Source organism: Sphingobacterium allocomposti (assembly GCF_008124885.1).
GTDB classification, from domain to species: domain Bacteria; phylum Bacteroidota; class Bacteroidia; order Sphingobacteriales; family Sphingobacteriaceae; genus Sphingobacterium; species Sphingobacterium allocomposti.
The window spans coordinates 1-43922 of record NZ_VNHX01000031.1; the positions used below are offsets into that span (position 1 = coordinate 1).

The following is a 43922-nucleotide window of genomic DNA, read 5'->3' on the forward strand; positions in this document are numbered from 1 at the left end:
ATGGTCGAAAAAACTCCTGAAACAACTTTCTCCGGACCAAACGACGAACCTAAATACAATAATCCGCTTATTTTATGACCAGTCATGGATAAATTGCCCATATCAACCGCTGGCGGCCTAGGCTAATCTCCTAAAACCATTACAGACCACAAGCCCATAATAAAACTAAAGAAGGCGCCCTTTTTAGACGCCTTCTTTTTTAGTTATTTCTCCGTGTTCCGGAGAATGTTATGACGAAATCGTTTATCCCTTGTGGAAGACGTGTCCCCCGTGGGAGCTAGCCGCTTCCGTGGATCACCGGCCAGAAAATACTTAGCCGTTTGACAGTGCTGCCGCGCCTGACACGATCTCGGTTAACTCCGTCGTGATAGCAGCCTGGCGGGCCTGGTTATACGATAACTTCAATGATCTTAACAAATCACCGGCGTTCTCGGTAGCCTTATCCATTGCTGTCATCCGCGCGCCGTGTTCCGAAGCGTTAGAATCTAAAACTGCCTTATACAGCTGGGTCTTAATAGCTTTGGGGATCAATTCCTCAATAATCTTCTCTTTGGAAGGTTCGATGATATAATCAACTTCCGAGGTTGCCGCTGTTGCATCCTGCTCTGCCGGAAGCAACGGTAAAAGTTGCTCCGATGTCAACACCTGCATCGCCGCGTTGCGGAACTGGTTGTAGACTACCTCGACCCTATCTATATTACCCGACTTGAATTCTTCCATCACGAATTCGGCAACCTTTGACACGTTAAGGAAATTCAGATCACTATACAGCTCGTTATGGTTGCCAACCACCTGGAAGCCTCTTCTCTGAAAGAAATCATGTCCGCGTTTACCTATTGCGAGAATACTTAAATTGCCGCGGGCATGTTGTTCGGCGTATTTGCTAAAAATCAGGTTGTTCGCCGTTTTTATAGCATTCGCATTAAATGCTCCAGCCAGCCCCCTGTTTGATGTTAATACGATGATCAAGACCTTTGTCGGTACACGATCTTGTGTATAAGGAGAATCGCTTCCTTCAACAGAAGCAGAAACTTGAGCTAAAATATCTCTTAGCTTATTGGCATAGGGACGTAGTTGTACAATAGCATTTGTCGCCCGCTTCAATTTAGCCGCAGCAACCATCTTCATCGCCTTGGTAATTTGCTGCGTCGACGTAACCGAGCTGATCCGGTTTCTTACTTCTTTTAAATTTGCCATATTTAAGATTGGAGATAGGAGATCTGAGACATGAGATTTAAGAAATCTATCAAAGACATCTCAAATCTCAAATCTATCATCTCACATCTGATTAATATTTTGCTGCGATCTCTTTAGCTACTTTTTCCAACACATCTGTCAACTCGTCGCTAAATTTGCCGGCTTTTAATGCTGCCAGCACCTCTGGATGACGAGCTTCCAATTGTGTCAGATATTCTTCCTCAAACTGACGCACTTTATTGACAGGAACAGCACGTAGTAAGCCTTTGGTACCTGCGTAAATGATAGCAACCTGCTTCTCTACCGGTACCGGCGAATATTGACCTTGTTTCAGGATCTCCACGTTACGTACACCTTTATCGAGTACCGCTTTGGTAGCAGCGTCCAAATCCGAACCGAATTTTGCGAAAGCTTCCAGCTCGCGGAACTGAGCCTGATCCAATTTTAACGTACCCGATACTTTCTTCATTGACTTAATCTGTGCGTTACCACCAACGCGGGATACCGAAATACCGACGTTGATTGCGGGACGGATACCTGCGTTGAATAGGTTTGACTCCAAGAAGATCTGTCCGTCGGTGATGGAAATCACGTTCGTAGGAATATAAGCGGAAACGTCTCCGGCTTGCGTCTCGATAATCGGAAGGGCTGTCAATGAACCGCCTCCCTTTACCAGGTGTTTAATAGACGCTGGCAAGTCGTTCATATTGCGGGCGATCTCGTCGGATGCGTTAATTTTAGCTGCGCGCTCTAACAAGCGTGAGTGCAGATAGAACACGTCTCCAGGGTAAGCCTCACGGCCAGGAGGACGACGCAATAACAATGACACCTCACGATAGGCGACAGCTTGCTTAGATAAGTCGTCATACACAATAAGTGCAGGGCGTCCTGTATCGCGGAAGAACTCACCGATAGCAGCTCCCGCCATTGGCGCATAGAACTGCATTGGTGCTGGCTCTGAAGCAGACGCGGCAACAACAACGGTATATGGCAGAGCACCTTTCTCCTCCAGAACGCGGACGATGTTCGCCACCGTCGAGTTTTTCTGTCCTACAGCTACATATATACAGAAGACAGGCTCGCCTGCATCGTAAAATTCTTTCTGATTTAATATCGTATCAATACAAACCGCTGTTTTACCGGTCTGGCGGTCACCAATAACCAACTCACGTTGACCACGTCCCACAGGAATCATCGCATCGATAGCCTTAATACCTGTTTGTAATGGTTCAGTTACCGGCTGACGATAAATTACCCCTGGAGCCTTACGTTCAATAGGCATTTCATAGGTTTCGCCTGCGATAGGTCCCTTACCGTCGATAGGTTGGCCAAGTGTATTCACTACACGCCCCAACATACCTTCACCCACTTTAATCGAAGCAATACGATTTGTGCGTTTGGCAGTATCTCCTTCTTTAATCTCGTCTGAAGGGCCCAAAAGAACGACACCGACGTTGTCTTCTTCCAGGTTTAATACAATACCTTCCAAACCGTTATCAAATTCAACCAACTCACCGGACTGAACTTTAGTTAAGCCGTAAATACGAGCAATACCGTCACCCACGGTGAGTACGGTACCCACTTCCTCGAGTTCGGCTTCTGATTTAAAGCCCGACAATTGCTCTCTTAGAATCGCCGAAACTTCATCTGGTCTTACCTCTATCATTGTTATTATTATAAGGGGTTTTTGATTTTATTTACCATCCAACATCAAGGTATTATACACCTTGATTTACAAAAAACTTCTCTAGTTTATTCAGCTTTCCTGCGATACTCGCATCGACCTGCCTGTCGCCTATACGTACCACAAATCCTCCGATTAACGAGGGGTCGACCGTATTGGTCAATACCACCTGCGCGTTGATCTCGTTCGCGATTTTCGAAGCAAGGTTGTTTAGGTTGTTCTCAGACAATGCCGTCGCAGATACCACAGTCGCTTTAACGATTCCTTTCGCCTCGTTGTATTCGCGGATGAACTCCTGTGCGATGTCTAACAGAAGATCTCCACGGCCCTTCTTTACCAAAATAGAAAAGAAAGATAAGATCAATGGATTAACCTTCCCGTCAAACAGTGCTGTCAAAATTGCATATTTTTTGTCCGCGCTGATGATTGGATTCTTCAGAACTGTCTGCAATTGCGAATTGGCTTGAATAACAGCAATAATCTGCTCTATATCGGCTTTTACAGCGTCCACATTGCCCTGCTCCTGCGAAAGCCCAAGAAGTGACTTTGCGTATCTGGATGCGACTGTATAGATTGACATTGTATTAAATTATCTTTGATGAGCTCGCTAAAGCTCGGTTAAAAAGTAAAAACTAAAAAAGTCAAAAAAGTGTGCAGTTCGCAGGAAAGATCGCTGACCACTGACTACTGATAACTGACCACTAATTCAATTTGACATCCTTCAAAAGGTCGGCCACAAAAGCATCCTGCTTTCCTTGATCCTCGAACTCTTTCGTCAACACCTTACGCGCAATGTCTAAAGAGAGAGAGGAAACCTGATTCTTCACCTCGGCAAGAGCCTTATTTTTCTGATCCTCTATCTCGCGCTTGGCCTGCTCCAAAATCTTCTGACTAGACTCCTGAGCCTCATGCTTAGCATCTGCGACGATTTTATCTTTCAACACTTTTGCTTCTTTTAAGATCTCGTCACGCTCAGCACGCGCTTCCTTCAACAACTGCTCGTTTTCGTTGGTTAACCGGGCCATCTCCAGCTTAGCTTTTTCCGCCGAAGCCAGTGCATCAGAAATACCTTTTTCCCTTTCCTCCAACGCATTTACAATAGGCTTCCATGCGAACTTACCCAATATAAAGATAACAATCAATAAAATGATAAGTTGCCAGAAGAACAAGCCGTACGAAAACTGATTAATTAATGCATCCATTGTCTATGTAGTCTATAATAATATGAAATGTTACTTTGTTCCATCAAAAAGCACCGCTTGCAACCAACCGTTGCAAAGGGTGCTTTGTACGGTACATTGGATTATTTACCTAGGATTAAAGCACCGAATGCTAAACCTTCTACTAGGGCACCAATGATGATCATCGCAGTTTGAATTTTAGATGCGGCTTCTGGCTGACGTGCGATAGCTTCCATTGCAGAACCACCGATTTTACCTAAACCTAAACCTGCACCGATTACGATTAAACCTGCTCCAATTAAATTGTACATAGTGATTAATTTATAAAATTTGACAAAAAATTCGAATTAATGATGCGCGTGCTCTTCGACAGCCATCCCGATGAACAAGGAAGAAAGCATGGTAAAGATAAACGCCTGTAAAAATGCGACCAACAGCTCCAAAAAGGTGAGTATTAACGTTAACACGAGTGAAACACCTATACTACCGGGAACTGTCAATTGCTGCTGAAATAAGTACACAATAGCAATCAGCCCCATTACTACGGAGTGGCCCGCCGTGATGTTCGCAAACAACCTCAACATCAACGAAAACGGCTTCGTAAACATACCTAACACCTCGATTGGCGCTAGCACAAATTTGAATGGAACGGGAACACCCGGCATCCAAAAAATATGTTTCCAATAGTCTTTATTTCCCTTAACATTGGTGATGATAAACGTGAACAGCGCAAGGCATAACGTTACTGTGATGTTACCTGTCACATTAAAACCGAGGGGTGTCAAACCCAATAGGTTTAATACAAAAATCAAAAAGAAAACAGACAGCAGGTACGGCATAAACTCTTTGTAACGGTGCCCGATGTTTGGAATGGCCATCTCGTCGCGCACATAAAGAACCAAAGGCTCTAATACACGTCCTAATCCAGTAGGAAGGGCGTTCGGCCCCTTTTTGTATGTCTTGGCTAAACTTAAGAATCCCCAGAAGAGTAATAATGTCGCCAGAAGCAGCCCTACAACATTCTTCGTTATCGAAAAATCCAAAGGCTTCTCGTTGGTAGGATGATGGTGTTCGTCATAAGTCAGCGTACCGTCGGCCCCCGTTTTATAGATCTTTCCATGATACAGCACATAGTGCTGACCATCTTTTTCAACAACAGCCTCCCCGTGGTGAAATTCAGCAGAAGAAAACACTTTCAAACCGTTATCAATTAAGATAACCGGCAGTGGAAAGCCGTAATGCTTCCCGGCATTCTTATCTGTAAACAACGAAAAATAATGATCGTCCTGTAAGTGATGCTGACTATACTCTTGAATTTCCTCGGCCTGAGATTTGGGCGCTTCCGCATGACCATCCTCAGCAGCAACAAGGGTAAAGGGGGCAACAGCAAATAAGACTACTGCAAATAACAAAAGTGTTCTTTTAAGACTCACCATTTTCGACTTACTATTGAATGATAAAAAATTTTGCGCAAAAATACAACTTTATTTGGCATTTATTAACATTTGTTAGAACTTTTTATGAAATTACTTTTCAACACCCCTTACCTCTTGATTTACAAGCAGATACGCTACGTAAACATCGTACAATAAAAAGATAAAAAAGGACACTAAAAAATTCAATTCCAGGAAGTCGTTTGCAAACACGTTTAGCCCTTCCCGGATAAAAACATACGAAGCTATTGCTTTGAGCAAGACGCACGCCAGAAATACAAAACTGATGTATTTTTTTAATGCAAAATCTGCCGCACATAGAAGCAGGCTAACGATCAGCGAAGCTATACCTCCAAACACATATAAGCCGGTCAGTGTATAGGTCGTCTGCTGCCACAGTGCATCCAACCCCGTCATTCGTAACACGCCAAAATGCAGACCGTAACCAATCCCTCCAGCCAACAACAACAGCAGCCATATTTTCAGGTACCTACTCATTTTTATTTAGATAATTGACTTGTTTTATAAACTGATACATGGACACCGCCACCCCCAACATCGTCAGCCCCTTCATCCACCACTGTCCGCTCACGGCATAATATCTGTCGAGCCACGCTCCCAACCGATAGAAAAGATAAATGGTTATGCCCATCTGTATGGGCATAGACGTAAAGACGAGCCACTTATTTTTTTGATTGCCTCCCCCATTCTTTTTCATTGGCACCAATATAAAAGGATTCAAAGATAGGATTTTATGTGTAAAAAATGCACGGACTCTCCACAAGCCATCCGTGCACGCCCTGCGGAGCGTCCGTGATGCGGACTAAGATTCCTCCAGTTCCATCACGCGCTGCCCTATTTTAATATCAGGATAGTCGAAATCGGACCCTAAAAGAACTTTCAATTCTGAAGATGACTTTCCGGGATTGTCACGGATAACCTGCAGCACCTTATCCAACTTATCCGGTGCTATCAGATCGGTGGCCTCCACTTCGGTACCGACATAGTGGATAAGATGTCCGTAAATCGTGCCGACAACCATATCTCTCTTCTTGGCGATCTCGTCGATCCCCAGCCCATCTAAAAACATATCCAGAGAAATAGCTTTCGTGTCCTTGGTTGCATTATCGTCGTCTGCTTCTTTAATACCGTTGTCCTTGGCTTTCTCCTGCTGACCTACTAAGTGAACCGCTTCAGAAAGATCTCCCTCCCTGGTAAGGATATCGGCTATGGTAAGACAATGTGAAAGCTGATCCTTTTTGCGGCGGAAGTCCAGCAGCAACGAACGTAGCTCATCGACATATTTCTTGGTCCGCTTTTTTACCTTCCACTCATCCAGATGATCCTGCGTTGGGAGTAGCACTCTATCGTTAAACTGAGGCAGGAACCAGTTGACGGCCGATTTTGTCCGCTCGCAGATCTTCTGGTAGTCCAGCTGCTCCTTGTCCTGCAAAAGTACATACAACTGGGTGATAAATTTATTTCCGACCTTTTCCTGCTCGCGAAGTACCTCAGACAGGCCGTGTATAAAATCGGAAGCTTTCTCCTTGCCTTCGATATTCCGTTTTACAAACGCCTCTTTTAACTCATCTACCTGCTCGACCAACGAATTCCAGCGGAAACTTTGCAGCAGAATCTGGCCAAGGTATTGCCGCTGGCAGCGTTCCAGAATTTTCGACGTCTCATCCGCAGAAGCCATGCGGTTCATAAAGTCTACCACCTGAAAATCTGTCCGGATGGCATGCAACGGAATTTTCGACCGTAGAACCAGTCCGCCGAGTCCGGTGAGCCTACTCAGGGCAACATAAACCTGCCCCGCGGCAAAAGATGTTCCCGCATCGATAATCGCTTTATCAAAGGTGAGCCCCTGACTCTTGTGGATAGTAATCGCCCACGCCAACCGCAACGGAAACTGCGAAAAGGTACCCAGAACCTCCTCTTCGATCTTATCTTCGCCCTTATTATACTTGTAGCGTATATTTTCCCACGTCTCTCTTCGCACAACAACATCTTCTGAGCCATCCGGAAACCCTACCACTACCTGATGCCGATCTAAATTTAGCTCTTTGACAACACCGATCTTCCCGTTGAAGTACTTCCTATCCTCCCCGCTATCATTTTTAATAAACATCACCTGGGCACCAGTCTTCAGGGGCAATACTTCTTCGGCCGGAAAAGACGATTGTTGAAATTCGTCCTTCACGACGGCACGCACGTTGTGCATGACGCCAGGCAACCGCGCCAGCTCATTCTGATTGATGGCGTCTGCCAGCTTGTTATGGGAGGTCAGCGTTATATATTGCTCGCCTTCAGGAGCTGAGAATCCCTCCCTATAGTGCGCATTCAGCGTGTCCAGGTCGGCCTGCGTACACTTGTTATTCCGGATATTATTGAGCAGCCCGATAAAATCGGCATCATTCTGACGGTATATCTTGTTGAGCTCCAGCAACACCGGAGGGTGCTCACGGAGAACTTTGGCATCGAAGAAGAAAGGGCTGCTGTAGTGGTCGCGGAGCACCTGCCACTCCTGCTCCCGAACAACGGGAGGAAGCTGGTATAGATCGCCGATAAACAACATCTGAACGCCCCCGAATGGACGCATATCGCGGCGGACAGATTTTAAAATAACGTCTATAGCATCTAACGTATCGGCCCGCACCATGGAAACCTCATCAATAACCAACAGCTCTAATTCCTGCAAAATTGCCCGACGCTGCTTGGTAAGCTTAATCGTCGAAAACAGCCGGCTTTTGTTATAAATGTGGCTGTCCTGTTCGTCCCACTTCAGCGGATAGTCTTCGATGAACGTACCAAAGGGCAACCAGAACAAAGCGTGTAAGGTGGTTCCTCCAGCATTCATCGCTGCAACTCCGGTAGGAGCGGTGATAGCCATCTTCTTATGGCAGTTTTCACGGATATACTTTAGAAAAGTCGTCTTTCCCGTGCCTGCCTTACCGGTTAAAAACAAATGTTGATTGGTTTGATTGACGAACGAAACAGCCTGCATAAAGGCCAGATTTTTATCGTCAACTATTGGTTTTACCATGAATCTTCCTCTTCGTTATATAGAATACAAAGATAACAATATCTCTCGGGCAAAACCCAATTATAGGCAGGTTTATAAATACGACGCGCTTTCGGCAAGGTTTTTTTGGCGTATTTTAAAGAAAACGCTAACTTCACGACAAAAATAACGTAGACTATGGCAGAACATATTGATAAAGGCGAACTATTCAGCCAGATTGAAGAAAAGTTGAAAGCACAGGGCTTCGAAATTGACAATGTAGACCAAACCAGACCATGGGGAGGCTTCTTCGTCATCAACGAAGATCAGGCGCAGAAATTTGCAGACCAGTATTTTGATGGATTGGATGTACAAGGATTACGCATCTCGGGAAAATTGAGTCCGAAGATCCTGATTGTTGCCCCACATAAGCGTCTTTCGTGGCAGTACCACCACCGCCGCGCAGAAATATGGCGCGTTACACAGGGTGAAGTGGGCGTAGTAACCAGCGCCACCGACGTAGAAAACGAACTTAAGAGGTTGAAAGAAGGCGAATTTATCCGCCTATCGCAGGGCGAGCGACACCGCCTGATCGGTCTGGACGGATATGGCGTCGTCGCTGAAATCTGGCAGCATACCGATGCCGAAAATCCTTCTGACGAGAGCGATATTGTCCGCGTACAGGACGACTTCGGCAGATAGAGCACGATGGATTATACAAATAAACAGGCTGTCTTGATAGGCAGCCTGTTTCGTATCCAAGGTAGAGTCAGCGAAGCGGCCTCTACAGATAGAACCATAAACAGGAGTCTCAGACTCCCTTTTATCCGAAGATCCTTAGTGACGCTCCGCTTCACACTAAGGATAGTGTCGTATTTATCCACGGATCAGCCGTCTCCTCCATCCTGTCGTAGAGTCAGTGGAGTGGTATCTACCATTGTCTATCGTTCGACAGGTCATGATGACACTGTCAGGCTGAGCTCGTCGAAGCCCATCCTGTCCGTAGAGTCAGCGAAGCGGTATCTATCCATTGTCTATCGTTCGACAGGTCATGATGACACTGTCAGGCTGAGCTCGTCGAAGCCCATCCTGTCCGTAGAGTCAGCGAAGCGGTCTCTACGGATAGAACCATAAACAGGAGTCTTAGACTCCCTTTTGCTTACATGAACAGTCTTATATAAAATCTATTTTAATCAACCCCGATTCTCCGGTATAGTAGTCGAGGGCTGATGAGTAAATATATTCCTCTGCCTTCCTTACAATCCCCGCTCTTACTGGATTTTCATGCAGATACTTTATCCTCGAATCTATAATTGCATTCGAATCGCATTGAATGGGATGGTTACCTTGTTGCCAAAACTGAAATTCTCTATTTCTATTATTGTCTTCACCAGCCTTTTTAAATATCCATAACATCCATCTTTTTCGGCTTTCTCTTGGATTTTCACTTATTGCTTTAATAATGGCCACAGAGGTGTATCTTTTAAAATCGCGTAAAGTATCTGACAGACGATAAGGCTCCTGGGTTGATAAAATCAAATGCACATGATTGCTCATAATACACCAGGCATGTATTCTTAGACCTTTGTTGAGCTGGCAAAATCTGAGGCTGTCTACGACAATATCTGTATATTCTTTCCTGGTAAACACGTCAATCCATTGCACCACTGCAAAAGTGATAAAATGGATGGCATATTGATCTCTTATCGAATAACCTCGGTCACTCATCATGCTAATTTACATAATTTGTTTTTTAGAGAGTCTCAGACTCCTTTTTTATCTAAGCCCCTTAGTGACGCTCGCTTCACGCGAAGGATAGTGTTTCTGCTTGACAGCGTATTTCAAATCTCCTATGCAATTCTTCAATCAACCGGTTTTTTTATATTTTTGTTAACAAACGAAATCTATTTAAAAAACCGTATGACGACATATAACGAAGACAGTATACGTTCATTAGACTGGAAAGAACACATCCGCTTACGCCCCGGTATGTACATTGGGAAGCTAGGCGATGGGGCCGCCTACGATGATGGAATATATGTGTTATTAAAAGAGATTGTCGACAACTCTATTGATGAATTCGTCATGGGGGCAGGGAAAACCATCGACATCACCGTACATGACAACCGCGTTTCGGTACGGGACTATGGAAGGGGTATCCCCATTGGCTCTGTGGTAGACGTCGTTTCGAAAATCAATACGGGGGGTAAATACGACAGCAAGGCATTTCAGAAGTCTGTAGGTCTAAACGGCGTTGGTACCAAAGCTGTCAACGCTTTATCCAGCCAGTTTACCGTTCAGTCGTACCGGCAGGGAGTTACCCGCATTGCGCAGTTCAGCCGTGGAGAGCTTGTGAGCGACGAACAAAAAGAAACGTCACAGCGGAACGGCACCGCAATAAGCTTTTATCCAGATGACAGCATTTTCCGTAACTATAAATTCCGTATGGAATTTGTGGAAAACATGATCTGGAACTACGTGTTCTTAAACTCGGGACTAACCATAAATTTCAACGGACAGAAATACATATCCGAAAACGGGCTAAAGGACCTTCTCGAGCGGAACATCGATACCGAATCCATGCGTTATCCGATTATCCACCTGAAAGGTGAGGATATTGAGATAGCATTGACGCACGGCCAGCAGTATGGTGAGGAGTATTATTCGTTTGTGAACGGGCAGCACACCACACAAGGAGGAACACATCAGGCCGCCTTCCGGGAAGCCGTCGTCAAAACCGTACGGGAGTTCTATAAAAAGGAATACGATGCGTCAGATATACGATCTTCCATCATCGGTGCAATAGCCATCAAAGTACAGGAACCTGTTTTTGAATCGCAGACGAAAACCAAACTCGGCTCGCAGAGCATCGGTCCTGACGGGCCGACGGTGCGTACGTTCATCAACGACTTCGTTAAGAAATCGTTGGACGACTATCTTCACAAAAATCCCGAGACAGCAGACGCCCTGCTGAAACGTATCTTGCAATCGGAACGCGAACGGAAAGATATAGCCGGCATCAAAAAGCTGGCGAATGAGCGGGCAAAAAAGGCTTCTTTACACAACCGTAAGCTGCGCGACTGTAAAATACATTATACCGACAAAAACGAACGCAATCAGGAGACAACATTGTTTATCACCGAGGGAGACTCTGCCAGCGGATCCATCACGAAGTCCAGAGACGTTCAGACACAGGCGGTATTCAGTTTAAAAGGAAAACCGCTTAACTCGTATGGCATGTCGAAGAAAATCGTTTATGAAAACGAAGAGTTTAACTTGCTTCAGCATGCTTTAAACATCGAAGACGGACTGGATGGACTGCGCTACAACAACATCGTTATAGCCACCGATGCCGACGTGGATGGCATGCACATCCGGTTGCTCCTGCTGACATTCTTCCTACAGTTCTTTCCCGACCTGGTCAAGGCAGGCCATGTCTCTATTCTACAGACGCCCCTGTTCCGCGTGCGCAATAAGAAAGAGACCATTTACTGTTACTCGGACGAGGAAAGACAACGCGCCATTGCCAAGCTGGGTGGAAAACCCGAGATAACACGATTTAAAGGACTGGGGGAAATATCACCTTCAGAATTCGGCCTTTTTATCGGTAAAGACATCCGCCTTGATCCGGTTATCCTATCCAAGGAAAACAAACTCCCGCAATTGATGGAATATTACATGGGAAAAAACACACCCGAGCGGCAACGCCACATCGTCGAGAACCTTCGTATAGAAGTCGACTTGGAAGAAGAACTTGCGAAAGCAGCAGCAGCTGTCTAAAAATTTTGACTATCAAAAAAAAAGCGTCATTGCGAGGAAGCGTGACAACCGCCAAAGGCAGCGACGAAGCCAATCAATCTGCGTTTCTCGTATCGCCGGACTACCTCGCTAACTCGCAATGACACTGATATCCATCTTGTTATAGACGCTTTTTTAAAACATAAACCGACCATGCACAACCAAACCTTAATTCTTATCCAATGTCAGGACGCTGTAGGGCTTGTGGCTGTCATAGCCCGCGTTATCGCTAAGCATCAGCTCAATATCGTCACAATGCGGGAATATGTTGATGAAGAAAACCGCAAATTTTTTCTGCGCGTGGTCTGTAGCGGCCTTCCGGCCGAAGCCTCCTTACTTCAGCAAGAGCTGTTAACACACTTACCGCCCCAAGCGTTCGTCAAAATAAATCCCGCCCGTCAAAAAAAGCTCGTCGTACTCGTAACCAAAGAACATCACTGTCTGGCGGATATTTTGGTTCGGCACTTCTTCAAGACGTTAAACGCCGACGTCATGGCAGTAATCGGTAACTATGATTGTCTCAAAGATTTCACGGAGAAATTCGACATTCCCTACCACCACATCTCTCACGAAAACAAAACACGGGAAGCCTTTGAAGAGGAGCTGGCTGAACAGATTTCGGTTTATCAGCCCGATTATATTGTGCTGGCCAAATTTATGCGTATCCTTTCTCCGAAGTTTGTTGCCCTATTCGCCAATAAGCTGATCAATATACACCATTCCTTTTTACCCGCATTCATTGGTGCAAATCCTTATCGTCAAGCTTACAAACGTGGGGTAAAAATAATCGGCGCCACAGCGCACTACGTTACCAATGATCTTGATGAGGGTCCTATCATCGTTCAACGGACGAAGTCGATAAACCATAGCTACGATGTGCCGAACCTGGTGACGGCAGGTAAAGAGATTGAAAAGGCTGTACTAAGTCACGCCATTCAGCTGCTAACCGAAGACCGCGTTATGCTCCAGGGGAATAAAACGATCGTATTCGAATAATGACCACGGCCTAAGAATCTATAGGTATTATGGGCTCAGAAATTTAATAGCAATGCCAAGTAAGGCCCTTTCGAGTAGGCTTATCGGTATTAGCGTAGCGTTAGCGAAGCCGTCTCTACGGATCGGTCTATAAACAGGGAGTCTGAGACTCCCTTTTATCCTAGGATCCTTCGTGACGATCCGCTTCACACTAAGGATAGTGTTGGTTATGATGCACGCTCTAGTAATAGTGTCCGCCAGTTCTTTGTGCGCTCAAATAAGAATCGAACGCGGGCTACTATTATTTCTTAAGCTTCCGGAACTTGCCAAAGACACCCAGCGGAAGCTTTGTCCCCGCCGTTGCCTGTAGATACAGCTCGCCGATTTCAAGGTTCTGAACGACCGGAAAAGCGGTCCTTATCAGGTTCTCGACAATAACAGAAGAGAATCCTAAGGAATAGGTGTTCAATATCAGAAAATGCTCTTCCGGATCCAGCAGCTGCACCACATCCCGCATCATCTCCATAATATGATCTTCCAATTTCCACTTTTCTCCTTTTGGCCCGTGTCCGTACGCCGGCGGATCCAAAATAATACCGTTGTATTTATTGCCCCGCTTTAATTCTCTTTTGACGAATTTAAGCGCGTCTTCCACGACCCACCGGATATTATCCAGTCCCGACAGCTCCTGATTTTCGTTGGCCCATGTTACCACCTGTTTAATGGAATCGACGTGTGTGGTATCCGCACCCGCAGCCTTGGCTACGAGCGACGCTCCGCCCGTGTACGCAAAAAGGTTCAACACCTTTGGCTGAGGCGTCTTGAAGGCTTTTACCGATTCCGTTATATAGTCCCAGTTGACGGCCTGCTCCGGAAAGATCCCCACATGTTTGAACGAAGTCAACCCCAACCGAAAACCGATTCTTACATCCCGATTTGCATACGAAATATGCCAACGATCGGGCATCTTGGGGTTCTTCTTTATCCAATCTCCCGAAGTAGCGGACCGCCCCTTGAAGCGGATATGGTGCTTCTTCGTCCAATCGGCTTCTGTTAACGTTTTGGGCCAGACGGCCTGTGGTTCCGGACGGATAAGAACCATCTCGCCGAAGCGTTCAAGCTTTTCAAAATCACCGCAGTCGATGAGTTCATAATCTTCCCAATACTGAGGCGTAAGGAGCTGTATAGCGGTATTTAAAGTCAAGGTCAAAAAATCAAAGTTAAAAATATACTTGCTGCCACAGACAGATGTCCCAGCGCAGTGCTGCAAAAATAGAAACTAATAGCTTACCGGCAAAACATTTCTTCCTGCACTACTTAATCGTATTCCGGGCGGCTTTCATCAGTGGACTTGCGAAGACAAAGTTGTTTAATTCGGCTACATCGGCCTGCAACATCTCTTCGTTCGAGCCTTCCCAGAACTTCTCTCCCTTATGTAAGAAAAGAATATACTCCCCGATTCCCATCACGGAATTCATGTCATGGGTTACGACAATCGTTGTACACTGATACTCCCCTGTCAGCTCCTGGATAAGCTCGTCAATCAGAATAGAAGTCGCCGGATCGAGGCCGGAGTTCGGCTCGTCGCAAAACAAGTATTTCGGGCTCATGCTTATCGCACGTGCGATACCGACACGCTTCTTCATCCCTCCCGACAATTCCGCGGGGTAAAGCTTGTTGGTCCCCTTCAGGTTGACCCGTTCCAGACAGAAGTTGGCGCGGTCGATTTTTTCTTTCTTGCTCATATCGGTAAACATATCGAGTCCGAATACGATGTTCTGTTCGACCGTCATCGAATCGAAAAGCGCTGAATTCTGGAAAAGCATGCCGATATCGCGCCGGATGGAGACACGGTCTTCGGAATCCATCTGTGTAAACTCCTGCCGGTCGAAATACACTTTCCCCTGTTCGGGCTGGTGCAGCCCTACGATACACTTAAGGAGCGTACTTTTTCCGGATCCGGACCCCCCGATGATCAAACTGACCCTGCCGGGTTCAAAGATGGCATCAATACCCTTTAAAACGTGATTATCTCCGAACGATTTATGTATATCCTGAATCTCTATCATATATTTTAAAGCATCAATGCCGTGATGACATAATCACAGGCTAAAATTGCAATACACCCAATAACCACCGCCCGCGTTCCCGCCTGTCCGACCTCCAGCGCTCCCCCCCGCACATAAAAACCCTTATAGGCCGGTACTGACGTGATTATAAATCCGTAAATAAAAGCTTTTACAAGCGCCACGGCAACCGTAAACCCGTTGAAGCCTCCTTGAATTCCCTGTATGTAATCCGTGGGAGCAACAGCCCCTGATAATGTTCCTCCGATAAGCCCCCCCGTGATAGCACAGAAAATCGCGATGACAACCAATACTGGCATCATTACTACGCCCGCTATAATCTTAGGAAGGATCAGATATCCGGCGGCATTGATTCCCATAATCTCCAGCGCATCGATCTGCTCGGTAACCCGCATGGAGCCGATCTGCGAAGATATAGCCGATCCGACCTTGCCCATCAGCACGAGCGCGGAAATGGTAGGCCCCAATTCCAAAATGTTCGAGTCTCTATTGATCTGCCCGATAACCGCTGTCGGAATTAAATCCGAAACGAGCTGAAATGCAATCTGAAGCGTCATTACTGCGCCAATGAATGTCGAAATAATAAGGATCAGCCCCAGCGAACCCACGCCTATTTCGTTCATCTCATGAAAGATTTCCTTAACATATATCTTCCATTTTTCAGGCTTCTTAAAGACCTTCCGCAACAACAAGATATATGCTCCAAAATGATGGAAAATCATAGAATAACAGTGTCAAAAGTTAATATTACCGCAATATACGCATTTACAGGGAAGAAAATTCACCGACCGAATGGTTTATTTCACCGAAGATATTAACAAAGTTGCCTAAAACTGGTTTTGTAAAAAATTAGTATCTTATAGTTTTGCGGTATATATTTACAAGGAAATTAAGCATATGGAAAATAAAATCACTTCTGGAATCTGGTTTGTCTTTATCGGAATAGTTCTGCTCCTTCACAATCTGGACATCATCGATTTCAACTTCTGGGCAACCTTAACATATTGGCCGTTGCTAATCGTCATTGTAGGCATCAACCTGATGGTACAGAACAGACGGTTTGGGGGATACATCAAAATAGCTTGCAATGCACTCTTTTTAGGTTGGATTTTTTATATAGGGATATCGACTCCCGGTGCGCACTGGACGGAAACGCTGCTTAACAACCGGCAGGTCAACATTGGCGACCTTGATGATGGCGCACCATTAACCAACGAAGTCAAAACATCGTTCGACAATACTATACAGGAGTCCCGGCTGGAATTTAACGGCGGCGCCGGTAACTTTGAAATAAAAGCGGTTGAGGGCGACAACCTCATCCTCGCAAAGGCGAAGGACGACAAGATGGGCATGACAATTCAGACGAGCAAACAGGATGGCAAGCAACACGTTACGATCAACGCTAAACCGACGGCAAACAGTAAAAAATCGGGAACGGTATCTCTTGAAATCCATCCGCAAACCACCTGGGACTTCGAATTCAACTACGGTGCCGCGAGCATCAACGGTGATTTGTCTGCCTTGCGCTTCCGCAATCTGGATATCAATACCGGCGCCAGCAGCATGGACCTCACCCTGGGAATGCCACAGGTAGACGTATCCTACATCGCAATTGTTACAGGGGCTTCGAAGATCCACTTCCGTATACCGAAAGACGCAGCTATCCAGGTGGAATACACTTCCATGCTCTCGAAGAACTCGTTCGAAGGGTTTGCCACCAAAGAAGACGGTGTCGCAAGGACAGCCAACTACGAACACGCTGATAAAAAGTTCAACATCGATTTGGACGGTGCGGCCAACACGTTTGTGATAAGCCGTTATTAGTACCGCGCATACGTCCTGAGACACGTTGACTGCGCACTTCGTCTGCCGGCAAAGGATGCCGTACAATAAATGAAGAACGCGCACAATGGTATAGGCTTTCAAAAAAAGTAGCTACCTTTGCGCTAGGTATGGACACAAAAGACGCAATGATACTATCAGGGGGCTATTGTAACTCGAAAACAGCATATAGCAGGTTTGTCACACGCGAGGTGCACGTCGGCGACGTGCCTATGGGAGGGGACAATCCGATCCGCATACAGAGCATGACCACCGTGGACACCATGGACACGCTGGGCTCCGTGGAGCAAACCATACGCATGGTAGACGCAGGTTGCGAATACGTCCGCATAACCGCACCCAGTATTAAAGAAGCCGAAAATCTAGCAAACATAAAAAAGGAACTTCGTCTGCGGGGATATGATGTGCCACTTGTCGCCGATATACACTTTACGCCCAACGCGGCAGAGGTGGCGGCACGCATCGTCGAAAAAGTGCGCATTAACCCGGGAAACTACGCCGACAAAAAAAGGTTCGACCAAATAAACTACACCGATAGCGCCTATCAGGCTGAATTGGACCGCATCTACAAAAAATTTGCTCCGCTGGTGAAAATCTGCCAGGAATATGGCACTGCCATGCGCATCGGCACGAACCATGGCTCCTTATCCGACCGCATCATGAGCCGATACGGAGATACCCCTGAAGGTATGGTAGAGTCGGCTTTAGAGTTTATACGTATCTGCGAGGACCTCCGGTTTTACAACCTTGTAGTATCCATGAAGTCATCGAACCCACAGGTGATGGTTCGTGCCTACCGGCTGCTCGTGGAAAAAATGGTGGAAGAAAACATGAACTATCCCCTACACCTGGGAGTAACCGAGGCAGGCGATGGCGAAGATGGACGGATCAAATCGGCTGTCGGCATTGGTACACTGCTCGAAGACGGACTTGGCGACACCATACGCGTTTCGCTCACCGAAGAGCCCGAGAAGGAAGCGCCTGTCGCCCTAGCACTCATAAAAAGATACCAGCAAAGAAAGCAGTATCTACAGTCTAACAGCACCCCGGAGATCGTTAATATCCCGGGCGACACCTTTACTATCCCTTATGAAGCGGATGAAGTGAATGCCTTTATCGGCGGTGCCTTGGTACCGCGTGTTGTTGTAGACCTCTCCCGCGAGAATTTAAAAGATCCATTCGTGCTGGGATCCGTTGGTTATCGCTATGATGCGCTGAACGATAAATATCATATCGGCGACCAATCGGTCGATTTCGTCTATCTCGGGAACAGTCTTCCATCTTTTACGCTTCCGGGCAACCTGAAGGTGATTTACGAATACGAAACGTGGCATACGTTAGCACAACGTGACAATAAGCATCCGATATTTTCGCTGGACGCCTACCACAACGCGGCAGAAAGGGATCCGTCATTGAACCTGGTTCGCGTGTCCAACAGCGACCTGTTGACGGAAAGCTTCGCTAATCTTCAAATAGATAGAACCGTGGTATTTGTTTTAGAAACCAGCCACATACATGGCATGGCGGACCAACGTCAGTTCTTCAACAATCTTCGGAGCATAGGAATCGCCCCTCCCATCATCGTTAAGCGGACATATGAGCCCGCTGCATTTTCAGGACCCTTGGGCGACGTCATGAACCCCGAAGAACCGGTTTCGAAGCTGCAGCTATATGCGGCAACAGACCTCGGAGCCTTATTGGTCGACGGCCTCGGATCGGGAATCTGGATCGATTCTCTAGCGACGGCGGCCGACAAAATAGCGTCTATTTCTTTCGGAATTTTACAAGCTACGCGCTCCCGTATCTCGAAAACGGAATATATATCCTGTCCAAGCTGCGGGCGTACACTCTTTGACCTGCAGGAAACGACACAGATGATCCGTAGCCGGACAAGCCATTTAAAAGGACTGAAAATCGGTATAATGGGGTGCATCGTCAATGGTCCCGGCGAGATGGCCGACGCAGATTATGGCTATGTTGGCGCGGGCCCTGATAAAATCACTCTATATCGGGGAAAAGAAGTCGTAAAGAGGAACGTTAGTGCAGACAAAGCTTTAGACGAACTTATCGACATCATTAAAAACGACGGCCGCTGGATAGATGAACAGGCACAACATTAGCCGACGATACCAACAGACTGCCGCGTTAAATACCGACGAAAGGAGCATCTCCATTCTCCATACCAAAAGTTTGGGGAGGAATGAGCAATCTAAAATCTAAAAGAAGGTAGAAATGTAAACAGCAGAATATCTCCGCAAAGAAGGCTGTTTGACGGAGTTGAATTAACGTACGGAGATACGCTTCACAACTGTCTCAGCACCCGAAGTAACACGAACAAAATAAAAGCCTGTGGTTAGTTTCCCGTTAGCCTCAAAAGAAAGGTTCTGCATACCACCATCAAGCCGTCCGTTCATCAGGTTCAACACTTCATTCCCTAGAGCGTCCATAACCTTGATGGTAACGACACTTTGTTTACTAAGCTTGAAAGAAACAGTGATTTGTTCGGCTACGGGATTATAGAATACCTTGACATTGTTTATCAGCTTTTCCGTCTCTTCCTCAGGGGCCAAGGTAAATATTGTTGCAGGAAATGTAGGCATAGCCCGAAGCGCCGTGAGCGGTAAAACGCCAACCAACATCATAAGTGCTATTTTTCTCATCACTTCCTTCATTCTATGATTTCTCGTTTGTATAGACCAATGTTATAGGTGTTTGGTTTAACTTCATAATAGATGCAATCCCCCTACATATTGCCGACCCACTACAACAAAGTTAATTTATTTACAATCATAAAGGAGACATTTTTTTATTTTTTTTTCACCTTTTAACAATTTTTAACACGTTTGTACGTTAGCGTGTTTGTGCAATGGCTATCAGGCGCTTAAGAGCGCTGCCTCCGGGGCAGTAAGCACTGTATAGCTATATTTTTGTAAGGTCGTGGCGGAGCACGGGGTTTAAATTTTTTTTATATAGAATGGCATAATTTACTGTAAGTTTGCAACGTAATTTATTTGGAATGAAGACCCATAAGCATCATGACGCCCACAAGCTTAGTATGGCAGGCTTGTTGATCAGTCTAGGTATTATTTTCGGAGATATCGGTACCTCGCCGCTCTATGTAATCAAAGCTATTTTCAATAAAGGCACGATCGAAGAAGATCTAATTTTAGGAAGCCTATCCTGTGTATTCTGGACGTTGACGTTGCAAACAACGATAAAATATGTATGGATTACCCTCAATGCCGACAACAAAGGCGAAGGTGGAATCCTCTCCCTGTACTCGCTCGTGAGAAGGAAAGCCAAATGGCTCATCATTCCCGCCATAATTGGCGGAAGTACGCTGTTGGCGGACGGTATGATTACACCCGCCATTACCATTTCATCCGCTATTGAAGGTTTGGCCATCCGTCACCCGCAGGTTCCGACGGTTCCTATTGTAGTCATTATCATCAGTTTGCTTTTTGTCATCCAGCGGTTTGGTACATCCATCGTGGGGCGGGTCTTCGGACCGATGATGTTCATCTGGTTTAGCATGATCGGTATCTTAGGAGCATCCTATCTAAAGCATGCTCCGGAGGTTTTTTACGCATTAAATCCGTATTACGCCATTTCGACCATCATTAACCACCCGAACGCGCTATTCCTTATCGGTGCTATATTTCTATGTACTACAGGAGCAGAAGCTCTGTACTCCGACATGGGACACTGCGGCAAATCGAACATCCGCGTCAGCTGGATCTTCGTCAAAATCGCCCTTGTACTCAACTATTTTGGACAGGGCGCGTGGCTCTTGGAGCATGCCGGGACGCAGATGGGCGAAAGAAACCCCTTTTATGCAATCATGCCGGAAGGTTTTGTCGTATACGGCGTCGCCACAGCTACCATAGCGGCCATCATCGCCAGTCAAGCCATGATTTCGGGTTCTTTCACCCTGATTTCGGAAGCGGTCCGCCTGAACATCTGGCCCAAAGTATCGATCCGATACCCCAGCGATCAAAAGGGACAGCTATATGTCCCGTCCATCAACCTCATTCTTTACATCGGCTGTATGCTCATCATAGCCGTCTTTAAGGAATCCTCTAATATGGAAGCCGCTTACGGATTGGCCATCAACCTGACGTTCATCATGACAACAATATTGATGTGTGTATTTCTCGCCCGTGTACACATCCACAAGGTCTGGATTGTCTTATTCGCTTTATTTTACTTCACGATAGAAGTGGCCTTTCTCGCCGGAAATCTTGTAAAACTGACGCATGGCGGATGGCTGACGTTATTATTAGCAACAACGCTATTCATTGTCATGTTCTCTTGGTATGGTGCCCGCAAGATAAAAAACAGTTTTGTCCGCTTCGTCAATATCCGAGACTACTTCCCCATCATCTCCGAGCTGAGTGAGGACAAGTCTGTGCCACTTTTCGCTTCGCACCTCGTGTATCTGACAAGTGCCAACAACAAAAACGAGATCGAATCAAAGATCCTCTATTCCATCATCAACAAAAAACCGAAGCGGGCCGATGTTTATTGGCTGGTGCATGTGGACGTGATGGACAATCCGCACACCCGTGAATATATTGTCGAGCAGCTGGTACCGAACAAACTGATCCGTATAGACTTTAAACTGGGGTTCCGGGAAGAGCAACGCATCAGCCTGCTGTTTCGTAAAGTCGTGGAAGATATGGTCGAAAAAGGCGAAATAGACATCACCAGTAACTATGAAACGCTGAAGAAATACCGGATCGCCGGCGACTTCAACTTTGTGGTACTGGAAAAGACCATCTCCAAGACTCACGACCTAAAGTGGCACGAGAAGATTATTCTGGAGATCTATAAGATTTTAAAGAGATTCAGCCTGTCCGAGGAGAAAGGGTTCGGATTGGATAGCAGCTTCGTAACACTGGAACGCGTTCCACTCAACATTCCGACCACACGGGAAGTTCAGCTGAAAAGATTGCAGGAATAACCGGCAGATGGTGGATGGTTATAAGCTATAAGCCAACAGCGAAAAGCCGTAAAGCCGTCGATTTGTGAAGAGAACTTCGTAGTGAAATGACGCTAGATAAGGTCGATGGGTCAGCTAATGGCAGATGGCTATAAGCTAGCAGATGGCTATAAGCTATAAGCCAACAGCTAAAAGCCGTAAAAAACATCATTGCGAGGAGAAGAGGCAACGACGAAGAAATCTCGTCCTAACTCCTAAGCACGAAAAACAATAGCTAATGGCAAACGGCTATAAGCTATAAGCCAACAGCGAAAAGCTTATAACCGTAAAGCCGTTGATTTGTAAAGTGAAGATAATGGCTCATGGTTATAAACTCCTGGTTTCTCAAATCTCACTTCTAATAGCTAACTTCTAATCCCCCCTATTCAATTTTGAATGTTTATAGCCGTAGCCGAAATAAATAATCAGCCCCACAAGTAGCCAAGCAATAAATATCATCCAGTTGCTGGCGCCCAGCTCGCTCATTAGATAAAGGTTAATTAAAATACCTATAACCGGTAAAAGCGAAAAATTAAGTCTGTAGCCCATTACTGCCAACACGAGCCATACCGCCCAAAACACCAGCACCAACGACTTGTGCCGTATGATATCAACGGCACTCATCTGCTGCCACTCCTGAACGCTTTCCTGTCCGTAAAGATAGATCAGTACCCACGCTAATACGAAGCCGAGCCCGATGACGTACTTCCCGTTGATATAGGGCACACGAAACTTAGACTTCGCAGAAAGTCCTGAATAATCCATATAAAGAACACCGGCACAAACCAGGATAAATGCGAAAAATGTCCCTACACTGGTCAGGTCGACAAAGAAGTCCATCTTGAAAAAGAGAGACGGAATGGCTACAACGATTCCCGTAACAATCGTTGCGTACGATGGTGTTCTGTATTTGGGATGGACGCGTGCAAACCGCTTGGACAACAGCCCATCGCGGCTCATGGTCATCCAGATCCTTGGCTGGGCGAGCTGATACACCAATAGCGCGCTGGTAATCGCGATAACAGAGGTTACGGATACGATCCCTGCCATATGATCGAAGCCAACATATTTAAACACAAATGCCAAGGGGTCTTTCACGTTCAGCTCGGTATAATTAACCATCCCTGTTAGCACCAACGTGATAGCTACATATAATACCGTACAGATCACCAGACACAAGATCATCGCCCGGGGTAAATCTCTTTGCGGATTTTTACATTCTTCCGCAGTGGTCGAAATCGAATCAAACCCTATAAACGCAAAAAATACCGCAGCGACCGATCCCATCACACCATTTAGTCCGTTAGGGGCAAACGGCGTCCAATTCTCGGGTTTCACGAAAAAAATACCGCCCAGAACCACCAGTAGAATGATTCCTACCTTAATCATCACCATCACATTGCTCGCGCGTTGCGATTCTTTTATTCCGATATAAACCAGCCATGTTACCAACACGGTAACCAGTCCGGCGGGAAAATCAAAAATGATGGGTATATCTCCAATACGCGGAGCAGAGAGGTAAGCGTCGAGTCCGGCACGGTCCGCGACGCTCAGCGCCTCCATCCCGTCGGTCAGGAACTTCTCGTGAGCGTCGAGCGCGTAGCCCGGGGCCATGGTCAACCACCCCGGAATCGATATGCCAAAACCCTTTAACATGGAGACAAAATACTGTGACCAAGAGATGGCAACGACCGTATTTGAAACAGCGTATTCCAATACCAGTGCCCAGCCTATTATCCAGGCGAACAGCTCTCCGAAGGCCACGTAGGCGTAGGTATAGGCGCTTCCTGAAACCGGAACCGTACTTGCAAATTGCGCGTAAGCCAAGGCTGTAAACACGCAGGCAAATGCCGTAAAAATAAAAAGCAACGATATGGCCGGTCCGCCTTCGTAGCTTGCTAATCCGATCGTGCTGAAGATCCCCGCCCCAACGATGGCGGCAATTCCTAGCGAAACGAGATCCCGTACGCCCAAAACTTTCGCCAAACCGGATCCTTGATGGGCATCAGTCATAATCTGGTCGACACTCTTCTTTCTGAAAAGTTTACTTATCATATGATGACGTTAAAGTGCATATTAGGCCACAAAAGTGGTAAAAATTAAGCTAAGTAAGTGATTTTATCTTGTATATAGTGAAAGATCTCTAAATAGTTGTGCAGATATTCCGCTTTGTATGCCATGAGGCATGCCGTAATCCGCTGATGGTCGGCCTCAGCGACCTCAAACGACCAAACACGTTTACAGATATTAAACAGTGGATGTGAGAGATTCTCGATCTTAGCGTAATCCAAAATATAGCGCCATTCCAAAAAACGCCCGTAGAATTCGAGAAACTGGCTAATGTCGACCTCGCCGAAAACCGACAGGTATCGCTCGATCGTGCCCCGGTGCACCTGTTCAAGGTGCTCATAAAGACGGACCGGGTTTACTATACGGTTTTCTATGAGCAGGTGGTCCAGCAAAAGTTCAATGGCAATGTGCGCTAAAAAGGATGCTCTGATAGGTAGGTGGACTAATAAAGGGTCCAGTTCCTTCCGCAAGACGTGACAATGCTGGAGGAAAAAATTCGAACCGTGAAAAATCCGGTCCACCTCCAGATGGCGGTACCACCCCTCCGAAATACGTCTCGTCTTCGGATGAGCGAACAGCAATTCCTCAAACCGTTGAGGATGGAAATTGTATTGCTTGTTTACGTTTTTAAGAAGGTCGGGCAGCAACCCTCCTAGCACGCGCTCGGCATGTGGATTGTATCGTTCAAAATAATAATGCGACAAAAAATTCACGGTCCAACATGTCATTATTTCTCGTAAGATACGGCTTAATCTCTTATCTTTGCAATCTTAGTTGAAAAAATCTTAACGCTAGAAAGATGAATTTTGTAGAAGAATTACGCTGGAGAGGCATGTTACAGGATATCATGCCCGGAACCGAAGATCTGTTGAACAAAGAGAAAGTTTCCGGATATATCGGTTTCGACCCCACTGGCGATTCATTGCACGTTGGGCATTTAACGCAAATAATGACCCTCATTCATTTTCAAAACGCCGGGCATAAGCCCGTCGCACTGGTAGGCGGCGCTACGGGCATGATTGGCGACCCCTCTTTTAAATCCGCGGAGCGGAATCTTCTTGACGAAGATACCTTACAACATAATGTAAAAAGCCTGAAAAAGCAGTTGTCTAAGTTTTTGAATTTTGGCGAAGGGGAAAACGACGCCAAGATGGTTAATAACTATGACTGGTTCAAGGATTTTAAGTTTTTAGACTTCATCCGCGATGTCGGCAAGCTAATTACAGTTAACTATATGATGGCCAAAGATTCGGTAAAGAAACGCTTGGAAGGCGACAACGGTCTCTCGTTTACCGAATTCACTTACCAGCTCATTCAGGGATACGATTTCTACTACCTCTGGAAGCACCACAACTGCAAGGTGCAGATGGGAGGTTCCGACCAGTGGGGGAATATTGTCACCGGCAGCGAAATGATCCGCCGTCAGGAGCAGGGGACGGCTTTTGCGCTGACAACCCAGCTTATCAAAAAATCAGATGGGCAGAAATTTGGCAAGACCGAATCAGGAGCAATATGGCTCGACCCAAAAAAGACGTCTCCATACAAGTACTACCAGTTTTGGCTGAACACGTCTGACGACGACGCTAAAAACTGGATCAAGATCTTTACATTAAAAACCAAAGAGGAGATTGAGGCCATTATCACCGAGCATGACGCCGCACCACATACAAGAGCAGTACAAAAGGCGCTCGCAAAGGACATCACCATACGTACCCACTCACAGCAAGACTATGAGACAGCGGTAAAGACGTCCGATTTTCTTTTCGGAAACGGGTCGCTGGATTTCCTTGCCGATCTCGACCATGAAGGTGTGCTTGAAGTTTTTGACGGTGTGCCACAATTTGAGGTCAGCAAAGAACAGCTAGCTGCCGGCATCAATATACTTGATCTGCTTGCTGTACACACACAGGTTTTTACGTCTAAGGGCGAAGCCCGTAAGATGCTGCAAGGTGGTGGCGTAGCCATCAACAAACAGAAGGTCGGCGATATAGAGCTTGTCATAAGCACCTCCGACTTACTGCAGGACAACTACATAGTAGCTCAACGAGGAAAGAAAAATTATTTTTTAATTATCGCGAAATAGTATTTATTTTTGGACGGCAAGGGGTATACCTGCCGTCCAAAAATGTTTATGAAACTCTGTTATCTACTTTCGCTCTTCCTAGCAACTGTCAATATAGCGTCCGCCCAATATCTCCGCATTACCTATCACACCCAGGACGGGACAGAAACCAAAAACCAGACGGAAGCGTATTACTACCGTATAATCGCCACCGACGAGAACTCGCCTACCCTTTTTAAACATCTTGAATATTACGTTGACGGGGATCGTCCCAAAACGGTTGCCACACTGCGCAACAAGTATTCTATCTTTTCCACGGTCGGTGAAAAAAGCACATTTTACCCTAACGGACAATTACACGAGAGAAAGCGATATGATGAGAACCATGCACTCATAGACACCGCGGACACTTATTATGAGAACGGTATATTATACAGCAGCATACTTTACCAGCGCAACAACACAAAACACAGGACGAAAAAAAACAGTGTGGCTCCCAATTCAGGAGAATTCGGCACGAAGCCCCTCTTAAAGTATTTATTGGTTCACGACAGCCTCGGCAACAAGCTTGTAGAAGACGGCAATGGCTACCTGATCCAGAGGAACCTTCTCCAACCGGAGCTCTTTCATGAAGAGGGCCCGCTCCTGAACAACGAGAAACACGGCGATTGGAAGGGGGGGTTTCAGCACCGTCGGTTTACGGAGAAATGGGAACATGGTAAACTTTTGGAAGGAATCGCTATAGACTCCTTGGGGACCCAGACACCATATACCGAGGAGACAATGATGGTCGCTCCAGAATACCCAGGGGGGCTGGTGGCGCTGCGGACGTATGTAGCACAAAACTACCGCTACCCTAAACAGGCGCTGGCTCATCGTGTTTCCGGCGTAATGCATGTCGAGTTTGTTGTCGAGCGCGACGGTAGCATGTCGGATTTTCGCGTCGACCACGATCTGGGGCATGGCACCGGTGAAGAAGCTATTCGCGTGCTGAAGAAGATAAGAAAAAAATGGAAACCCGGCTTCCAGAAAGGGCTTGCTGTGCGGGTCAAATACACCCTGCCGATTACACTGAACGCATCGTAAAGAAGCTGCAACACTTCTCCCCGACACTTCGGTGTCTCGGTTTTTACAGTTTCCTTCTTTCCGATGAGTACATACGCCATACATCGCTCGAAAAAAGGCCTGCAAAATGCAAAAACGCTTTATAGCTAGGAACGCCGTAGGCGTCTGCAAAGCAAGCCAGTCAGCTTTTTTTCATGTAGGCATCATTGCTCTGCCGTTATTCATCCTTCAACAACGGTGTTGGTATCTTACTTTTTAGACGTGCCCGCACATATTTTATACTTCCTAAATTCTAGTCAAATAATCCATCATTTTTTTTAAGTTTGTACGTAGGAGAGTTATCAGATTTTGCATGTCGAATAAAGGAAATACATTCAAAAATTCCGGGGGCAGCAGCGCCGCGAAAAAGTCGCCCCGTGCCGCCGGAAACGTGTCATATAGTAAAAAAGAGCGTTTTAAGTCGTTTGAGAACATCAATTTTTCGGAAAAGCAACGCAAAGCATTAAAGATCTTTGGAATATTTCTGTTGTTCGCCTCGTTTATCCTGACGGTCTCTTTCGTGTCCTACCTTTTCACCTGGAAACACGACCAAAGTTATATCGCCGAAACCAATGGAGGGTGGGCTACGTTGTTCCAGAGCGCCGATGAGATTGTCGATGACAGTGTCGAGCTGCCCGTCGTGGATAACAAATTGGGAAAACTGGGCGCCTTGTTAGGCAACCAATTTATCTATGAATGGTTTGGTATAGCCTCCTTTCTCTTTTCGCTTATCCTCTTTGTTGTCGGCTACAAATTTCTCTATAAGAAGTCGCTATTACCCGTTTGGAAAACGATTATATATTCCGCTGTTTCTATCCTAATTTTGTCTGTCACATTGGGTTTCCTTCAGGATTTTATCACGGATTCTCCACACATCCTGGAGGGTAAGTTCGGTTATTGGACCAACCAGCTGCTTAAAGCCCAGATTGGATCCACGGGCATTGGCGCTCTCTTATTGTTCATCTATTTAACGGCGCTCGTTCTGATCTATAATCTGGATCTAAAATGGAGCTGGTTTCCTAAAAAAGAAACGGAAGAAGAGCTCGAAGACCAGGAAGAAGACAACTTTGACACATTCAGCCGCAATACCATAAATACACCGAAGCCAAGCTTAAACCAACGTTTATACGGGAGGGAACAACCCGAAGAAGAAGAAGATCCTGCTCCGGCTTACATTCCTCCGATAACGCATAACCTGGAACACGAGAACGCTGTTAAGCCGGTAACGACGTTTGACTTGGAATCCGACAGGCTGGACGACGAGCAGAAAGCCGGACGTGTTGAGGTAGACTTTGAGGTATTGTCCCCAGAAGGGAGTGTAGATACGGAGATTCCCCTTTCTATAGATGCGCCGGAGCCCACATCGGAGGGTCCCGAACTGAGTGTCGAAGAGGTGGTGGAAGAAAAAGCCATAACGGCAGACGACCTCGTCGCCCAATTTGGAGAGTACGACCCGAAGCTTGATCTGTCCGGCTATCAATATCCGACACTTGACTTACTTAAGGACTACGGCACAGGCCGCATAACCATCAATCAGCAGGAACTGGAGGCCAATAAAAATCGGATTGTCGACACGCTAAGAAACTATAACATTGAGATAGAACATATCAAGGCGACCATTGGTCCGACGGTTACGTTATACGAAATTATCCCTAAACCGGGAGTGCGGATTTCGCGGATCAAAAATTTGGAAGACGATATCGCGTTGAGCCTCGCCGCCCTCGGAATACGGATCATCGCTCCGATGCCGGGTAAAGGAACGATCGGTATAGAAGTTCCGAATAGCTCGCCGGAGATGGTATCCATGCGCTCGGTGCTAGCTACGGAAAAGTTCCAGAAAAGTGACATGGATCTTCCTATTGCTTTAGGCAAAACGATTTCCAACGAGGTATACATCGCCGACCTCGCCAAAATGCCCCACTTACTCGTTGCCGGTGCGACGGGCCAGGGTAAGTCGGTAGGTATCAATGCCATTCTAACTTCCCTCCTCTACAAAAAGCATCCGGCAGAGCTGAAATTTGTTATGGTCGACCCCAAAAAAGTGGAGTTGTCGCTATTTAAAAAGATCGAACGGCATTTCCTGGCAAAACTACCAAACGAGGAAGACGCGATCATTACGGACACCAAGAAGGTTATCAACACACTGAACTCCCTATGTATAGAGATGGACCAGCGGTACGACCTGTTAAAGAATGCCCAGGTGCGTAACCTGAAGGAATATAATGCGAAATTTATCAACCGGCGATTAAACCCTGAGGAGGGGCATCGATTCTTACCTTTTATAGTTCTGGTAGTAGATGAGTTTGCTGATTTGATGATGACTGCAGGCAAGGAGGTGGAAACGCCAATCGCACGTTTAGCCCAGCTGGCGCGGGCTGTCGGGATACACTTGGTTATCGCGACGCAGCGCCCGTCCGTCAATATTATCACAGGTACGATTAAGGCTAACTTCCCTGCCCGTCTTGCTTTCCGCGTGCTCTCCAAGGTAGACTCGCGGACAATATTGGACACCGGCGGGGCTGATCAGCTTATTGGACGTGGCGACATGCTGTTGGCCACGGGAAGCGACCTGACCCGTATACAATGTGCGTTCGTGGATACTCCCGAAGTGGATAAGATCTCGGATTACATCGGCAGCCAACGTGGATATCCGTCGGCATTTTTGTTGCCGGAGTATATCGATGAAAACGGCGAAGGCAGCGGAAGCATGGACTTCGACATGGGCGATCGTGACCAGCTGTTTGAAGAAGCTGCGCGGCTCATTGTGATGCATCAACAGGGATCCACATCGTTAATTCAACGTAAACTGAAGTTGGGCTACAACAGAGCTGGACGAATTATCGATCAACTGGAAGCCGCTGGCATAGTCGGTCCTTTTGAGGGCAGTAAGGCCAGAGAAGTGCTTTATCCAGACGAATATTCGTTGGAACAATATTTGGAGACGTTAAGAAACAACGATTAACATGAAAAGAAACGTAGCAGTTCTGGTAGCTCTGATATGGAGCTGCCTGACAGGTTTTGCACAGGGAGACGCTGCCGCAAAGAAGCTTTTGGATCAGGTATCGAAAAAATACGATGCTTATACGACGATCCAGTCGAACTTTACTTTTTCGGCTAAGCAGACTCAAGGCGACGCGCATCAGGAAAAAGGTGTATTATTTTTGAACAAACCGAAAAATCAATACCGCATACAGCTGAATAGCCAGGACCTCATCAGCGACGGCAAGACACTTTGGTCCGTCTTAAAAACAGATAAGGAAGTCCAGATCGGCGACGCCGAAAGCGGAACAGAGACCTCGATTGGACCGAGTACCCTTTTCACGTTTTACAAGACCGGATTTAAATACAGCAGTAAAGGGAATGAACGCGTGGGCTCCGAGATACTTAATGTCGTAGAACTTACGCCCGTTGATACGCGGACCAATTATGTGACAATCCGATTACGTATCAATAAAAATATGCATATACATGATGTGCAGATTCTAGATAAGGGTGGGGCACAATACACCTACACCATCCAGACTTTGTATGTGAACCACCGTATCGCGCCATCTAATTTCACGTTTAACAAGAGCGATTATCCGTCTTACGAGATTGTAGACCTTAGATAACCACCTATGGGTAGGACGACATTAAAAAGCTTAGCACAGGCCTTAAATATGTCTGTTTCAACGGTGTCGAAAGCATTAAACGACAGCTATGAGATCAGTGAAGCGACAAAGAAGAGAGTACGGGAGTTCGCAAAAAAACACAACTATCAGCCGAATGTACTTGCCCAATCCTTAAAAACCGGAAAAACGCAGACGTTAGGTGTCGTTCTACCGAAGATGACGAGCCCATTCGAATCGCAGATATTGGAGGGGATGCAGCAGACGGCAAGTCAGCATCACTACCGCATTGTCATCATGAACAGCATGGAAGATGAAGAGCTAGAGAAACAGGCTTTGCAATCTATGTTGGATAAAGCTGTCGACGGTATTCTATTTTGTCCGATCCATGAAAGCTCCAATATCGAGCTCGCGGGAAAAATTATGGAAGACACACCCATAGTCATCTTTGATCGCACCAACTATGCGCTTGAAACACATAAGATAGGCGTTCTAAACGCAGAGGGAACGTACAGCGCCTGCAAGCATCTGTTAGACATTGGCCGCAAAAGAATAGCCGTCTTTTGCGGGGCGCGACAGGGAATCTCGGCGATACGTTTATCGGGGTATGAAAGGGCGCATCAGGAATTCGATATTCCGATTGACACCGAATATATCGTCCACTGCAATGTCAGCAGCATTTCGGAATTGCACATCGATATGGAACGCCATATAGAGCGGCTGTTGAGCCTCCCCTTTCCGCCGGACGCTATCGTTGGTGTTGCCGACACCATCACAACGCACCTGCTAGGGGTTCTCGCTAAAATGGGAGTCGCCGTTCCGGAGACGCTCGCAGTCATTGGTTTCGCCAATACGGATCTCGCCTTTTCCCTAAATCCTTCGCTCAGCACCATCCGCCAACCGACGAGAGATATTGGGGAGATTAGTGTAAACAAACTCGTAGAAGTCATCAATAAAAGACATCGGAACCAAATAGCATGGGAAGATATAAAACTGCCCACCTCTATTCAGTTCCGCCGCTCAACCGTAGGTAAAGCGTGACCAATCGGAGCTAACTATTAGCTGCTGTGTCGCCACTAATGTTTGCTGCGCAATACGCCTAGCTCTAATCCACGCAGTTCTGCCAATCCGCGCAAACGGCCGATGGCTGAGTAACCCGGATTCGTCACCTTATGCAGATCGTCCAACATCTGGTGTCCATGGTCTGGCCGGAAAGGAATCGGATGTTCCCGTTTTTGGTTTTCGGCAACCAGTTCCTCCATCACCGCATACATGTCGACATCGCCCTCCAGATGATCCGATTCGTAAAAGTTTCCCTGTTCGTCTCTTTTCACATTCCTCAGATGAACAAAATTCACGCGGTCTTTGACCGATCGGAACATCGCCGGAACGTCATTCCGGGGGCCGGCGCCGAGCGAGCCCGTGCAGAAGCAAACACCATTAAACGGTCTATCCACTGCTCTTATTATGTAATTAAAATCCTCAATATTACTAGCAATACGGGGCAATCCCAAAATAGGATATGGCGGGTCGTCAGGATGGATGGTCATCTTTAAGCCCGCTTCTTCGCAGACGTCGGCTATTGACGACAGGAAATAGACCAGATTTTCGCGCAGACCCTCGAATCCAATTTCGTCATAGACAGCAATACTTTTCCGTAGATCCTCCAGAGACGGATCTTTCTCCCCCGGAATTCCCATCAGTACATTCGACTGTAGGTGTTTTCTCATGTCGTCGTTGTAAGCTGCATAGCGGGCCTGCGCTTCCTCGACGACGCCGTGCGGATAGGCGGCAGGTGCGTCGGGGCGTTCTAAAATATAGATATCGAAGATCGCGAGGTCCACCCAGTCGAAATATAATGCTTTTGAACCGTCCTTCATCACCTTATCCAGCTGTGTCCTTGTCCAATCCAAAACAGGCATAAAGTTGTAGCATACGGTCTTTATGCCACATTCGGCTAGGTTTTTTAATGTCTTTCGATAGTTATCCAAGTAATATTCGACGTCTGCTGCCCTCGTCTTGATGGATTCATGTACCGTTACGCTTTCTACCACCGACCATACCAATCCTGCATCCTCAATGATCCGCTTACGTTCGCGTATCTCTTCCTTAGGCCATACGTCTCCGTGTGGAATATGGTGTAATGCCGAAACAATTCCAGTAGCCCCAGCCTGTTTGACGTCCTGCAGCGATACAGGATCGTTTGGCCCGTACCAACGCCATGTCTGTTTTAAGTATTTCATCTTTTTACCTTATTAAACGCCACACCAACTATTAAACCCGCCATCCACAAAAATGGTCTCACCCGAAACGAAGGCTGAGGCGTCGCTCAATAGATAAACCAATGTACCTTCTAGCTCCGACGGATCGCCCAAACGCTGGAACGGCGTATTCTGCACGAACTTGTCGGCACGCTCGGTATAGCTTCCGTCCTCGTTGGTCAACAACGTACGATTCTGCTCCGTCAAAAACACCCCGGGCGCGATAGCATTCACGCGGATCCTGTTGCTGTACCGCAGCGCAAGCTCGGTAGCCATCCACTTGGTAAACCCGTCGACACCGTGTTTGGCAACGGTATAGCCTAACACCCGCGTGATGGGACGGCTTGCTGCCAACGACGAAATGTTGATAATAGATCCCGTACCTTTCTCTGCCATCACCTCTCCGAAGATCATGGTCGGAATAATGGTACCAAACAGATTCAGCTCAATCGCCTTTATTGTATCGCCGATTTTGTTGTCAAAGATGCTATCTCCCGGCGCGATCGTCGCTCCTGGAATATTTCCGCCGGCGGCATTTACCAGCCCGTCAATTGTCCCCCACTTCTCCAGGATACGCTCTTTCGCTTCGCGTATAGAGTGCTCATCCATAACATCGGCAACAACGGCCAGGGCATCGCCACCGAGGGTTTCCACCAGTTTCACGCGTTCGGCAGCCTTCTCCTGGCTTCTGCCGATGATACATATTTTGGCTCCCGCTTCGGCTAAACCTTTGACAAAGGCTTTTCCTAAGATGCCGGTGCCACCCGTCACCACGATTACCTTCCCTTTTAACGAGAATCTTTCTAAAATATTCATGTATAAATAGTTATTTATTCTTTCGGTTATTCATCCGTATTGCAACCACGTGTACTCATGAACGCTGCATTTTTCTCTTTAACGCCGTGTGGAATACAGGCGTGCGTGTCTATGTTGGAACATGCGTACGCTATGCTGTTATGGCCGTAAGTTTATAACATCCAATGTTAACTATTTTTTATCCACTCTCAAGGCGGTTGTACCACTTTTTTCACGATAACGATTTCGTTGGATACTGAATAAAAAAATCCCCTACGCACCAGGGTGTAGGGGATTGGTATCAGCTTTGGAGCAACGGCTGTGCTTCCCAGCAGAAAATTACTGCGGGACAACCGCCCCTATCGCCGTGCTGCCGCTACGCGATTTACCATGTTGGTCATAGGCCGTTATTTCAGCTGGTATCACAGGATTATATGTATCGCCTAAACTCTCTAGTTGAGCTGCCGACATACCCAAGGTCGCTGCCGGCGAGCCTTGGGACAACAATACCGTTTCGGTGTGTCCTCCGTTATATCCGAAATTGCCCAGCATTGTTTCAAAATCAAAGGTCTGACCAGCGACGACGGCACCATTATTATCCAGTAGCTGGTTGCCGCGGACACTTGAGGTAAGTACCGGGTTGGCACCGGAGCCTATAAATATATCGCCACCATTGCCGGCCGAATTACCCGATAATATCGAGTTGAACACACGGAGGGTTGTGTTGGACGTCAGTTCAATGCCGCCTCCGTTGTTAAATGCTCTATTTCCGGTAACCGTTGTGCTTATTATATCTAACCGTGATGGGGCAGCTGCTGTGCCGTAAAGGCTAATTCCCGCCCCATGACCACCGCTATTCCCATAAAAAGTGGAGTTAACAATCACGGACACGGAGCGCTCCCGTCCATAGAAGCCACCTCCACGGCGAGTCTGGCTAAGGCCCGCTGCATCGTTATTGTTATGTGCAATCGTACTGTTGTAAACATATGTATACGTGGGCTGGGTACTGCTGAACGCATAAATTCCTGCACCTACACCACTGATCGTATTACTGGAGATATCGCAATTATTAAAGTATACCGTTGCCGCCTCGTTAAATATACCCCCACCATTGCCGCCATTGTGCGTGCTGCTATTCTTTTTAATGGCGCAACGTTCAAACCGTACAGTAGCTCCCGAAAAGACAAACACACCTGCAGCATGAAAGCCTGTCGTGTTCTCTGATATTTCACAATCTATGACATCGACAACCGAGCGGGCTACGATCAGCCCTCCACCATAAAAACGGTAATATTGGGCTCCGTTAAGGGTAACGTGGCCTGTCCCACTGCTAGCCGCCTGTCCATGTTTGATGGAAAGGCCTTGCAAAACAACCTTTTGTCCGGCCTGGACCGCAGCTGTTATGGCAACGGTATGATATACCTTTCCAGCAGAGGTGTTTCCACTCAGGATCGTTTCGTGCAACGTTGGATCAGACACCGCTCCCGCTGATGCATCGGCTGGATACCCACCGATCAGGCTGATATTACTATGTATTTCGAAGGTCTTGTCTGCTGCGTTGGTTGCACTGCCACCGGTAATTGTCTTTGTTGGGGTATACGTACCCGCAGCAATATGAATGACGTCTCCCGGAACAGCTTCCTCCAGCGCGTTGTCCAATGTCGTGGCCTCGTCCCAGGAAAGTCCCGTATTTTCCTGGGTTCCCGAAGTCTTCACATAGAAGTGTGTCACCAGGTCGCTGAGCTCTGCGGGCGCCTGAACCACCCGTATTTTCTTTTCGTAGTCTTTGGTAATCCAGACGGTAATTTCCGCGGCCCTTTGGTCTGTGCTTCTGTTCCTCGTGATGCTGAACGCGATATCGCCGCTGGATAGAGCGTTTTCAGACGAGAACGTTATCCAGTCTGCATTACTTTTTGCGCGCCACGGCAGATTGGATTCCACGCGGATCGAAAATTCCCCCCCTTCCTTACTGACTTCAATGACATCTGTTTCTAAAGAGAGGCTAGGATCCTTCGGATCAAAACTGCCCAAATCGTCGATTTTGGAGCAGGAAAAGCAAACGCTCAGTAGCAACACCAGGAGTAGACTGATCTTATGATTTATATATTTGTTCATGGTACTTTCTTAACTTGTCTTTATTCAGAAATAATCAATAGTCCGTTCGCTACAGCACGCTCCTTTCCCCCGTTATCCGAAGGCCAGTTCCGTACTTCAAAGCGGTTTTCCGTAAAACCGGGCGTATTGCGGATGAAGAATGTCGTAGAGCCTCCCCCGTCAAGATTGATACCGTTTTCAGCACCCAGTGCTTTCAAACAGTGCCCTAGCTCTTCAAACAGCATCCCGTTGGAGTACCAGAAGTTCCGACCGTCAACGGCCATCATTAGCACACGCTTTCCATCGGCCGAAACGCCGATACACGTACGTGGCTCCACAGTATTATCGGTATGCGTAAGCACATGCCCGTCGCGCACCAACGTTGCACCACCTCCGACGGCTTCTTTGATGATGCCGGTAGCAGCGATGTCCGGATACTGATCTCTGGTCGCCACAAACGCGCGCCCATCGCCGCCGATTCCGAAAAAGCTTCTGTCTCCGCTATCAAATGTTGTGCGCAGCGCAACACCCTTTTTATAAAATATGCCCCGTGGCGTGCCGTTATCCATATTATAAAAATCCCCGTTTATACCAGCCCACACGCGGTTGGCCTCGCTATCTGCGTTAAGCGCCTGTTCTGTCATGGGTTGCATGGCAAAAGCGTTCGTGTTGTTTGGGGAAGAAGCGACAATAGCCACATTCGGATGATTAAGATCGACATCGAAGATGAAAATCTTCATCGCCAATCCCTTTTGTGATAGGTATTCTATTTCGCTGGCAATAACGCCATCTGTTACCGTATACATGGTATCCGCGAATATCTGGGCAAAAAGATTGGTCCCTTCGACCAACTTCCTACCGACTTCGGTTTTAGGTTCTGCCTTATATTCGAATTGATACTCGTTCTTATCACAGCTGTATTGAAGGAGGACGAGCGATGCCGCTATCGTCATCCACCATATATTTTTTATCTTATTCATCAGTTTATATTTTATTCCACCTCCAGTCAATTTTACTAATAACCTGGGTTGGGCTCCAGATTGGGATTAAGCTGCAGCTCTCTGCCGGGGATGGGCAGTACGTGCTGATGGTTGAGCAACCCCAACTCTTCTTGTGCTCTGCCAGTTCTCACCAGGTCGTGATACATAAAGTTCTCGCCCAGCAGCTCCCGCTTTCTTTCGTTCAGTATGGCGGTTAGATAGTCTTCATCGTTGGCAGGGAAAATATCCGCCAGCCCCCTGAACCGTCTCAATTCGTTCAGCCGACCAACTCCCAGTGACCGTCCTTGTGCTTCGGCACTGATCAGATACATTTCCGCTATTCGGGAAACAATAAAAGGATCGCGTCCGGTTTGCCCACTCGGATATTTGTTGATGCATTCTGTTCCGGCGATATTGATCAACGATATGGCCTTTCTATTATCCTCGTCGGCGAACAGTGCAATGGTCTCCGGCGTCGGCTTGTACGCCCCCTGTCCCCTATTGGGATGCCCATACGTATAAAACAGATCACTAATATTGATACTGGATTCTTCGGTGCGGTTCTGAAAGGCAAAAATGATCTCCGTATTGGCTGTATTACGGAATATACGCTCGAAAGAGTCTAACCGGTAAGCGCCTCCCGTGATTAAGCTCTCCGCCAGTTCGGCTGCCTGTTGCTTTTTTCCCTGACTAAGCAACACGCGTGCTTTGAGCGCGATCGCTGCGTCGCGGGACACGTAGTAGTAGCTTGAAGCCGTTCCCAACAGGCTGGCGGCAGCATCAAGGTCCTCTTCGATAAACGCCCATACGGCATTTATTGGGTCACGCGATACGCGTTCCAGCGTGTTATTTCGCAATATGGGTACGCCACCCCAGCGGGTTACCAGACAAAAATAGATGTATGCACGGAAATAGTGGGCCTCGCCTTTGGACAATGAGGCGAGCTCCGCTTCTGGGAAACGGTTGGCCACGTCCAGCATGTTATTCACCTGATAGAGCGCACTAAAGTAACCGTTCCAACTTGAGCTTATCGTGGCGTTCAACGGACTCAACGTAGCGTTTATCAGGTCGCGGGATGTACCCGTATTGGATTGTATAGTCCCTCCGAGCATGTCAAACAGGATAAACGATCGCACCGTAGGATCGTTCTGAACGCTGTTGTACATCCCATACCGCACAGCTGGGACATCCCGGATGTCGACTGCATCGGGAGAAATCGCGGTGAACGAAAATTGTTCCAGTTGGCTAGAACATGCGCCGCATAATGTCAAAACGAACATCGCTAATATATATTTTTTCATTACTTTATATTTAAAAGTTTGCATTCAGTCCTACCGTAAAAGTTCGTGGCTGAGGCACATTGAATGTGTCTACACTAAAGAAACGAGGGTCCATATTGTTACTAACCTGAGGATCCCATCCCGGATAATTTGTGATCAGAAACAGGTTGTCTCCCTGAAGAAAAGCCCGCAATCCCTTTACGCGGTATTTGCCCAACAATTGTTTAGGGAAATTGTAACTCAGTGTCAACGTCCTCATCCGTATAAAGGAGCCATCTTCTAACCAACGATCCGAGTTCCGCGCATTATTGATGTCGCCGTCTATCGGGCGCGGGTACTTATTTGTAGAGCCTGGTCCTGTCCAGCGGTTTTCGGCGTACTCCTTTAATACGGCGTTACGGTGACCCACGCGGGCAACGTCTACCTGCCATTGTGCATAGACGTCATTTCCATAGACATAGGAGAAAAATGCGTCCAGGGAAAATCCTTTATAACGGAATGTATGATTCCACCCACCAAAGAAATCCGGATTGGACGATCCCATAACCACGCGGTCGTTGTCGTTTATGATCCCGTTTCCGTCGACATCCCGCCACTTCACATCGCCGGCACGTATTCCAATGTCGTACTGCTCCTTCGGCACTTCCCCGTCGTATTGATAAATACCTTCCATGTTGAACAAAAAGTACGCGCCGATCTCCTGACCAACTTGCAAAGCACGGTTTCCACCGATGCTTATTGGCTCGTTATCGCCTATAAGGGACGTAATTTTATTTTTGTTGGTAGCGATATTGAACTGGGATAGCCACTGGAACTGCCCAAAATTGAAATGTGTATTGAGTGTTAATTCGGCCCCCCGGTTCCTCATCGAACCGATGTTGGTAGTAATTGAAGTAACGCCGGTAGTCGCGTGCACGGGCATAGAGTAAATTAACGACGTTGTGTTTTTCTGATACCAGTCTACCATGAGGTTTACTTTTCCGTTGAACAGACCGATATCAAACCCCACATCATACTGTCCGGCCTTCTCCCAGGTGAGATCACGGTTTCCGAAAGTCGTCACAGCTATACCACTATTACCGCCGTAATTAAAACCGCCTGCCATCAACGCCTGGTAAACATAACTGCCCAATCCATCCTGGTTGCCGGTTCGTCCATAACTCATTCTGAATTTCAGATCGGTACCGCTTCCCTGCATAAACTCCTCTTCGGAGATATTCCATCCGGCCGATATCGAAGGGAACCAACCCCAGCGGTTTTCTCTGGCAAACCTGGACGATCCGTCGGTGCGCAGTGTACCGGTAAGGATATAGCGGTCCAGATACGAAAGGGTCGCGCGCCCAAAGTACGATTCGAGTGTGTAAATACCCAATCCGGAAGACGACATGGTCTCTGCCGCAGCGCTAGCGACGACAAAAGACGGAGAAGGGAATCCTCTGGCGTCTATATACGTTGTGCGGGTCGCTATCTTTTGAAAGGAGTGTCCCGCAATAGCATTCAAAGAAAGATCTCCGAACTTGTCGTTATATGTCAGTACATTTTCCATTAGATAATTTCGTATCAACCTATTACGGTCTAACAACCGGCCAATCCCAAGCCCGTAGGGATGACGCTCATTATAGTATGTATGGTCATACGTCTGGGTAACATCTGCATTAAAAGAGGACTTCCATGAAAGCTTATCCTTCCATTTGAGTGTGGCGAAAAAGTTACCTAAATAGCGTAGATCTTCTATATAAGCAGTCTGCTCATGGAGAATCTGCATGGGGTTATGAAATACGAGCTCATCTGTACCCCCGACATAGTAGTCTCCATTGGGTTTGTAGGGTCTGTCGAAAGGGCGCTGCTGAATTGCACGTCCGATAATGGTCGTCCCCAGCGTAGCCCCCGGCACTTGGTTGTTCCGTACGTAGTTTGCTGAATTATTGGTTCCGATTTCCAACCATGGGGCCACTTCGTAGCTCATCTTTGCCCGCAGGTTAACTTTATCCATGGAGTTGGTCTTAATGACACCTTCCTGCGTTGTATAGCTGGCTGCGAAATAGTTCTTCATTTTTTGTGTTCCCCCCGAAACGGCAGCATCGACGGTGAAGAAGGATCCCGTCTGAGTAATGATATCCATCCAGTCAGTATCGGGTAAGTTTCCAAACGGATTGGAGATGGGCCGCTTATATCCCGAATCGCCTATCCGCAATCCGTATTGTTGGTTGTAATTGGCTATCCCCTCGTTGAAATCGCGTACATACAATTCTGAGTCAGCCATCTTTATTTTATGCAGATACGGAAACTTGGTCATTCCGCCGTTGACATTAAGCCGTATATCGGCGCGCCCTTCTTTTCCGGACCGGGTCGTAATTACCACCACACCATTTGTTGCCCTCGAACCATAAATAGCCGCTGAAGCAGCATCTTTCAATATTTCCACAGATTCAATATCGGCGATATTAAGAGTAGCCAGCGAGCTCATCGATTCACCGAAATCGTAGAGATTACTATTGGTATTGGTAATCGGCACACCATCAATGACATATAAGGGCTCGTTACTGGCACTTAGTGAAGATATTCCCCGGATGCTGACACGTTCCCCACTTCCAAGATTGCCCGATCCCGTCGCGGTGGATACACCTGCAATACGCCCATCCAACAACTGGGCCGGACTGCTTACGGGCCGCAATGTAGACTCATCGACATTCATTTTACTAATGGCGCTTGTCACAAGTGCGCGCCGTTGTGTTCCATATCCAACAACCACAACCTCATCTACTTTTTCGCTTCCCACAGACATCCGAACAAGCAAGGAATTGTTATCGCCGGCACGGACCAAAAAGCCGCGTTCGACATACCGCTCGTATCCCAGTCTATTGAAAGTCACGTCGTAGGATTTCCCGGCAGTCAGCCCCCCGAGGGAGAAAATTCCCTTATCATTAGTCGACGCCTGAAAGCGCCGGTTTTGGACGCCGTCCATCACCTCCACGGTAACACCGGCCAACGGTTGTCCCCCGCTGTCCATTACCGTGCCCCGGATGACAGCAGACTGCTGAGCGACTGAGACGAAAGGCATCAGTAGTAGTATGATCATGGATCGCTTCATCATACATAATAATCTGTTCTTTTGGTTCATAACACGTATTTCATTTTTTAACATTAAAAATTGGACAAAACGGTTCCTCCCGGCCCGCTCGGGCCGATCCACATTTTTTATTCATATCGTCATTTGTTAATTATTTCTTGCTATGCGAATTTTACGTCCCTCTTCATGATAAATTAAATCATTCATATTGCATATAATACCTATCACAACATTCAGGGAATCTGTAGGTTGAAACTTACCGGTAAATGACAGCTGACGTATATCCACATTGGACAGGTCTATATCGACATCATATTTCCGGGCAACGCGGCGGAAGACCTCGTCGAGGGAAGTCTTGTTGAACGCCAGCAGGTTATCCCCGGAATCTTCGGTCTTATCGTCCGTCCCCGCTGGCAACAGCTGTTCCTTATCCAAGCGCTCAGGCACCATGTTTTTATTAGAAACGGCCCAGCGGCCGCTTACCGGATTAACACGAAGTTCCTCTCCGGGCTTCAAATATACGTCCGAAAGGGCGACCGAACTTTTAGGAGAAGAGCGAACAACGACTTTGCCCGACATCAGGTTTACCGTAAAGACCTCAGTATGATAGGCACTGACTGAAAACGTCGTTCCTAAAGCTGTCGTGGCATATCCCTCTGCCCAAACGGTAAATGGCCTTAGGCTATCTTTCGCCACTTTAAATGTAGCCTTTCCTTCTAAAAAGATTTCACGTCTGTCCACATCGAAATGAGATCGGTAAGCAATAGAGCTTCCCGATGTTAAAGACACGGTAGAGCCGTCTTCCAAGCGGACAACGAGATCTTCTTTATTTACGTTTCTATGCACAATTGTGTCCGGCACGGAAACAGGCGTATAAGCTGTTGCGGGCCGGGCTTCTTTGTCGTCTAAATGCTTAAAAACTATCCAGCCGGAAATCAGCAGTATGACGGCTGCCGCAACGCGGACAAAAGGCCGGATACGCTGTAGCAGCGAAATAGGCTTCTTCTCACTGATCCCTGCAGCGGACTGTATCTGCGTAAAAATTTCTTCTGCGCGTTCTGCCTTTAAATCGCTTTCTGATGGTTCCGCAGCCATAAATGCCTGCTCCATACGGTGTCTCCAGGCTGGATTATGCTGTTCCAAATACCGAAGGATCTCCTGCTTCTCCTTGGCAGTAGCTTTTCCCTGCCAGAATTTCTCGATCAGATATGTTATCCTATCCATGGATATTTATTCTTAAATACGTTTTCCTGTTTACGGGATAAACTCCGGTAATGGGGAGCAGGGCTATCCGGCTCTCTATTATTAAATACTTCAATATGCCGAAAAAGGGGATGCTTTTTTGGAAAGAAAATTAAAATTTATCTGAAAAAGCCCCTGTAAGGACAACGAGAGTATAAAGGTGGGGATATTTGAGTGTGATATAATCCTTAATCGCACGGTTGGATTGTTTCAGATAGTCTTTCACGGAAACCGTAGACAGCCCCATCATGGAAGCAACCTCCTCTTTTGTCTTTCCTTCAAAACGACAAAGTTTGAACACTTCCTTTTTACGGGCGGGAAGAGCGTTGACTGCCTCCTCGACAATCATCCACTGGGCGAGATAATGATCTTCATTGACAGCTTCTTCCGGTAGGATGTCTTCGTAATCGGTGTATTCCTCTATGTAATCGAGCGACTCCCGAAGCTTCTTTTTCAGGAAAGTCGTGGCTTTGTTAAAACTCACAACGAATAACCAGCCTCCTACCGATTGGTTAGACTTAATTTTGGCCCGATACTCCCACAAAGCAACAAACACCTCCTGGAGGATATCCTCAGCATACTCGGGCTGTTTCACTATCTTCAGAATGTTGGCATAGACCGATCTGTTGTATCGATCATATAATGAACGAAAAGCGTCCACAGATCCATCAGTAAGGGCTCTGGCCAGTTTTTCATCAGACAGCTTTGAACACGTCATAAGTTGGTAGGTGTATTGAACAAATGTACGGCATGCAACAACAGCCACAAAAGTATTTAAAACCCTTTGAGCTTCAGACCTAAACTATGTTATGAAATTATGAATTTTGAATGGGAACTAGCGAGTGAAGGCAGGATAGAATGGCAACAATTTCATAGACAATATATCGCCAAAAAAGTAATACGGCCTTTTAATGCTTGTTATGAAAAGCACATACCCATATGCATAAGCCCATGTGTGCGACGGGATATATCCGATGGCAACGCATAAAAAAAGAGGTTGTCTAAAAAGCCTTTTTTTAAAAAGGAATCCCCGATACGTGAAAGTGTCGGGGATTTTTATTGTTTGTCCTAAAAAATGGTTATTTTTAGGTGTACCCAAACAATATGGCAAACATACTATTCAAAGCATTACCATCCAATAGTCCGAGTCTTTTTCCGGAAGATATTTTTGCAA

General features: G+C 46.8%; 35 protein-coding genes. 11 read left to right on the forward strand and 24 right to left on the reverse strand.

Going from position 1 to position 43922, the window contains the following annotated elements:
- Positions 1-312 precede the first annotated feature (312 nt).
- The 9 genes from atpG to BC792_RS18765 all read right to left on the reverse strand — a co-directional run bounded on the left by atpG (position 313) and on the right by BC792_RS18765 (position 8541).
- Positions 313-1197, reverse strand: a complete 885-nt coding sequence (gene atpG, locus BC792_RS17020) for an ATP synthase F1 subunit gamma (protein ID WP_148910225.1) — start codon at positions 1195-1197, stop codon at positions 313-315.
- A 91-nt stretch (positions 1198-1288) separates the two neighbouring features.
- Positions 1289-2863, reverse strand: coding sequence for a F0F1 ATP synthase subunit alpha (gene atpA / locus BC792_RS17025; RefSeq protein ID WP_148910226.1), 1575 nt, complete (start codon positions 2861-2863; stop codon positions 1289-1291).
- A gap of 52 nt (positions 2864-2915) precedes the next feature.
- A complete protein-coding gene (locus BC792_RS17030) occupies positions 2916-3461 on the reverse strand; it encodes a F0F1 ATP synthase subunit delta (RefSeq protein WP_148910227.1) in 546 nt (181 codons plus the stop codon).
- Between the two features lie 121 nt (positions 3462-3582).
- Positions 3583-4083 (reverse strand): F0F1 ATP synthase subunit B, encoded by a 501-nt coding sequence (locus tag BC792_RS17035; protein ID WP_148910228.1) that lies wholly within the window; start codon positions 4081-4083, stop codon positions 3583-3585.
- 101 nt (positions 4084-4184) lie between these two features.
- Positions 4185-4373 (reverse strand): ATP synthase F0 subunit C, encoded by a 189-nt coding sequence (gene atpE / locus BC792_RS17040; protein ID WP_028070619.1) that lies wholly within the window; start codon positions 4371-4373, stop codon positions 4185-4187.
- Positions 4374-4409: 36 nt separating this feature from the next.
- The gene (gene atpB / locus BC792_RS17045) at positions 4410-5474 is read right to left on the reverse strand and encodes a F0F1 ATP synthase subunit A (protein ID WP_246155171.1); all 1065 of its coding nucleotides are present in this window, start codon (positions 5472-5474) and stop codon (positions 4410-4412) included.
- Positions 5475-5588: 114 nt separating this feature from the next.
- On the reverse strand, positions 5589-5993 hold the full coding sequence (locus BC792_RS17050) for a hypothetical protein (RefSeq protein ID WP_148910230.1): 405 nt from the start codon (positions 5991-5993) through the stop codon (positions 5589-5591).
- Entirely contained in the window at positions 5986-6213 is a 228-nt protein-coding gene (locus BC792_RS17055) for an AtpZ/AtpI family protein (protein WP_148910231.1), read from the reverse strand. The genes BC792_RS17050 and BC792_RS17055 overlap by 8 nt, the downstream gene beginning before the upstream one ends.
- Positions 6214-6318: 105 nt before the next feature.
- On the reverse strand, positions 6319-8541 hold the full coding sequence (locus tag BC792_RS18765) for a helix-turn-helix domain-containing protein (protein WP_148910232.1): 2223 nt from the start codon (positions 8539-8541) through the stop codon (positions 6319-6321).
- 156 nt (positions 8542-8697) lie between these two features.
- Here BC792_RS18765 and BC792_RS17065 point away from each other — a divergent pair, with 156 nt between their 5' ends.
- On the forward strand, positions 8698-9201 hold the full coding sequence (locus tag BC792_RS17065) for a cupin domain-containing protein (protein WP_148910233.1): 504 nt from the start codon (positions 8698-8700) through the stop codon (positions 9199-9201).
- 471 nt (positions 9202-9672) lie between these two features.
- On the opposite strand, the gene BC792_RS17070 is transcribed toward BC792_RS17065, so the two are convergent.
- Positions 9673-10230 (reverse strand): REP-associated tyrosine transposase, encoded by a 558-nt coding sequence (locus tag BC792_RS17070; protein ID WP_246155173.1) that lies wholly within the window; start codon positions 10228-10230, stop codon positions 9673-9675.
- Between the two features lie 189 nt (positions 10231-10419).
- On the opposite strand from BC792_RS17070, the gene BC792_RS17075 reads away from it, so the two are divergent.
- Both BC792_RS17075 and purU read left to right on the forward strand, forming a co-directional pair.
- Entirely contained in the window at positions 10420-12279 is a 1860-nt protein-coding gene (locus BC792_RS17075; protein WP_148910234.1) for a DNA topoisomerase IV subunit B, read from the forward strand.
- Positions 12280-12450: 171 nt separating this feature from the next.
- Positions 12451-13293: a formyltetrahydrofolate deformylase gene (gene purU, locus BC792_RS17080; protein WP_148910235.1), complete on the forward strand. Its 843-nt coding sequence runs from the start codon at positions 12451-12453 to the stop codon at positions 13291-13293.
- A 280-nt stretch (positions 13294-13573) separates the two neighbouring features.
- Here the strand turns inward: purU and BC792_RS17085 are convergent, their stop codons facing one another.
- From BC792_RS17085 to BC792_RS17095, 3 genes are all read right to left on the reverse strand, one after another.
- Complete coding sequence (locus tag BC792_RS17085; RefSeq protein WP_425262457.1) at positions 13574-14482, reverse strand: class I SAM-dependent methyltransferase; 909 nt, start codon at positions 14480-14482, stop codon at positions 13574-13576.
- A 103-nt stretch (positions 14483-14585) separates the two neighbouring features.
- Positions 14586-15341, reverse strand: a complete 756-nt coding sequence (locus BC792_RS17090; RefSeq protein WP_148910236.1) for an ABC transporter ATP-binding protein — start codon at positions 15339-15341, stop codon at positions 14586-14588.
- A gap of 5 nt (positions 15342-15346) precedes the next feature.
- Positions 15347-16081: an MlaE family ABC transporter permease gene (locus BC792_RS17095; RefSeq protein WP_148910237.1), complete on the reverse strand. Its 735-nt coding sequence runs from the start codon at positions 16079-16081 to the stop codon at positions 15347-15349.
- 175 nt (positions 16082-16256) lie between these two features.
- On the opposite strand from BC792_RS17095, the gene BC792_RS17100 reads away from it, so the two are divergent.
- Together BC792_RS17100 and ispG are read left to right on the forward strand one after the other, a co-directional pair.
- On the forward strand, positions 16257-17183 hold the full coding sequence (locus BC792_RS17100; protein WP_148910238.1) for a LiaI-LiaF-like domain-containing protein: 927 nt from the start codon (positions 16257-16259) through the stop codon (positions 17181-17183).
- Positions 17184-17311: 128 nt separating this feature from the next.
- On the forward strand, positions 17312-19321 hold the full coding sequence (gene ispG, locus BC792_RS17105) for a (E)-4-hydroxy-3-methylbut-2-enyl-diphosphate synthase (protein ID WP_148910239.1): 2010 nt from the start codon (positions 17312-17314) through the stop codon (positions 19319-19321).
- A gap of 162 nt (positions 19322-19483) precedes the next feature.
- On the opposite strand, the gene BC792_RS17110 is transcribed toward ispG, so the two are convergent.
- A complete protein-coding gene (locus tag BC792_RS17110) occupies positions 19484-19861 on the reverse strand; it encodes a T9SS type A sorting domain-containing protein (RefSeq protein WP_170250070.1) in 378 nt (125 codons plus the stop codon).
- 356 nt (positions 19862-20217) lie between these two features.
- Between BC792_RS17110 and BC792_RS17115 the strand changes: the two genes are divergently transcribed.
- Entirely contained in the window at positions 20218-22164 is a 1947-nt protein-coding gene (locus BC792_RS17115) for a KUP/HAK/KT family potassium transporter (RefSeq protein ID WP_148910241.1), read from the forward strand.
- Positions 22165-22554: 390 nt separating this feature from the next.
- Here the strand turns inward: BC792_RS17115 and BC792_RS17120 are convergent, their stop codons facing one another.
- Entirely contained in the window at positions 22555-24237 is a 1683-nt protein-coding gene (locus BC792_RS17120) for an amino acid permease (RefSeq protein WP_148910242.1), read from the reverse strand.
- 44 nt (positions 24238-24281) lie between these two features.
- Positions 24282-24980, reverse strand: coding sequence for a hypothetical protein (locus BC792_RS17125; RefSeq protein ID WP_148910243.1), 699 nt, complete (start codon positions 24978-24980; stop codon positions 24282-24284).
- Between the two features lie 71 nt (positions 24981-25051).
- On the opposite strand from BC792_RS17125, the gene tyrS reads away from it, so the two are divergent.
- From tyrS to BC792_RS17150, 5 genes are all read left to right on the forward strand, one after another.
- The gene (tyrS, locus tag BC792_RS17130; protein ID WP_148910244.1) at positions 25052-26335 is read left to right on the forward strand and encodes a tyrosine--tRNA ligase; all 1284 of its coding nucleotides are present in this window, start codon (positions 25052-25054) and stop codon (positions 26333-26335) included.
- 48 nt (positions 26336-26383) lie between these two features.
- Entirely contained in the window at positions 26384-27400 is a 1017-nt protein-coding gene (locus BC792_RS17135) for an energy transducer TonB (protein WP_170250071.1), read from the forward strand.
- A gap of 331 nt (positions 27401-27731) precedes the next feature.
- Complete coding sequence (locus BC792_RS17140) at positions 27732-30380, forward strand: FtsK/SpoIIIE family DNA translocase (RefSeq protein ID WP_148910246.1); 2649 nt, start codon at positions 27732-27734, stop codon at positions 30378-30380.
- 1 nt (position 30381) lies between these two features.
- The gene (lolA1, locus tag BC792_RS17145; RefSeq protein WP_148910247.1) at positions 30382-31029 is read left to right on the forward strand and encodes an outer membrane lipoprotein periplasmic chaperone LolA1; all 648 of its coding nucleotides are present in this window, start codon (positions 30382-30384) and stop codon (positions 31027-31029) included.
- Between the two features lie 6 nt (positions 31030-31035).
- On the forward strand, positions 31036-32067 hold the full coding sequence (locus tag BC792_RS17150; protein WP_148910248.1) for a LacI family DNA-binding transcriptional regulator: 1032 nt from the start codon (positions 31036-31038) through the stop codon (positions 32065-32067).
- Positions 32068-32102: 35 nt separating this feature from the next.
- Here BC792_RS17150 and uxuA read toward each other — a convergent pair whose 3' ends face one another.
- From uxuA to BC792_RS17190, 8 genes are all read right to left on the reverse strand, one after another.
- On the reverse strand, positions 32103-33269 hold the full coding sequence (uxuA, locus tag BC792_RS17155; protein WP_148910249.1) for a mannonate dehydratase: 1167 nt from the start codon (positions 33267-33269) through the stop codon (positions 32103-32105).
- 12 nt (positions 33270-33281) lie between these two features.
- Entirely contained in the window at positions 33282-34103 is an 822-nt protein-coding gene (locus BC792_RS17160) for an SDR family oxidoreductase (RefSeq protein WP_148910250.1), read from the reverse strand.
- Positions 34104-34421: 318 nt separating this feature from the next.
- Complete coding sequence (locus BC792_RS17165) at positions 34422-36197, reverse strand: BACON domain-containing protein (RefSeq protein ID WP_148910251.1); 1776 nt, start codon at positions 36195-36197, stop codon at positions 34422-34424.
- Positions 36198-36217: 20 nt separating this feature from the next.
- Positions 36218-37156 carry a phosphodiester glycosidase family protein gene (locus BC792_RS17170; protein WP_148910252.1) on the reverse strand — a complete coding sequence of 313 codons (939 nt, stop codon included), beginning with the start codon at positions 37154-37156 and terminating at the stop codon, positions 36218-36220.
- A 35-nt stretch (positions 37157-37191) separates the two neighbouring features.
- A complete protein-coding gene (locus BC792_RS17175; protein WP_148910253.1) occupies positions 37192-38457 on the reverse strand; it encodes a RagB/SusD family nutrient uptake outer membrane protein in 1266 nt (421 codons plus the stop codon).
- Between the two features lie 10 nt (positions 38458-38467).
- On the reverse strand, positions 38468-41557 hold the full coding sequence (locus tag BC792_RS17180; protein WP_211357572.1) for a SusC/RagA family TonB-linked outer membrane protein: 3090 nt from the start codon (positions 41555-41557) through the stop codon (positions 38468-38470).
- Between the two features lie 96 nt (positions 41558-41653).
- Positions 41654-42730, reverse strand: a complete 1077-nt coding sequence (locus tag BC792_RS17185) for a FecR family protein (RefSeq protein ID WP_148910255.1) — start codon at positions 42728-42730, stop codon at positions 41654-41656.
- A gap of 130 nt (positions 42731-42860) precedes the next feature.
- Entirely contained in the window at positions 42861-43466 is a 606-nt protein-coding gene (locus BC792_RS17190) for an RNA polymerase sigma factor (RefSeq protein WP_148910256.1), read from the reverse strand.
- Positions 43467-43922 lie beyond the last annotated feature (456 nt).

Excerpts from the sequence above, each read along its gene's own strand:
- BC792_RS17050 (WP_148910230.1), bottom strand. The coding sequence starts at position 5,993 with ATGAGTAGGTACCTGAAAATATGGCTGCTGTTGTTGTTGGCTGGAGGG.
- BC792_RS17120 (WP_148910242.1), bottom strand. The coding sequence starts at position 24,237 with ATGATAAGTAAACTTTTCAGAAAGAAGAGTGTCGACCAGATTATGACT.
- BC792_RS17190 (WP_148910256.1), bottom strand. The coding sequence starts at position 43,466 with ATGACGTGTTCAAAGCTGTCTGATGAAAAACTGGCCAGAGCCCTTACT.
- BC792_RS17150 (WP_148910248.1), top strand. The coding sequence starts at position 31,036 with ATGGGTAGGACGACATTAAAAAGCTTAGCACAGGCCTTAAATATGTCT.
- purU (WP_148910235.1), top strand. The coding sequence starts at position 12,451 with ATGCACAACCAAACCTTAATTCTTATCCAATGTCAGGACGCTGTAGGG.
- BC792_RS17030 (WP_148910227.1), bottom strand. The coding sequence starts at position 3,461 with ATGTCAATCTATACAGTCGCATCCAGATACGCAAAGTCACTTCTTGGG.
- BC792_RS17175 (WP_148910253.1), bottom strand. The coding sequence starts at position 38,457 with ATGAAAAAATATATATTAGCGATGTTCGTTTTGACATTATGCGGCGCA.
- tyrS (WP_148910244.1), top strand. The coding sequence starts at position 25,052 with ATGAATTTTGTAGAAGAATTACGCTGGAGAGGCATGTTACAGGATATC.
- BC792_RS17055 (WP_148910231.1), bottom strand. The coding sequence starts at position 6,213 with ATGAAAAAGAATGGGGGAGGCAATCAAAAAAATAAGTGGCTCGTCTTT.
- BC792_RS17110 (WP_170250070.1), bottom strand. The coding sequence starts at position 19,861 with ATGAGAAAAATAGCACTTATGATGTTGGTTGGCGTTTTACCGCTCACG.
- BC792_RS17090 (WP_148910236.1), bottom strand. The coding sequence starts at position 15,341 with ATGATAGAGATTCAGGATATACATAAATCGTTCGGAGATAATCACGTT.
- BC792_RS18765 (WP_148910232.1), bottom strand. The coding sequence starts at position 8,541 with ATGGTAAAACCAATAGTTGACGATAAAAATCTGGCCTTTATGCAGGCT.
- BC792_RS17185 (WP_148910255.1), bottom strand. The coding sequence starts at position 42,730 with ATGGATAGGATAACATATCTGATCGAGAAATTCTGGCAGGGAAAAGCT.
- atpG (WP_148910225.1), bottom strand. The coding sequence starts at position 1,197 with ATGGCAAATTTAAAAGAAGTAAGAAACCGGATCAGCTCGGTTACGTCG.
- BC792_RS17160 (WP_148910250.1), bottom strand. The coding sequence starts at position 34,103 with ATGAATATTTTAGAAAGATTCTCGTTAAAAGGGAAGGTAATCGTGGTG.
- BC792_RS17180 (WP_211357572.1), bottom strand. The coding sequence starts at position 41,557 with ATGAACCAAAAGAACAGATTATTATGTATGATGAAGCGATCCATGATC.
- BC792_RS17125 (WP_148910243.1), bottom strand. The coding sequence starts at position 24,980 with ATGACATGTTGGACCGTGAATTTTTTGTCGCATTATTATTTTGAACGA.
- BC792_RS17100 (WP_148910238.1), top strand. The coding sequence starts at position 16,257 with ATGGAAAATAAAATCACTTCTGGAATCTGGTTTGTCTTTATCGGAATA.
- atpA (WP_148910226.1), bottom strand. The coding sequence starts at position 2,863 with ATGATAGAGGTAAGACCAGATGAAGTTTCGGCGATTCTAAGAGAGCAA.
- BC792_RS17135 (WP_170250071.1), top strand. The coding sequence starts at position 26,384 with ATGAAACTCTGTTATCTACTTTCGCTCTTCCTAGCAACTGTCAATATA.
- BC792_RS17095 (WP_148910237.1), bottom strand. The coding sequence starts at position 16,081 with ATGATTTTCCATCATTTTGGAGCATATATCTTGTTGTTGCGGAAGGTC.
- BC792_RS17170 (WP_148910252.1), bottom strand. The coding sequence starts at position 37,156 with ATGAATAAGATAAAAAATATATGGTGGATGACGATAGCGGCATCGCTC.
- lolA1 (WP_148910247.1), top strand. The coding sequence starts at position 30,382 with ATGAAAAGAAACGTAGCAGTTCTGGTAGCTCTGATATGGAGCTGCCTG.
- atpE (WP_028070619.1), bottom strand. The coding sequence starts at position 4,373 with ATGTACAATTTAATTGGAGCAGGTTTAATCGTAATCGGTGCAGGTTTA.
- uxuA (WP_148910249.1), bottom strand. The coding sequence starts at position 33,269 with ATGAAATACTTAAAACAGACATGGCGTTGGTACGGGCCAAACGATCCT.
- ispG (WP_148910239.1), top strand. The coding sequence starts at position 17,312 with ATGGACACAAAAGACGCAATGATACTATCAGGGGGCTATTGTAACTCG.
- BC792_RS17075 (WP_148910234.1), top strand. The coding sequence starts at position 10,420 with ATGACGACATATAACGAAGACAGTATACGTTCATTAGACTGGAAAGAA.
- BC792_RS17115 (WP_148910241.1), top strand. The coding sequence starts at position 20,218 with ATGAAGACCCATAAGCATCATGACGCCCACAAGCTTAGTATGGCAGGC.
- BC792_RS17140 (WP_148910246.1), top strand. The coding sequence starts at position 27,732 with ATGTCGAATAAAGGAAATACATTCAAAAATTCCGGGGGCAGCAGCGCC.
- BC792_RS17070 (WP_246155173.1), bottom strand. The coding sequence starts at position 10,230 with ATGATGAGTGACCGAGGTTATTCGATAAGAGATCAATATGCCATCCAT.
- BC792_RS17035 (WP_148910228.1), bottom strand. The coding sequence starts at position 4,083 with ATGGATGCATTAATTAATCAGTTTTCGTACGGCTTGTTCTTCTGGCAA.
- BC792_RS17165 (WP_148910251.1), bottom strand. The coding sequence starts at position 36,197 with ATGAACAAATATATAAATCATAAGATCAGTCTACTCCTGGTGTTGCTA.
- BC792_RS17065 (WP_148910233.1), top strand. The coding sequence starts at position 8,698 with ATGGCAGAACATATTGATAAAGGCGAACTATTCAGCCAGATTGAAGAA.